53 protein-coding genes (2 of these 53 cut by a window edge) are annotated in these 56,369 nt (G+C 67.4%); 33 read left to right on the forward strand and 20 right to left on the reverse strand.

From position 1 onward, the window contains the following. Positions 1-572, forward strand: partial view of a hypothetical protein gene (locus IEY58_RS01925; RefSeq protein ID WP_189041864.1) — the 3' portion only. 46 nt of this gene lie to the left of the window's left edge; only the last 572 of its 618 coding nucleotides appear in the window; the start codon falls outside the window, past its left edge; its stop codon occupies positions 570-572. Between the two features lie 127 nt (positions 573-699). On the opposite strand, the gene gfa is transcribed toward IEY58_RS01925, so the two are convergent. Beyond that, positions 700-1,275, reverse strand: a complete 576-nt coding sequence (gene gfa, locus IEY58_RS01930) for an S-(hydroxymethyl)glutathione synthase (protein WP_189041866.1) — start codon at positions 1,273-1,275, stop codon at positions 700-702. A gap of 321 nt (positions 1,276-1,596) precedes the next feature. Between gfa and IEY58_RS01935 the strand changes: the two genes are divergently transcribed. Then, positions 1,597-2,262: a LuxR C-terminal-related transcriptional regulator gene (locus IEY58_RS01935; protein ID WP_189041868.1), complete on the forward strand. Its 666-nt coding sequence runs from the start codon at positions 1,597-1,599 to the stop codon at positions 2,260-2,262. A 177-nt stretch (positions 2,263-2,439) separates the two neighbouring features. Further along, positions 2,440-2,697: a hypothetical protein gene (locus IEY58_RS01940; protein ID WP_189041870.1), complete on the forward strand. Its 258-nt coding sequence runs from the start codon at positions 2,440-2,442 to the stop codon at positions 2,695-2,697. A gap of 18 nt (positions 2,698-2,715) precedes the next feature. Here the strand turns inward: IEY58_RS01940 and IEY58_RS01945 are convergent, their stop codons facing one another. Both IEY58_RS01945 and nosP read right to left on the reverse strand, forming a co-directional pair. Continuing rightward, entirely contained in the window at positions 2,716-5,361 is a 2,646-nt protein-coding gene (locus IEY58_RS01945) for a hybrid sensor histidine kinase/response regulator (RefSeq protein WP_189041878.1), read from the reverse strand. After that, positions 5,358-6,500, reverse strand: a complete 1,143-nt coding sequence (gene nosP / locus IEY58_RS01950; protein WP_189041880.1) for a nitric oxide-sensing protein NosP — start codon at positions 6,498-6,500, stop codon at positions 5,358-5,360. The genes IEY58_RS01945 and nosP overlap by 4 nt, the downstream gene beginning before the upstream one ends. Positions 6,501-6,848: 348 nt before the next feature. On the opposite strand from nosP, the gene pqqA reads away from it, so the two are divergent. The 7 genes from pqqA to IEY58_RS01985 are packed head-to-tail and all read left to right on the forward strand — an operon-like array spanning position 6,849 to position 11,808. After that, entirely contained in the window at positions 6,849-6,929 is an 81-nt protein-coding gene (gene pqqA / locus IEY58_RS34765) for a pyrroloquinoline quinone precursor peptide PqqA (RefSeq protein ID WP_189042485.1), read from the forward strand. Between the two features lie 55 nt (positions 6,930-6,984). Continuing rightward, positions 6,985-7,902: a pyrroloquinoline quinone biosynthesis protein PqqB gene (gene pqqB / locus IEY58_RS01960; protein ID WP_456057515.1), complete on the forward strand. Its 918-nt coding sequence runs from the start codon at positions 6,985-6,987 to the stop codon at positions 7,900-7,902. Then, positions 7,899-8,639, forward strand: coding sequence for a pyrroloquinoline-quinone synthase PqqC (pqqC, locus tag IEY58_RS01965; protein ID WP_189041884.1), 741 nt, complete (start codon positions 7,899-7,901; stop codon positions 8,637-8,639). Before pqqB ends, pqqC begins: the two co-directional genes overlap by 4 nt. Further along, the gene (pqqD, locus tag IEY58_RS01970; protein WP_189041885.1) at positions 8,636-8,929 is read left to right on the forward strand and encodes a pyrroloquinoline quinone biosynthesis peptide chaperone PqqD; all 294 of its coding nucleotides are present in this window, start codon (positions 8,636-8,638) and stop codon (positions 8,927-8,929) included. The genes pqqC and pqqD overlap by 4 nt, the downstream gene beginning before the upstream one ends. Next, positions 8,926-10,047: a pyrroloquinoline quinone biosynthesis protein PqqE gene (gene pqqE / locus IEY58_RS01975; protein WP_407648372.1), complete on the forward strand. Its 1,122-nt coding sequence runs from the start codon at positions 8,926-8,928 to the stop codon at positions 10,045-10,047. Before pqqD ends, pqqE begins: the two co-directional genes overlap by 4 nt. Then, complete coding sequence (locus IEY58_RS01980) at positions 10,044-10,961, forward strand: quinoprotein relay system zinc metallohydrolase 2 (RefSeq protein WP_189041887.1); 918 nt, start codon at positions 10,044-10,046, stop codon at positions 10,959-10,961. Before pqqE ends, IEY58_RS01980 begins: the two co-directional genes overlap by 4 nt. A gap of 16 nt (positions 10,962-10,977) precedes the next feature. Beyond that, positions 10,978-11,808: a quinoprotein dehydrogenase-associated SoxYZ-like carrier gene (locus tag IEY58_RS01985; RefSeq protein ID WP_189041889.1), complete on the forward strand. Its 831-nt coding sequence runs from the start codon at positions 10,978-10,980 to the stop codon at positions 11,806-11,808. Here IEY58_RS01985 and IEY58_RS01990 read toward each other — a convergent pair whose 3' ends face one another. Both IEY58_RS01990 and IEY58_RS01995 read right to left on the reverse strand, forming a co-directional pair. After that, positions 11,809-12,201: a hypothetical protein gene (locus tag IEY58_RS01990; RefSeq protein WP_229743425.1), complete on the reverse strand. Its 393-nt coding sequence runs from the start codon at positions 12,199-12,201 to the stop codon at positions 11,809-11,811. Then, positions 12,198-12,827: a hypothetical protein gene (locus IEY58_RS01995; protein WP_189041891.1), complete on the reverse strand. Its 630-nt coding sequence runs from the start codon at positions 12,825-12,827 to the stop codon at positions 12,198-12,200. Before IEY58_RS01995 ends, IEY58_RS01990 begins: the two co-directional genes overlap by 4 nt. Positions 12,828-12,893: 66 nt before the next feature. Here IEY58_RS01995 and IEY58_RS02000 point away from each other — a divergent pair, with 66 nt between their 5' ends. Continuing rightward, entirely contained in the window at positions 12,894-13,100 is a 207-nt protein-coding gene (locus IEY58_RS02000; protein ID WP_189041893.1) for a hypothetical protein, read from the forward strand. Between the two features lie 26 nt (positions 13,101-13,126). On the opposite strand, the gene IEY58_RS02005 is transcribed toward IEY58_RS02000, so the two are convergent. Next, positions 13,127-14,236: an S-(hydroxymethyl)glutathione dehydrogenase/class III alcohol dehydrogenase gene (locus IEY58_RS02005; protein ID WP_189041895.1), complete on the reverse strand. Its 1,110-nt coding sequence runs from the start codon at positions 14,234-14,236 to the stop codon at positions 13,127-13,129. A gap of 374 nt (positions 14,237-14,610) precedes the next feature. Here IEY58_RS02005 and IEY58_RS02010 point away from each other — a divergent pair, with 374 nt between their 5' ends. The 7 genes from IEY58_RS02010 (at position 14,611) to IEY58_RS02040 (ending at position 19,634) form a co-directional block, all read left to right on the forward strand. Then, on the forward strand, positions 14,611-16,395 hold the full coding sequence (locus tag IEY58_RS02010; RefSeq protein WP_308422378.1) for a methanol/ethanol family PQQ-dependent dehydrogenase: 1,785 nt from the start codon (positions 14,611-14,613) through the stop codon (positions 16,393-16,395). Between the two features lie 153 nt (positions 16,396-16,548). Next, positions 16,549-16,983, forward strand: coding sequence for a c-type cytochrome (locus IEY58_RS02015; RefSeq protein ID WP_189041897.1), 435 nt, complete (start codon positions 16,549-16,551; stop codon positions 16,981-16,983). Beyond that, positions 16,976-17,839: a substrate-binding domain-containing protein gene (locus IEY58_RS02020; RefSeq protein ID WP_189041899.1), complete on the forward strand. Its 864-nt coding sequence runs from the start codon at positions 16,976-16,978 to the stop codon at positions 17,837-17,839. Before IEY58_RS02015 ends, IEY58_RS02020 begins: the two co-directional genes overlap by 8 nt. After that, the gene (locus IEY58_RS02025; protein ID WP_229743426.1) at positions 17,836-18,399 is read left to right on the forward strand and encodes a PQQ-dependent catabolism-associated CXXCW motif protein; all 564 of its coding nucleotides are present in this window, start codon (positions 17,836-17,838) and stop codon (positions 18,397-18,399) included. The genes IEY58_RS02020 and IEY58_RS02025 overlap by 4 nt, the downstream gene beginning before the upstream one ends. 17 nt (positions 18,400-18,416) lie before the next feature. After that, the gene (locus IEY58_RS02030; protein WP_229743427.1) at positions 18,417-18,824 is read left to right on the forward strand and encodes a c-type cytochrome; all 408 of its coding nucleotides are present in this window, start codon (positions 18,417-18,419) and stop codon (positions 18,822-18,824) included. Positions 18,825-18,838: 14 nt separating this feature from the next. After that, positions 18,839-19,180 (forward strand): VOC family protein, encoded by a 342-nt coding sequence (locus IEY58_RS02035; RefSeq protein ID WP_189041901.1) that lies wholly within the window; start codon positions 18,839-18,841, stop codon positions 19,178-19,180. Between the two features lie 19 nt (positions 19,181-19,199). Continuing rightward, entirely contained in the window at positions 19,200-19,634 is a 435-nt protein-coding gene (locus IEY58_RS02040) for a TIGR01244 family sulfur transferase (RefSeq protein WP_189041903.1), read from the forward strand. 33 nt (positions 19,635-19,667) lie between these two features. On the opposite strand, the gene IEY58_RS02045 is transcribed toward IEY58_RS02040, so the two are convergent. Next, a complete protein-coding gene (locus IEY58_RS02045) occupies positions 19,668-20,936 on the reverse strand; it encodes an NADH:flavin oxidoreductase/NADH oxidase family protein (protein WP_189041905.1) in 1,269 nt (422 codons plus the stop codon). A gap of 83 nt (positions 20,937-21,019) precedes the next feature. On the opposite strand from IEY58_RS02045, the gene IEY58_RS02050 reads away from it, so the two are divergent. After that, the gene (locus IEY58_RS02050) at positions 21,020-21,445 is read left to right on the forward strand and encodes a MerR family transcriptional regulator (RefSeq protein ID WP_189041907.1); all 426 of its coding nucleotides are present in this window, start codon (positions 21,020-21,022) and stop codon (positions 21,443-21,445) included. A gap of 27 nt (positions 21,446-21,472) precedes the next feature. On the opposite strand, the gene IEY58_RS02055 is transcribed toward IEY58_RS02050, so the two are convergent. Next, positions 21,473-21,643, reverse strand: coding sequence for a hypothetical protein (locus IEY58_RS02055; protein ID WP_189041909.1), 171 nt, complete (start codon positions 21,641-21,643; stop codon positions 21,473-21,475). A gap of 265 nt (positions 21,644-21,908) precedes the next feature. Between IEY58_RS02055 and IEY58_RS02060 the strand changes: the two genes are divergently transcribed. From IEY58_RS02060 to IEY58_RS02075, 4 genes are all read left to right on the forward strand, one after another. Further along, positions 21,909-22,706, forward strand: coding sequence for a substrate-binding domain-containing protein (locus IEY58_RS02060; protein WP_189041911.1), 798 nt, complete (start codon positions 21,909-21,911; stop codon positions 22,704-22,706). A gap of 71 nt (positions 22,707-22,777) precedes the next feature. Next, positions 22,778-23,587: a GntR family transcriptional regulator gene (locus IEY58_RS02065; protein ID WP_189041913.1), complete on the forward strand. Its 810-nt coding sequence runs from the start codon at positions 22,778-22,780 to the stop codon at positions 23,585-23,587. Between the two features lie 158 nt (positions 23,588-23,745). Further along, complete coding sequence (locus tag IEY58_RS02070; RefSeq protein ID WP_229743428.1) at positions 23,746-25,611, forward strand: glycoside hydrolase family 28 protein; 1,866 nt, start codon at positions 23,746-23,748, stop codon at positions 25,609-25,611. A 149-nt stretch (positions 25,612-25,760) separates the two neighbouring features. Beyond that, on the forward strand, positions 25,761-26,549 hold the full coding sequence (locus tag IEY58_RS02075; protein WP_189041916.1) for a glucose 1-dehydrogenase: 789 nt from the start codon (positions 25,761-25,763) through the stop codon (positions 26,547-26,549). 7 nt (positions 26,550-26,556) lie between these two features. Here the strand turns inward: IEY58_RS02075 and IEY58_RS02080 are convergent, their stop codons facing one another. The 5 genes from IEY58_RS02080 to bglX form a co-directional block, all read right to left on the reverse strand. Then, entirely contained in the window at positions 26,557-28,524 is a 1,968-nt protein-coding gene (locus IEY58_RS02080) for a S9 family peptidase (protein ID WP_189041918.1), read from the reverse strand. 19 nt (positions 28,525-28,543) lie between these two features. Continuing rightward, entirely contained in the window at positions 28,544-29,425 is an 882-nt protein-coding gene (locus tag IEY58_RS02085) for an aldose 1-epimerase family protein (RefSeq protein WP_189041919.1), read from the reverse strand. Then, on the reverse strand, positions 29,422-29,826 hold the full coding sequence (locus IEY58_RS02090; RefSeq protein WP_189041921.1) for an aconitase X swivel domain-containing protein: 405 nt from the start codon (positions 29,824-29,826) through the stop codon (positions 29,422-29,424). Before IEY58_RS02090 ends, IEY58_RS02085 begins: the two co-directional genes overlap by 4 nt. Then, entirely contained in the window at positions 29,823-31,118 is a 1,296-nt protein-coding gene (locus IEY58_RS02095) for an aconitase X (protein WP_189041923.1), read from the reverse strand. Before IEY58_RS02095 ends, IEY58_RS02090 begins: the two co-directional genes overlap by 4 nt. 209 nt (positions 31,119-31,327) lie before the next feature. Further along, positions 31,328-33,652 carry a beta-glucosidase BglX gene (gene bglX, locus IEY58_RS02100; RefSeq protein ID WP_189041925.1) on the reverse strand — a complete coding sequence of 775 codons (2,325 nt, stop codon included), beginning with the start codon at positions 33,650-33,652 and terminating at the stop codon, positions 31,328-31,330. A gap of 314 nt (positions 33,653-33,966) precedes the next feature. Here bglX and IEY58_RS02105 point away from each other — a divergent pair, with 314 nt between their 5' ends. Both IEY58_RS02105 and IEY58_RS02110 read left to right on the forward strand, forming a co-directional pair. Next, positions 33,967-35,694 carry a glucan biosynthesis protein G gene (locus IEY58_RS02105; RefSeq protein WP_407648373.1) on the forward strand — a complete coding sequence of 576 codons (1,728 nt, stop codon included), beginning with the start codon at positions 33,967-33,969 and terminating at the stop codon, positions 35,692-35,694. Positions 35,695-35,831: 137 nt separating this feature from the next. Next, a complete protein-coding gene (locus IEY58_RS02110) occupies positions 35,832-36,824 on the forward strand; it encodes a lysylphosphatidylglycerol synthase domain-containing protein (RefSeq protein ID WP_189041933.1) in 993 nt (330 codons plus the stop codon). An 80-nt stretch (positions 36,825-36,904) separates the two neighbouring features. Here the strand turns inward: IEY58_RS02110 and IEY58_RS02115 are convergent, their stop codons facing one another. Both IEY58_RS02115 and IEY58_RS02120 read right to left on the reverse strand, forming a co-directional pair. Further along, the gene (locus IEY58_RS02115) at positions 36,905-40,039 is read right to left on the reverse strand and encodes a multidrug efflux RND transporter permease subunit (protein WP_189041934.1); all 3,135 of its coding nucleotides are present in this window, start codon (positions 40,037-40,039) and stop codon (positions 36,905-36,907) included. Beyond that, complete coding sequence (locus tag IEY58_RS02120; RefSeq protein WP_189041936.1) at positions 40,036-41,202, reverse strand: efflux RND transporter periplasmic adaptor subunit; 1,167 nt, start codon at positions 41,200-41,202, stop codon at positions 40,036-40,038. Before IEY58_RS02120 ends, IEY58_RS02115 begins: the two co-directional genes overlap by 4 nt. 220 nt (positions 41,203-41,422) lie before the next feature. Between IEY58_RS02120 and IEY58_RS02125 the strand changes: the two genes are divergently transcribed. The 3 genes from IEY58_RS02125 (at position 41,423) to IEY58_RS02135 (ending at position 46,084) form a co-directional block, all read left to right on the forward strand. Next, the gene (locus IEY58_RS02125) at positions 41,423-42,406 is read left to right on the forward strand and encodes a LysR family transcriptional regulator (RefSeq protein ID WP_189041938.1); all 984 of its coding nucleotides are present in this window, start codon (positions 41,423-41,425) and stop codon (positions 42,404-42,406) included. 251 nt (positions 42,407-42,657) lie between these two features. Beyond that, positions 42,658-45,504: a PAS domain S-box protein gene (locus tag IEY58_RS02130; RefSeq protein ID WP_189041940.1), complete on the forward strand. Its 2,847-nt coding sequence runs from the start codon at positions 42,658-42,660 to the stop codon at positions 45,502-45,504. 70 nt (positions 45,505-45,574) lie between these two features. After that, positions 45,575-46,084, forward strand: coding sequence for an RrF2 family transcriptional regulator (locus IEY58_RS02135; RefSeq protein WP_189041942.1), 510 nt, complete (start codon positions 45,575-45,577; stop codon positions 46,082-46,084). Between the two features lie 45 nt (positions 46,085-46,129). On the opposite strand, the gene IEY58_RS02140 is transcribed toward IEY58_RS02135, so the two are convergent. From IEY58_RS02140 to IEY58_RS02150, 3 genes are all read right to left on the reverse strand, one after another. After that, a complete protein-coding gene (locus tag IEY58_RS02140) occupies positions 46,130-46,714 on the reverse strand; it encodes a TetR family transcriptional regulator (protein WP_189041944.1) in 585 nt (194 codons plus the stop codon). A 64-nt stretch (positions 46,715-46,778) separates the two neighbouring features. Continuing rightward, positions 46,779-47,765, reverse strand: coding sequence for an aldo/keto reductase (locus IEY58_RS02145; protein WP_189041946.1), 987 nt, complete (start codon positions 47,763-47,765; stop codon positions 46,779-46,781). A gap of 90 nt (positions 47,766-47,855) precedes the next feature. Beyond that, positions 47,856-48,857: an ABC transporter substrate-binding protein gene (locus tag IEY58_RS02150; protein ID WP_189041948.1), complete on the reverse strand. Its 1,002-nt coding sequence runs from the start codon at positions 48,855-48,857 to the stop codon at positions 47,856-47,858. Between the two features lie 194 nt (positions 48,858-49,051). On the opposite strand from IEY58_RS02150, the gene IEY58_RS02155 reads away from it, so the two are divergent. Next, entirely contained in the window at positions 49,052-50,761 is a 1,710-nt protein-coding gene (locus IEY58_RS02155) for an NADPH-dependent assimilatory sulfite reductase hemoprotein subunit (RefSeq protein ID WP_229743429.1), read from the forward strand. A gap of 170 nt (positions 50,762-50,931) precedes the next feature. Here the strand turns inward: IEY58_RS02155 and IEY58_RS02160 are convergent, their stop codons facing one another. Then, entirely contained in the window at positions 50,932-51,129 is a 198-nt protein-coding gene (locus tag IEY58_RS02160; protein WP_189041951.1) for a hypothetical protein, read from the reverse strand. Positions 51,130-51,369: 240 nt separating this feature from the next. Here IEY58_RS02160 and IEY58_RS02165 point away from each other — a divergent pair, with 240 nt between their 5' ends. Together IEY58_RS02165 and IEY58_RS02170 are read left to right on the forward strand one after the other, a co-directional pair. After that, entirely contained in the window at positions 51,370-52,728 is a 1,359-nt protein-coding gene (locus IEY58_RS02165) for an amidase (RefSeq protein WP_189041953.1), read from the forward strand. Continuing rightward, entirely contained in the window at positions 52,725-53,666 is a 942-nt protein-coding gene (locus tag IEY58_RS02170) for an acetamidase/formamidase family protein (protein WP_189041955.1), read from the forward strand. The genes IEY58_RS02165 and IEY58_RS02170 overlap by 4 nt, the downstream gene beginning before the upstream one ends. A gap of 45 nt (positions 53,667-53,711) precedes the next feature. Here the strand turns inward: IEY58_RS02170 and IEY58_RS02175 are convergent, their stop codons facing one another. After that, entirely contained in the window at positions 53,712-54,200 is a 489-nt protein-coding gene (locus tag IEY58_RS02175) for a PAS domain-containing protein (protein ID WP_189041957.1), read from the reverse strand. 405 nt (positions 54,201-54,605) lie between these two features. Between IEY58_RS02175 and IEY58_RS02180 the strand changes: the two genes are divergently transcribed. Beyond that, positions 54,606-55,664 (forward strand): glycosyltransferase family 2 protein, encoded by a 1,059-nt coding sequence (locus tag IEY58_RS02180; protein ID WP_189041958.1) that lies wholly within the window; start codon positions 54,606-54,608, stop codon positions 55,662-55,664. Positions 55,665-55,691: 27 nt separating this feature from the next. Next, positions 55,692-56,369 carry the start of an ABC transporter ATP-binding protein gene (locus tag IEY58_RS02185; protein ID WP_189041960.1) on the forward strand. The gene runs 1,161 nt beyond the window's last position, so only the first 678 of its 1,839 coding nucleotides appear in the window; its start codon is at positions 55,692-55,694; its stop codon lies beyond the right edge, outside the window.

Genomic DNA, 56,369 nt, shown 5'->3' on the forward strand with positions numbered 1-56,369 from the left:
CAGGTCCGGCGCGGGCGGCGATTCCGGGACAGAACCCGGACTGGCCCTGCCAGCAGCGCTTCGTGCCGGCGCTCACGGCCGGGACGTTCTGGAACGGGCCGCTGCCGGATAAGGCGGACTGGCACGCCGACCCGCGAGTGGCGGCGCTCGTCGCCGATGCGGCGCCGCGCGAGGTGCCGCTCGACGAGAGCCACGCGAAGCTCGCGGCCTTCGCCAAGCGCTTGAAGCCGGCCGAGCGGCGGCGCGTGCTGCCGGTCCTGTTCCTGGGCCTCGTCGACGCGACGAACGACCAGCGGCACGAGGTCATGGGCCGGATCGAGGAGCTGACGCGGCGGCAGCGTGAGCTCGGCGACGTGATCGCCCATGTCACCGACGAACTGCAGGCGATTTCTCCGGACGCGACGGGCGATGCGGCCGCCCGCCGTGCCGAGATCGTGCAACGCCGCGACTTCGTCGTGCGCAGCTTCGAGGAGACGCAGCGCACCATGCGCTACGCCTGCGAGGTGCCGGTCGAACTCGAGGCGCGGCTCGGCGACTATGCGCGGCTCCTGCAGGCCGACACCGGACACTGAAAGAAAAAAGGCGCCTCCGGCCTTGTCGGCCGGAGGCGAAGAGGGGCTCGTACCGAGATCGGCTGCCCCCCGGGGAGCTGCCGGGCTCGGGGAGTGGGCCCGGCAGGGGAGAAGATTGCGGTGCCGTTCAGGCCCTGAGCACGCCCGAGGCCTTCGCGGCCTGGGTCGCAAGGAAGTCCATGAGGGGCGGCGACAGGCAGTCGTACGGCTCGAGGCCGAGTTCCTTCAGCCGCGAGCGCACGGCGCCCTGGTTCGCCGGATCGGCACCGGACTCGATGATGGAGGAGACGAATGCGGCGAATTCCGGCGGCGACCAGCCCGTCTCTTGCGAGAGCTCGGTATGGATGAAGTCCAAGCCGTAGAGCGGATGCTTGGCATTCTCGATGCGGCCGTACATGTGAACGCCGCAGCCCTTGCAGGCATGGCGCTGGATCGCGGCCGACGGGTCGACGACGGCAAGCTTGTCCGCGTTTTCGGTCACCTGCAGATTTTCGCGCGGCACGACCGCGATCATCGCGAACTGGGCGCCCTGGGGCTTCCAGCACTTGGTGCAGCCGCAGACGTGATTGTGCGCGCTCTGGCCCTTGATGGTCACCACGACCGGGTTCTGTGCGCACTTGCAGGTAAGGGTGCCCCCGCCAAAATTCGGTGCGGCCGGCTTCCAGCCGTGATCGACCGACGGATGGATCGAAATCGCGCTCATCAGAAGTTTCCTCCGCAATAGACGTTTTTCTCCGGTCGGCCCAGCCGGTCCCCGATCCCACGTCGACGACCGCCCGGAACCTGAAATCCCGTTGCGTTGCAAGGTAGTGGGCTGCCGCCTCACGTCCCGAGGACGAAGAAGTCCGGGACGAGCCGTGTCCGCCGCCGCTATCTTCGACGGCGTGGCGGGCCTCGCCAATAGTACTTAGGGACAAGACGGTTCTCTCTCTGATGGCAACGGCTCGAATCTGTTCCCGCTTGGTGATTCCCTGCAACCTCGGCTAGTATCGGCAGCAGGGAGTAAGGCCCAGAGAGGCCGGGTATGAAAAAGATCGTCATCGCGGATGATCACCCCATGATCCGGGGTGCTCTGGCACTTTCCTTGGCGGCGACCACAGCATTCGGCAAGATCGAGGTCATCGAGACCTCGACGCTTGGCGAGCTGTTCAATCGGCTGGCCGAAAGTGGCGAGGCCGATCTCGTCCTGCTGGATCTGCGCATGCCCGGCGTCAACGGGTTCGAGGGGCTCCTGACCCTGCGCAGCCGGTTCCCGACGACGCCGGTCGTGATCATCTCGGCGCTCGAGGATCCGCAGCTCGTTGCCGAGGCGCTGGCGCTCGGTGCCGCCGGCTTCATTCCGAAATCGACGCCGCGCCACGAGATCGTGCGCGCGCTCAATCTCGTTGCGGCTGGTGAGACCTACACGCCGCCGCATCTGCAGGAATGCGTGGCGTCGACCGATCGTGTCGACGCGGAGCTCGCCCAGCGCCTGAGCTCGCTGACGCCCCAGCAGCGCAAGGTGCTGCAGCTGCTCGGCACCGGCAAGCTCAACAAGGAAATCGCCTACGAGCTCGATATCGCCGAGACCACGGTCAAGGCCCATGTCTCGAGCATCCTGCACAAGCTCAACGTCTATAGCCGGACCCAGGCCGTAGTGATGGCCGGGCGGCTGCACCTGACGAGCTTCGGCGACATCGCCGAAGTTTAAGGGCTTCCAAGGTTAACGGGCTTTCGAGCTTGGGGGCGCTCCGAGAGTGAGATTGCCCGGGCCGAGCACGCGCCCGTCCCTCCGACAGGACTTCAATCCGCCTGGCTGGCAACCTACTTGCATCAGAAACTTGCCTGCCCATCTAGTTTAATTATTGAACTGGATTGGATGTCAGCGGTGATGTCGAGCACTCAGTCGAACGGAGCGTCGCTCCGAAGCGGCGCGGCACGGTTCGGCTTGCTGGCCGGATTGGTTCTCGCGCTCGCTTCCTGTGCGGCCCCCGATCGCGGCAATTGCCTGCAGAGCCGGACCGAGACCAGATACCATCCGGCCTCGGTCTTCCTCGGCGGGAATGGCTACTCCCACGAGTGGGAGCCCAGCGAGGAAAAGGTGTGCACGCTCTGGGAATATCCTGACGGCAAGCCGAAAGGCTGAGGCCGCGGTCGGGCCGTCCTAAGGCAGGAGCTGGCTCAGGAGCGCGCGGAGCTGCGCCGGTTTCAGCGGCTTGCGCAGCAGCCACAGGCCGTGCTGCTGCACCTGGTCCTGCACCGCCGCCGCGTGATTGGCCGTGATGATGATGCCCGGCACCGACCGGCCGAGCGCCTGCCGGATGCGGGCGATCTCGGTGATGCCGGTCTGGCCGGCATCCAGGTGATAGTCGGCAATCACCAGGTCCGGCGGCCGCGGCAGCCGTTCGAGCAGGCCCAGCGCCTCGTCGCCGGAAGCCGCGACCGCGGCGGTGCAGCCCCAGCCCTCGAGCATCGCCTGCATGCCGGCAAGGATGCTCTGCTGGTCGTCGACCACCAGCAGCATCGGGTCGGCGAAGGCACCGGGCGTCCGGCGGGCCGTCGGACGGCGTGCTGCCGCCGGCTGCTTGTGGCCGAGTGGTACCGTCACGGAAAAGACCGAGCCGCGGCCCAGGACCGAGCGGGTCTCGATCGGCAGGTCGAGCATCTTGGCCGCGCGCTTCACGATGGCGAGACCGAGCCCAATGCCCTGGTCGTGCTCGCGGCCGGTGTCGAGCCGGCGGAATTCCTCGAAGATCTCGTCCAATTTGTCCGCCGGGATGCCGGGGCCGGTGTCCCAGACCTCGATCTTGAGGCCGCCGCCGCGCCGACGGCAGCCGATGAGCACACGCCCCTCTCCGGTATAGCGGATGGCGTTCGACAGGAAGTTCTGCACGATGCTGCGCAACAGGCGGATATCGCTGCGCACGACGGCGCGGGACGGCACGTGCCGGAGCGCGAGGCCGCGGTCCTGGGCGAGCGCCTGGTGCTCGGTCACGAGCGGGCCCAGGAGGCTCGCGATCGGGAAATCGACGAGCTCGGGCAGGACTGCGCCCGCGTCGAGCTTCGAGATGTCGAGCAGTGCTGCCAGCAGCTCCTCGACTGCGCTGAGCGAAATCTCGATGTTGCTGATAAGCCCGCGATTGGGCTTCGGATGGTCGAGATCGGCGAGCGCCGACACGAACAGGCGCGCCGCGTTCAAGGGCTGCAGCAGATCGTGGCTCGCGGCGGCGAGGAACCGGGTTTTGCTGATGTTGGCCTGCTCCGCCTCGCTTTTGGCGATCTGCAGCGCCTTCTCGATCTCGCGCCGATCGGAAATCTCGCGATGCAGCTGGTCGTTGAGGCGGGTCAAGGCGGCAGTCCGCTCGGCGACGCGCCGCTCCAGGGTCTCGTTCGCCTCCTTGATCGCCGCATCGGCCTGGCGCCGCTCGGTAATGTCCTGCATCAACGTGAAGAAGCCGAGGCGCTGCCGCTCGTCGCCCAAGTGCGGCACGAAGCTGACATGGGCATAGCGCGGCTCGCGCGCGCCGGACGGCGTCAGCTCGATCTCGAAATCGGCCCGCTCGCCGGCGAGCGCCTGGTCGACGAAATCCTTGCGGCGGTCGTAGATCTCCGGCGTCAGCAGGTCGCCCATCTCGCGGCCCAGGATCTCCTCGACCGGCCGGTCGAGCCATTGCCGATAGGGCTCGTTGACGAACTGGTAGCGCTCTTCCGCATCGACATAGGCGATGAGTGCCGGCATGGCGTCGGTGACGAGGCGGATGCGGCGCTCGCCGTCGCGCAGCGCCTCCTCGGACCGCTTGCGCCGGGTGATGTCGGTGAAGGTCAGCACGAAGCCGCCGTCCGGCATGGGGTTGCGGTCGACGTGCAGGATACGCCCGCTGCGCCAGATCTGCTCGAAGCCGAGCGGCAGCGCACCCTCCTCGGGATTGAGGAAGCCCGGCTGGGCGATGCCGTGCTCGCCCAGCGTGCGGTTGAAGGCGCGCAGGTCGTCGAACCCGGCACCCGGCGCCACGCAGGCTGGCGGCAGGTCGAGCAGCCGCACGAATTCATTGTTCCAGGCGACGAGCGCCAGCTGGCGGTCGTAGACCGCAACGCCCTGGAAGATGTTGTCGAGCGTCGCCTGCAGCAGGACGGTCTTTTGGGCGAGCTCGGCCTCGCGCTGCTGCGTCTCGGCCCGCTTCAGGTTGGTGATGTCGGTATAGATGCCGACGATGCCGCCGTCGCGGGTCCGCTTCTCGTTGACCTGCATCCAGCGGCCGTCGCTCAAGGCATGGACCGAGGGGCCGTGGCTGTCGGCGTGCTGCTGCATCCGGCGCTCGATCCAGCCGTCCGGGTCGCGATAGGCGTCGAGCACGCATTTGTGGTGGATCGCCAGATGGACGATGTCGGCGAACAGCATGCCGGTGTGGATGCGGTCGGCCATGCCCGGCCAGAAGGTAAGGTAGCGCTGGTTGAACAGCACGAGCCGGTCCGCCGCGTCGAACAGCGCGAAGCCCTCGCTGATCGATTCGATGGCGGCGAGCAGGCGTAGGCGCGCGGTTTCCGCCTGCTCCTGGGCCTTGGCGGCTTGGTGGTAGGACTGCTCGAGATCGGCGAGCGTGCGCTCGAGGGCGAGCGTGCGGGCGCGGATCTGCGCCTCGAGCACGATTGCAGTCTGGAACAGCGAGAAGGCGGAGCCCTGGCCGTCCATGCTGCGCTCGACCCGGTTGATCAGCACGCGGTTGATCCGTTCGAGCTTCGCGACCTTGCGCTCGAGATCTGCGATCCGTACCGCCTGGTCCAACGCCTTGCTGTTTTCCGCGACCGTCATGGCGCACCGATGATGACGCCGGTGAAAGTTTGGTTCACGTGCATCGACATATACTGTTCGCCGTAGGTGCAGAAGCCCACGACATGCTGCTCGACGAACAGTTTCGAGATGGCGGCCTTCAGACGGCGCTGCTCGATCTCGAGGTTCCTCAGCACGCAGTCGCAGCCGATGATGAGGTCGGGCGGGCCGACGTCCCGGCGCAGCCGGCGGAACAGTTCCTTCAAATCCTCCAGGATGTCGACGCCTTTGGCGACGGTCAGCACGATGCCTTCGTCGATCGCGCAGAAGAAGGTCAGGCTGTGGTCCGGGTTGACCTTCTGGATTGCCCGGACGTGGTATTGCCCGCCGACGCGCACCATGACCGGATGGGCGGCGAAGATCTTGGGCGAGAGCGGCTGGCCGTCGAGACCGACGAGCCGGGCATATTCGGAGGCGGCCGGCTCGGCATTGATCTCGTGGACGCGGCGCCGGTCGAGATCGGCGCCGGTCACGACCATCTTGCAGTCGGTCGGCACGAAATGCTCGGTCTTGAACACGGCGAAGCGCCGTCGGGTCGTGATCAACAGCAGCACGGCGGCGTCGCTGACGAAACGCCCGTCGTAGAAAACATAGCAGCGATTGAAGTCCAGACCGTCGCCCGCCGACCCGCCGACGAGCGGCATGCCGTTCAGCGTATTGCCGATGGCGCTCACCAACTGCTCCTCCCGCACCGACATGCCGTCGACCAGGAGCAGGGCGAAGCTGCCGGCGTCGGCGAGCGGTCCGCGGCTCGTCTGTTCCGCCTGCTGGGCCATGGCGGCCTGGGTCAGGTCGGCCGCCACCGCGATCGTGAAGTCCTGCAAATTCTCGAACAGCGCGGCGGCGACCGCGAAATCGCCCGCCGGGAAGCCGATGCCGCTCAAGCCCCCGCTGATATAGCCGAACGGCGTGATCTCGCCGGCCGTGGTGCAGCCGAACACGGGCGTGTCACCGAAATAGTGGCGGATCGCGGCTGCAACCTGCGACGGATCGTAGCGCGGCGAGCAGAAGATCAGAGCGAAGCCGAGGTCGGGACCGCCGATCTGCTGATGCAGCGCGCCGACCGCCGACCAGGGATCGGCGGCATCGGAACCGCCTCTTCGCAACAGCGTAGTCGGCATCGGTCGTTCTACCTCCGCGGACCGATCAGACGCGCTCGCCACAGGGATGGCAAGCGCCACTGGGATGGCGGCTGGTCGGGACGGATCGAATGCCGGATCGCGCGCCGGCCGCTCGGGACACATCGGCCCGTACGAGTTGCAGCATTCAAAGCTGGCTCGCCGACGACAATGCTTCTTTAGTCGTATTGCACGCCTGGCGGAACGGCGTGCTGAATAGCGCGTTCGGAAGAGTATGTTCTCCGCGGAAACGGAGGCCACCGGATCGCGCGCCGTGCGAGAGCGGTTGCCGGTCCGTCGAGATCGTCCAGCCTAGTCCCAAATGCCAAATCACGGATGGAGGAAAGCGCGATGACCTGGAAGACCCCGACAATCGTCGAAATCGCCCTCGGCGCCGAAATCAACTGCTACGCCTGCGCCGAACTCAAATAACGTACGAAAGCCGGGGTTCGGCGGTCATCGCGCCGCCGGCCGTCGGATAAACGTGATGCGCGTTGTCGTCCTCGGTGCGGCGGCCGGTGGGGGCTTTCCGCAATGGAACTCGCACGCCCCCGCGTGCCGGCGGGCGCGACGCGGCGACCGGGCGGCGCGGCCGGCGACGCAGGCCTCGCTCGCCGTCAGCCTTGACGGCGAGGCGTGGGTGCTCCTCAACGCCTCGCCCGATTTGCGGCAGCAGATCGAGGCGACACCGCAGCTCCAGCCGCGCGAGGGCCTGCGCTCCTCGCCGATCGCGGCCGTGGCGTTGACGGGCGGCGACGTCGACGCCATCGCCGGCCTGCTCACGCTGCGCGAACGCCATCCCTTCACCATCTATGCGACGCGCCGCATCCATGCGGTGCTCGACGTCAATCCGATTTTCGAGGTGCTGGCGCGCGATCTGGTCGTCCGCCGGCCGATCGCGCTCGGAGAGGCCGTGACCGTAGCCGAGGCGGCGGACGGACGGCGCCTTGCCATCGAGTTTTTCGCCGTGCCGGGCAAGGTGCCGCTCTATCTCGAGCGGCCGGGAGAACCGCCGCCCATCATCGAGGGTGAGGAGACGATCGGCATCGCGGTCGGGGACGGGCAGCGGCGCCTGTGCTTCGTACCCGGCTGCGCCGCCATGACCGAGGCGCTCGCCCGCCGGCTCACCGGCGCCGACGCCGTGTTCTTCGACGGTACGCTCTGGACCGACGACGAGATGATCCGCGCCGGGCTCGGCACCAAGACCGGTGGCCGCATGGGGCACATGAGCGTCGACGGCCCGGCCGGCACGCTTGCTGCGTTCAGCGCACTCGACATCGGGCGCAAAATCCTCATCCATATCAATAATTCCAATCCGGTGCTGCTCAGCGACTCGCCCGAGCGGGCGATCGTCGAGGCCGCGGGATGGGATGTCGCCCACGACGGGATGGAAGTGACGCTATGACCGCTGGTCCGATGTCGCCCGACGCGCTCGAAGCCGCCTTGAGGGCGATCGGGGCAGAGCGCTACCACAACCTGCACCCGTTCCACCGGCGCCTGCATGGCGGCGATTTGAACCGCGGCCAGGTTCAGGCCTGGGCACTCAACCGCTACTATTACCAGAGCCGCATCCCCGCCAAGGACGCGAGCCTGCTCGCGCGCTTGCCGACCGCCGATCTGCGCCGGGCCTGGCGCAGCCGGCTCGAGGATCACGACGGTACGGCGCCCGGCACCGGCGGCGTCGCGCGCTGGCTCAAGCTGGCCGAGGGTGTCGGGCTCGAGCGCGCCTATGTCGAATCGACGGCGGGCATCCTTGCCGGCACGCGCTTCGCAGTCGACGCTTATGTCGCCCTCGTCCGCGAGCGCAGCATCCTCGAGGCGATCGCCTCGTCGCTGACCGAGCTGTTCTCGCCGACCATCATCGCGGAGCGCGTCTCGGGCATGCTCGCGCATTACTCGTTCGTGACGCCGGAGACGCTCGCCTATTTCACGCCGCGCCTGACGCAGGCGCCGCGCGACGCCGATTTCGCGCTGGGATATGTGCGCGAGCACGCGGTGACGGTCGAGCAGCAGGAGGCCGTGCTGGCGGCACTGCGCTTCAAGTGCGACGTGCTCTGGTCGCAGCTCGACGCGCTCCATTTCGCCTATGTCGAGCCCGGTTTCATCCCGCCGGGCGCCTTCGTGCCGGACGATCGGCGATGAGCGTCCCCCCCGACAAAATGGCGGCCGAAGAGCGCGTGCCGGCGTTCGGCCGCGGCGTGAAGTTCCGCTTCGACGAGGTGCGGCAGGCCTGGGTCCTGCTGGCGCCGGAACGGCTGTTCGTGCCGGACGAGCAAGCGGTCGAGATCCTGAAGCTGGTCGACGGCGTGCGCAGCCTCGGCGCCATCGTCGACGACCTGGTCGCCCGCTACGACGCGCCGCGCCCGCTCATCGCCGGCGACGTCGCGCGGCTCTTGGGCGATCTCGCCGACAAGGGAGCGATCAGTCTATGAGCGGCCAGCCTATAAGCGGATTGGCGCCGCCGATGGGCCTGCTGGTCGAGCTGACGCACCGCTGCCCGCTGCAATGCCCCTATTGCTCCAACCCGCTCGAGCTCCTGCGCGCCCACGAGGAACTCGACACCGAGACCTGGCTTCGCGTGCTCGATGAGGCGGCGGCGCTCGGCGTCCTGCAGGTGCATTTCTCCGGCGGCGAGCCCACGGTCCGCCATGACCTTGCCGCCCTGGTGCGGCGCTCGGCCGAGCGCGGGCTTTATACGAACCTCATCACCTCGGGCGTGCTGCTCGACGAGGATCGGCTGGCCGAGCTTGTGGCGGCCGGGCTCGATCACGTCCAGCTGAGCTTCCAGGACGTCGAGGAAGCGAATGCGGAGCGGATCGGCGGCATGCCGGGTGCCCAGGCGAAGAAGCTCGCGGCGGCGGCGCTGGTCCGGCGTGCCGGCCTGGCGCTCACGCTCAATTTCGTGATCCATCGGCAGAACATGGAGCATCTGCCGGCGATGATCGCGCTTGGGCTTGAGCTCGGCGCCGAGCGGATCGAGGTCGCCCACGTGCAATATTACGGCTGGGGCCTCGTCAACCGTGACCGGCTGCTGCCGAGCCGCGACCAGCTCGAGGCGGCGACGGCCGAGGTCGAGGCGGCGCGCCGGCGCCTCAAGGGCCGCATGGTCATCGACTACGTGCCACCCGATTACTATGCCGAGCGCCCCAAGGCCTGCATGGGCGGCTGGGGCCGGCGCTTCATCAACATCACGCCGGCCGGCAAGGCGCTGCCGTGCCACGCGGCCGAGACGCTGCCGGGTGTCGCCTTCCCGTCCGTGCGCGACGAGCCGCTGGCGGAGATCTGGCGCTCGGCGCCGGCCTTCGAGCTCTATCGCGGCACCCAATGGATGGCCGAGCCGTGCCGCAGCTGCGACCGGCGCGAGATCGACTGGGGCGGTTGCCGCTGCCAGGCGCTGGCGCTGACCGGCGACGCCGGCAACACCGACCCGGCCTGCGCGCTCTCGCCCCATCACCAGGTCCTGCTGGCGGCAATCGGCGACGCCGACCGGGCGACCCGGTCCGACTTCGTCTATCGCCGGATAGGGGCGAGGCCGACGGTCGAGGCATGAGCCCCGGGCGTCTGGCCGCGCTCTTTGCGGCGGCTTGGTTCGTGACGGGTGCCGCCGAGCCGCAACCCTTCACCATGACGGAGGTGGCGCCGGGCATCTTCGTGCGCCCGGGCGTGCAGGAGGACGCGACCGCCGAGAACGACGACGCCATCGCCAATATCGGCTTCATCGTTGGACCGGCGGCGGTCGCGGTCATCGATCCGGGCGGCAGCCTCGGCGACGGCGAGCGGCTGCGCGCCGCCGTGCGCGCCAAGACGGACCTGCCGATCCGCTATGTGGTCATGAGCCACGGCCATCCAGACCATGTGTTCGGGTGCGTCGCGTTCGTGCCCGATCACCCGGTGTTCGTCGGCCATCAGCGCCTGGCGGGCGAGCTTGCCGAGCGCGGCGAATATTATCGCAAGCAGCTGGCGGCGATCCTGGGCCGCGACCGGGTCGGCGACTATGCGATGCCGACTCTGCTGGTCGCGGACAAGGCCGAGCTCGACCTGGGCGGCCGCGTGCTCGAGCTCCAGGCCTACGACACGGCCCATACCGACAATGACCTGACGGTGTTCGACCGCGAGACCAAGACGCTGTGGGCGGCCGACCTGCTGTTCGTCAACCGTATCCCGTCGATCGACGGCAGCCTCCTGGGCTGGCTCAAGGTGCTGGACGAACTCAAGACGCTGCCCGCGACGCGTGCGGTGCCGGGCCACGGACCACCTGTCGTGCCCTGGCCGGCGGCCGCGGCCGATGAGGAACGCTATTTCAACGTGCTCGCGACGGAGATCCGGACGCTCCTTGCCAAGGGCGGCGACATCGAGACCGCGGTCGCTCGCGTCGGCCAAAGCGAACGGGGCAAATGGCTGTTGTTCGACGACTATAACGGGCGGAACGTTACAGCGGCGTTCAAAGAACTCGAATGGGAGTAGATCCCGGGAGGATCGGATGATGCGACGGATCGTCTTGTTCGCAGTCCTGGCGATGCTCGGCGCAACCGGCGCGCGGGCGGAGGAGGACGACGTGGCCCGTCAGGCGCGCTGGCAGGACCTGCGTCACGCCGTGTTCGGTGATCGCCGGGTCGAGGATGGCGCGGGCGTCATCACCCTGGAGGCGCCGCCCCGGGCGCTCGATGCCGCCCTGGTGCCGATTACGATCGATCTTGCCGAGCCGGCCAAGGTCAAGGCGGTCTACCTCATGATCGACGCCAATCCGTCGCCGCTCGCCGGCACGTTCCATTTCGGTCCGGCCGCCGACGCGCGGGAACTGCGCACGCGGGTGCGGGTCGACGCCTATACGCTGATGCATGCGGTGGCGGAGACCGAGGACGGCCGCCTGTTCGTGGCGGAGCGCTTCGTCAAGGCGGCCGGCGGCTGCTCGGCGCCGTCGACCAAGGACCAGAAGCTCGCGATCGCGCGGCTCGGCCAGATGAAGCTGAAGCCGGTCGGCATGGAAACGGAGGGTGAGGCGGCAGCAAACACGGGCCATGACATGGTCCAGCTGCTGATCAGCCATCCGAACTACAACGGCATGCAGATGGATCAGCTGACGCGCAACTACACGCCGGCCCGCTTCATCCAGGACGTCAAGGTGACGCGCGGCGACGCACTCGTGTTCGATCTGGCGGCCGACATTTCCTTGAGCGAGGACCCGGCGATCACGTTCGGCCTTGCCAATGGCGCGCCGGGCGATTCGGCGGCGCCGGTCACGGTCGAGGTGCACGACAGTGCCGACGCCACCTTCAAGCAGAGCTTCGACCTGCCGCGGAAGGGCACGTGATCACTTGCAGCGCAGGTTGACCTCGGCCTGGGCGCGCCGCAGCTTTTCGGTTTCGTCCTTGGCGATGGGCGTATCGCGGAACAGGGCGCCGCGCTCGCCCAACCCGCCCTGCTGCATGCGCAGGATCGTGTCGGCCTTCTCGTAGTCGTCGTAGGACATGAGGTCCGCGATCGTGTCGATGCCGCAGGCGCATTTGTCGAGCAGCTCGCGCTTGAAGCCGTTGGCGGCGAGGCAGCCAATGACATAGTCGGCGCGGGCGGCGGTCGGATAGTCGTGCTTCGGATGATGGGGTGCTTCGGCCCGCGCGGGCAGCGGCCGAGCGGGGAGGGCCAATGCCAGCATGGCGGTCAGCGCAATCCGCAGGGCGGGACGGGTCATGGCTTCTCTGGTCATGGCTTCTCCCCGGCGAAGGTCACCCGCTCGGCCCAGGCCGGGGCGCCGGTCGCCGGATCGGCCGGCATCTCGGCGCCGAGTTCGGCCAGCTGGCCCGGGACCGGGTCGGCCAGGACGAAATCGTAGGTCTTGCCTTGCACGCTCGGCAAGTGCTCGAACCGAGGGTCGTCGGCGAAGGGGCGCAGCGTGATGCGCCGGGCCGGCACGGTCTTGCCCTGGAACTCGATCGTCGTATCGGCGATTTGGGCGTGATCGACGAACGCCTGGCGGATGCGGTTGCGGAAATAGGCGGCGGCGACGCCGATCTGGTTTTTCATCTCCTGGACATCGTGCTCCAGGAAGATCATGAGCAGCGGATTGCCGGAGAATTGATCGACTGCCGGATAGAAGGCGTGGTGCGGACCGGTCAGGAAGTTGAAGCTGACGTATTTCGTCCCGTCTGGATGAATCTGTTCGATGGTGACCGCGACCTGGTCGGTAAAGCCGGCCGGCCCCGTCTCCTCGAACCGGTAGTCGAGCGTTTCCGGGTGCAGGATGTTCTTGAGATGCGGCGTCTCGAACAGCGCCGTCTGTGCCGGGCTCAACGGCGGCGGGTCCGCCGCCCAGCCCGGTGCGGCGAACAACAACAGGCAGGCAGCGCCGAGCGTGGCCCGAAGGTGCCATCGGCGTTCGGCGCGGCGAGGGAGACTGGAATGATCGAACTGGTGCTGGTCTATTGCCTGGTCGCCGACCCCAAGAACTGCCAGGAGCAGCGGCCGGTGTTCGAGGAGCCGCTGACCGCGGCCACCTGCCTCATGAACGCCCAGAAGATGGCGATCGAATATGTGCGCGAGCACCCGGCCTGGCAGCTTGCGGGCTGGCGCTGCGAGAAGGACAAGCCGGCCGAACGGCCGGCTTGAGCGACGGGCTCCCATCCCGGAACCCGTCAATAGATCACGACCGACCGGATCGATTCGCCGCGGGCCATGAGCTCGAAGCCGTCGTTGATGCGCTCCAAGGGCATGGTGTGGGTGATGAGGTCGTCGATGTTGATCTTCTTTTCCATGTACCAGTCGACGATCCTGGGCACGTCGGTGCGGCCTCTGGCGCCGCCGAAGGCCGAGCCCATCCAGACGCGGCCGGTCACCAGCTGGAACGGCCGGGTCGAGATCTCCTGGCCGGCGCCGGCGACACCGATGATCACCGACACGCCCCAGCCCTTGTGGCAGCACTCGAGCGCCTGGCGCATGAGCTGGGTGTTGCCGACGCACTCGAAGCTGTAGTCGGCGCCGCCCTTGGTCAGTTCGACCAGATGGCCGACGAGGTCGCCTTGAACCTCCTTCGGATTGACGAAATGGGTCATGCCGAACTTGCGGGCCAAGGCCTCGCGGCCGGGGTTGAGGTCGACGCCAACGATCATGTCGGCGCCGGCGAGCTTCGCCCCCTGGATGACGTTAAGGCCGATACCGCCCAGGCCGAACACGACCACATTGGCGCCGGGCTCGACCTTGGCGGTGAAGATCACGGCGCCGATGCCGGTCGTAACACCGCAGCCGATGTAGCAGACCTTGTCGAACGGCGCGTCCGGCCGGATCTTGGCGAGCGAGATCTCCGGCAGCACCGTGTAGTTCGCGAAGGTCGAGCAGCCCATGTAGTGTAGGACCGGCTTGCCGCCGATCGAGAAGCGGCTGGTGCCGTCGGGCATCAGGCCTTTCCCCTGGGTCGCGCGCACCTTCTGGCAGAGGTTGGTCTTGCGGCTCAAGCAGTAGTCGCACTCGCGACACTCGGCCGTATAAAGCGGGATGACGTGATCGCCCGGCCTCAAGGAGGTGACGCCCGGGCCGACCTCGACCACGACGCCGGCGCCCTCATGCCCGAGAATCGCCGGGAACAGGCCCTCGGGATCGGCGCCCGACAGCGTGAACTTGTCGGTATGGCAGAGCCCGGTCGCCTTGACCTCGATCAGCACCTCGCCCGCCTTGGGGCCCTCCAGCTGCACCGTCTCGATCGACAAGGGTTTTCCGGCCTCGAAGGCCACTGCCGCACGCACGTCCATCGTCACTCATCCTTGAAATTGCCGTCGTTGCGCCATTTGGCCGTCGATCGCACCGGCCGCGCAAGAGAGGTCGACCGTCGGCAGTGCTGCATTTTGCTGCGGTGCAAAAGATTTGCTGCCGCGCGGTAACATGCTGGTGAACAGCAGAAATATCAACCTCGGTGGGCGGGCCTACTGTCTCCGTCGAGGCACTGCACGGGATGTACAGGACTAAAGTCGTAGGGCTGGGAACGGGCCGCGGCATTGACCCCCGCACCCCTCCGCGCAATCGTCACAAGCGGCTAGAGAGCAAAATGCGCCGGCAGAAAATGCCGTGCACTTCAGGGGCTTCCCCGAAGAAGTCGACCTGGCGATGACAAGATTGGGAGGATACCGTGAAACTGAGAGATTTTTCGGTGCTGGCCTGCTCCGCGCTTGCCTTCGCGGGGCCGGCGCTTGCGAATGAGGAATTGCAGAAGCTGGAGCAGGACCCGAATCAATGGGTCATGCCGACCGGCGATTACGCGAACCATCGCTACAGTTCGCTGAAGCAGATCACCACGGCGAACGCCAAACAGCTGCACCCGGTCTGGAGCTTCTCGACCGGTGTGCTGCGCGGTCACGAGGGCGGCCCGCTCATCATCGGCGACACGATGTATGTCCACACGCCCTTCCCGAACAAGGTCTTCGCGCTCGACCTCAACGACAACGGCAAGATCCTCTGGCAGTACGAGCCGAAGCAGGATCCGAACGTCATTCCGGTCATGTGCTGCGACACGGTGAACCGCGGTGTCGCTTACGGTGACGGCAAGATCATCCTTAATCAGGCCGACGCGACCGTCGTGGCGCTCGACGCCAAGACCGGCAAGGAAGTCTGGAAGGTCGCGAACGGCGACCCGAAGAAGGGCGAGACCATGACGGCGGCGCCGATGGTCGTGAAGGATAAGGTCCTGGTCGGCATCAGCGGCGGCGAATTCGGCGTCCAGGGCCGCCTGACCGCCTACAATCTCAAGGACGGCTCGGTTGCCTGGAAGGCCTATTCGGTCGGGCCGGACGACCAGATCCTGTTCGACCCGCAGAAGACCACGGACATGGGCAAGCCGGTCGGCAAGGACTCCTCGCTCAGCACCTGGCAGGGCGACCAATGGAAGACCGGCGGCGGCGCCACCTGGGGCTGGTATTCCTATGACCCGAAGCTGAACCTCGTCTATTACGGCTCGGGCAACCCCAGCACCTGGAACCCGGCGCAGCGGCCCGGCGACAACAAATGGTCGATGACCATCTTCGCGCGCAACCCGGACACCGGCGTCGCGAAATGGGTCTACCAGATGACGCCGCACGACGAGTGGGACTACGACGGCATCAACGAGATGATCCTGGCCGACATCCCGGTGAAGGGGAAGCCGACCAAGGCGCTCGTGCACTTCGACCGTAACGGCTTCGAATATACCTTGAACCGCGAGACCGGCGAGCTGCTGCTGGCCGAGAAATATGATCCGGCGGTCAACTGGGCGACCCATGTCGACATGAAGACCGGCCGGCCCGAGGTCGTGAAGCAGTACAGCACGAACGCGAACGGCGAGGACCACAACACCAAGGGCATCTGCCCGGCGGCGCTCGGGTCCAAGGACCAGCAGCCGGCGTCGTTCGACCCGCAGACCGGCCTGTTCTACGTGCCGACCAACCACGTCTGCATGGACTACGAGCCGTTCAAGGTGTCCTACACCGCGGGCCAGCCCTTCGTCGGCGCGACCCTGTCGATGTTCCCGCCCAAGGGCGAGACCAACCTCGGCAACTTCATCGCCTTCGACGCGGGCCAGGGCAAGGTCGTCTGGACCGACAAGGAGCCGTTCTCGGTCTGGTCGGGCGCGCTCACCACGGCCGGCGGCGTCGCGTTCTACGGGACGCTCGAGGGCTACCTCAAGGTCGTCGACCTCAAGACCGGCAAGGAGCTGTATAAATACAAGACGCCGTCCGGCATCATCGGCAACGTCACGACCTACACCCATAAGGGCAAGCAATATATTGCCGTGCTCTCGGGCGTGGGCGGCTGGGCCGGCATCGGCATGGCGGCCGGGCTCGCGAACGATACCGATGGCCTGGGTGCCGTCGGCGCTTACAAGAGCCTTGCGAACTACACCCAGCTCGGCGGCGTCCTGACCGTGTTCGCGGTCGACTGACGCCATCGAAAGGCCTCGGAGCGGCCGTTTCGCCCCACGGGTTGGGGGGTCGGAACGGCCGTTTCTGCCGGTACGCTCCACTCTGTAATATCTGTCTGGTGCCGCCTGCCGACCGCCGTTTCAGACGGTGCGGCCGGCGAAGGGAGTCGATTAATGGGAAAAGCTCTGTCGCTTGCTGCCGTGTCGCTGCTGGGTATCGTTACGACGTCAATCGCATTCTCCGGGGCGGCAAGGGCCGCCGACGAGCCGAAGCCTTACAAGATCGAGAACGGCAAGGTCGACCAGGGCACTTACAATGGGTATCGCCGCTACGGCGAGTCGTGCTTGCGCTGCCACGGGCCCGACGGCGCCGGCAGCTCCTACGCGCCCGACCTCACCGACTCCCTGAAACATCTCGACCACGACGCCTTCGCACAGACCGTGATCAACGGCCGGCAGAACGTGAACACGGCCAACACCAATGTCATGCCGGCGTTCGGCACGACGGAGGATGTGGTCAATTACCTGGACGACATCTATGCCTATCTCAAGGCCCGGTCAGACGGCGCGCTCGGTCGCGGACGGCCGAAACGGGCGAGCGATGACTAGGGCGGTCCTGCGCCCGGCGTTCCTGCTTGCGGGGCTCGTGGCCCCCCTCCTCGTGACGCTCTTGGGCGCGGCCACCGTGGCGCGGGCGCAGGCCGTGACCGAACTGGTGTCGCGGACCGAGCTCAAGGTCTGCGCCGATCCGAACGACCTGCCGTTCTCCAACGACAAGCACGAAGGCTTCGAGAACAAGATCGCCGAGATCATCGGCCAGGAGCTGAAGCTGCCGGTCAGCTACGTCTGGTTCCCACAGGTCGTTGGTTTCGTGCGCAATACGCTCCGGGCCCGGCAATGCGACCTCGTCATGGGGACCGTCAGCGGCGACGGCCTCATGGACAACACCAACGCCTATTATCACTCCGGCTACATGATCGTGAGCCGCACCGACGAGAATCTGTCGGCGACTTCGCTCGGCGATCCGGCGCTCGCCGACAAGCGGATCGGCCTTGTCGCGGCAACGCCGCCGACCGATCTGCTGCTGCGCCATGATCTCATGCCGCATGTCACCTCTTACGCGCTCGCGGTCGACACCCGGTACGAATCGCCGGCGCGGGCGATGATCCAGGACATTCTCGACCGCAAGCTCGATGTCGGCCTCCTGTGGGGGCCGATCGCCGGCTACTACATCAAGCACGAGAACCTGCCCTTGAAGGCGGCGTTCATCGAGAGCGAGCCGGGGGCGACCCGCCTCGATTTCCGCATCGCCATGGGCATGCGGCCGGGCGAGCCGGAATGGCGCCACCGCGTCAATGGCGCGCTCGAGAAGCATCGGGCCGAGATCACACAGCTGCTCGTAACCTACGGCGTGCCGATGCTCGACGAGCAGGGACGGCCCATCCCGCCCGCGCCCGGAAAATGATGGCCGCTCCTCGCCGTCTGCCGGCGGCCGCTGCGGCGCTGCTGCTCGCGATCGGTTCTGCCGCGGCTGCGGTGCCTGAGCCCGAGGGCTATCGGCAGGACGATTATCGGGCCGACGTGCCCAACACGGTCGCGGGCGGCCTGACGATCCATACCAAGGCGCTGGAGGCGCTGCTGCGCCACGGCCGCGCCGTGCCGATCGACGTGCTGCCGGCGCCGCGCCGGCCGGCCGGCATGCGGCCGGGCCAGCCTTGGATGCCCGAGCCGCACCGGAGCATCTCCGGCAGCCTGTGGCTGCCGGACGTCGGGCGCGGCGCGCTTTCGCCGGACCTGGAACAATGGTTCCGCGACAGGCTGTCCCTTATCGCCGCCGGCGACCGGAACCGTCCCTTCGTGTTTTATTGCCTGAGCCGATGCTGGATGAGTTGGAATGCGGCGAAACGCGCGGCAAGCTACGGTTATCACCGGGTCTATTGGTATCCGGACGGCGCCGACGGCTGGGAGAAGGCAGGTTTGCCGACCGCTGAAGCCACACCCGAAGGACCGGCGGCAACGAATTGAACGGGGGGAGATCGACCATGACGGCAAAAGGAGCGGCAATGCGCTGGATGGGTTTCACGGCCGCAGCGGCGGCGTTTTTCGTGCTGGGGGCCGTTGCCACGAGCGGCACGGCGCGGGCCGACGGCGACGCCACAGCCGGTCAGGTAATCTTCAAGAAATGCGCGCTCTGTCACTCACCGGACACCGGCGTGAACAAGATCGGGCCGAGCCTGCACGGCATCGTCGGGCGCCATTCGGCCAGTATCGCGAATTTCAACTATTCACCGGCAATGAAGGCGTTCGACAAGACCTGGGACGCGGCCCAGCTCGACACCTATCTGACCGATCCGAAATCGGTCGTGCCTGGCACCAAGATGATCTTCCCGGGCCTCAAGGAAGAGAAGGATCGGCAGGACGTGATTGCCTATCTGTCGACGCTGAAGTAACGGGAGCGCACGCGATGGCCACGCATTATTTCATGGTGCTGACCGACCCGGTGGCGGGGCAGGAGGCGGAATACAACAGCTGGTACGACGATCGCCACCTGGACGACGTGCTCGCGGTCGACGGCTTCGTTTCGGCGCAGCGCTTCCGCCTCAGCCGCCAGGCCATGCCGTCGGGCGTGCCCGCGTCGCAGTATCTTGCGATCTACGAGATCGAGACCGACGACGTGGACGCGACGCTGGCCACTCTCATGGCCCGACTGGGCACGCCGGTGATGCCGGTCACCCCGGCCCTCGACATGGGGCGCATCGGCATGTTCGTGGCGACGGCGCTCAACCCGCCGAAGCGACGCGAGTAGCAAGCAGGGAGAGAAGCCGATGCAGCCCGTCAGGATCACCGGCAAGCTTTCGGTCATGGGGCAGCCGGCGCTGGGCGATTTCCCGGCGTTGGCCGCGGCCGGCTTCGCGGCGGTCGTGAATAATCGCCCGGACAATGAGGCCGCGGGCCAGCCGGGCTCCGCGGCGGAGGAGCAGGCGGCTGAGGCAGCCGGCCTTGCCTATGCGCATATTCCGGTCATCTGGCCGACTCTCACGGCGGAGGTGGTGCGGCGCTTTCAGGCGGCCGTGACCGCGGCGGACGGTCCTGTGCTCGCCCACTGCGCGAGCGGCACGCGCTCGATCACGCTCCATGTCATCGGCGAGGTGCTGGACGGCCGCATGGCGGTCGGCGACGTGCGCAGCTTCGGTGCCCGACATGGCTTCGATCTGTCGGGCGCCGCCGCATGGCTCGCCGCCCACGGCGCCGGCGCCTGACCTCGATGTCCTTGAGTCAGGCAGCGTGACGAGTCAGGCAGCGCGACGGGCGATCCAGGCCTTGTAGCGTTTGGTCCGGCGCGCGGCGCCGACCTGACTGCCGATGAGCGCGAGGAGCGGCGAGACGTTGCGCTTCGGCTCGCGGCCTGCGCCGATCCGGTGCAGCTGGGCCTTGACCACCGCCATGGCGGCCAAGCGGGCGAAGACTTTCTTTTTCCAGCGAATTTCCGGAATGACGACCTCCGGCATGACGTTCGCGCGCCATTTCGCCGGCAGCGCCGGCTCGAAGGCAAGCGCGCTGGCGATGCCGATCACGGCGACGCCCGGCCGTCCGTCCTTGGGCTTGAGCGCCTCTTCGGCCACGGCGCGGCGGCGGATGCCGCCGGTCACCATGATCGGCATGCGCGCGACCGCGCCGATTTCTCGGGCGAAATCGACGAAATAGGCTTCGCGCGGGCTGATCGCGCCGTCCTGGGGCGCGCCCGCCATGGCCGGGCTTTCGTAGCTGCCGCCGGACAGTTCGATCAGATCGACCGGCAGCTCATTGAGCCAGCGCACGACCTCGACCGCATCCTCCAGCGCGAAGCCGCCCTTCTGGAAATCGGCCGAGTTGAGCTTCACCCCGACGCAGAAGCCGGGCGAGACGCGCGCCCGCACCGCCTTGACCACGTCCAAGAGCAGTCGCGCCCGGTTGGCGAGCGGCCCGCCCCAGGCGTCGGCCCGCCGGTTGCTGAGCGGCGAGAGGAACTGGCTGATCAGATAGCCATGGGCGGCATGGATCTCGACCCCTGTGAAGCCGGATGCTTCGGCCATCGCGGCGGCGGCGGCGAAGCGCTCGACGATGGTCGCGATATCTTCCGGTTCCAAGGCCCGCGGCGACGGGAAGAGATGCGAGGCCCCCTCGATCTGAACGCCGATCGCCGAGGGTGCGACTGCGCCCTGGCCCATCGCCTTCATGACCTGGCGGCCAGGATGGCTCAACTGCAGCCAGGCATGGTTGCCGCTGCTCCGCGCCGCCTGGGCCCATGCCTTGAAGGGCGCCAAGGGCTGCGAAGCGTCGAGCACGACCCCGCCCGGACCGGTCAGTGCGGTCGGGTCGATCATGACATTGCCGGAGAGGATCAGCCCGACCCCGCCTTTCGACCAGGCGGCATAGAGCCGGCGCAGCGCTTCGCCCGGCAAATGCTCGCCGTCGGCCATGTTCTCCTCCATGGCGGCCTTGGCCAGGCGATTGGACAGCACGGCACCATTGGGCAGGGTCAGGGGCGCGAAGAGCGGCGAGGCAGGCACGGCATCGGACATGGGCGGTCGAACTCCGGAAGGCGGATGGACAAGCCCTACACCTTCAACTTAGATTTAAGGTCAAGCCCAAACGGAGGTCGCGCATGAAGATCGGCGAGCTGGCTCGGCGCGCGGGGGTCGCTCCCTCGAAGATCCGCTTCCTGGAGGCGCGCGGCCTGCTGCGCGCCGACCGGCTGGCGAATGGCTATCGCGACTATGGCGAGGATGCGGTGTCTTCGCTGCAGATCATCCTACTGGCTCAGTCCGTCGGCTTCACGCTGGAGGAGATCGAGCGCGCGCTGGGCGAGCACCGCTCGCAGCCGCTGAACTGCGCCGACATGGTCGAACGGCTTAAGGCGAAGCTGATCGAGCTGGATCAGCACATCGCGCAATCGACCGCCGTACGCGATCGTCTCGCCCAGATGATCGTGGCGCTGACTGAGCGTGACGCCGAGAATCGGCATGTGCCGGAGGATCTGCCGATCCGCGGCCCGAAATTGGATGCGAGATTGGGAATCAGAGGAATTTGAGCAACGGCAGGCGAGCCGCAACCCGGTTCAAGGCACGTTCGAGGGCAACGGCTGCTTGAAATGGAAGCGGTGCAAGCGTGCCCGCGCCTCAATCGCCTTCTCCCGATAGGACTGCACGACGGTGCATCGCCAGGCGTACAGCATCGGAAGCACGATCGATCCGACGATCCACGTAATGGTGATGCCGAGCCAGGACATGTTTTTCGCCCTTTTTTGCAACCAGTCCTAGCACATTAACCATTATGGCGAAATTTTGATCCACAGCCGAATTGAGTTCGACGGCGGTGCCATTTTTTTGACACAGATTCTATTGCAGTCTCTGGTTGGCCCGACCCTATCGGTGCAATTGTCGGCCACTCGGTCGCCGTTCGATGGTGACGGCTCTTGCGCTTCCCCATTCCGGTCGCGTTAATCTCGCCGATCTGAGGGCCGGGCCTGCCGGCCGAAAAGGGGGAGAGACGTCATGCGGCTCATCGGCGTACGCGCATTGGGGCTCGTTCTGGCCGGGAACCTGTTGGCTGGCGGCCTGCTGTTTGGCGCGGCTGAGGCGGCCGAGATCAAGGTCATGAATTCGGGCGGTTTTGCGGCCCCTTACAAGGCTTTGGTGCCGGAGTTCGAGCAGGCGACGCACAACCATCTGGATGTTGCCTGGGGCCCGTCGATGGGCACGACGCACGATGCGATCCCGGTCCGGCTCGCCCGCGGCGAGCAGGCCGACGTGCTGATCATGGTTGCCGCCGCGCTCGATGACCTGGTGAAACAGGGCAAGGTCGTGCCGGCGAGCCGGGTCGAGATTGCGCGCTCCTATATCGGCATGGCGGTCAAGGCGGGGGCCCCCAAGCCGGATATTTCGACCGTCGACGGGCTGAAGCGTGCGTTGCTCGCGGCGAAATCGATCGCCTATTCCGATAGTGCGAGTGGCGTCTATCTTTCGACCGAAGGTTTTAAACGACTGGGCATCGCCGACGAGATCGCCGGCAAGAGCCGGATGATCCCGGCGACGCCGGTCGGCGAGATCGTGGCGCGCGGCGAGGCGGAGCTGGGCTTCCAGCAGATCAGCGAGCTCATGCCGGTCGCGGGCATCGAGCTCGTCGGTCCCCTGCCGCCCGAGGTCCAGAAGGTGACGCTCTATGCTGCCGGCATTTCAGTGAACGCCAAGGAGCCGGCGGCGGCCAAGGCCTTCATTGCCTACCTGACGTCGCCGGGCGTAGCGCCGACAGTCAAGCGCTTCGGGCTCGATCCAATTACGGCAAAGCCCTGATTCCGTGCTTATATCCATAAGAGGTACTAGGGGAGGGGCGGCGTCGCCCTCGAAGGTGTTAAGGCTGGGACGTGGAGCCTAGGACGAACGAGAACTGGCACGACGGCTGGACGATCGACCGGCACCGGTCGATCAAGCTGCAGGTCTACGGCGTGCTGCGGCAGGCGATCGTCGGCGCGCGCCTGCCGCCCGGACGCGGCCTGTCGGAAAAGGATCTGGCCGAGCTGCTGGGCGTCAGCCGTACGCCGGTGCGCGAGGCGCTGAGCAAGCTCGCCGATGAGGGGCTGGTCGTGATCTTGCCCCAGTCGGGTTCGTTCGTGGCGCCCCTGTCCTATACCGGCGTGATCGATGCGCAATATATCCGCGAGCTGCTCGAATGCGGCGTCGTGGCCGATCTCGCGCGCCGCATCACCGCCGAGGATCTGGCCCATCTGTCCGATCTGGTGCTGGCGCAGAAGCGCGCGGTCGAGGCCGGCGACCTCGCTGGCTTCCACGGGCTCGACGAGGCGTTCCACCGCACGCTCGCGCACCAGTCCGGCCACCCGAGCGTCTGGACCGCGATCGATCAGGCCAAGGTCCAGATCGATCGCGTCCGCCGTCTGTCGCTGCCGGACCCCGGCCGGCCGGCCGTGGCGATCGCCCAGCACGAGGCGATCCTGGCGGCGCTCACCGCCCGCGACGTGCGCGCGGCCGGTGCCGCCATGCGCCGCCATCTGCGCGAAGTCTTGAAGATCCTCGACGAGCTGCGCGGCCGGGCGCCGGGCTTTTTCCTACCGGGCGGCGAGGACGATCCGCCGCCGGCGCCGAGGCCGCCGCGCCGCACGGCCGGCCGCCGCCGCGCCCCCGTCCGCAACGGCTATCGCTTCGGCGCGCTCTCCTAAGCGCGCGCTCTTCCGAGCCCTTCCTGTCCCGAGCGCGCCGGTCATCCGGCGCGTCGTCGTTTCTCGTGCTGCGCAAAACTGATATGGTAGTATCGCAATGAAGCGGCAAGCATGCACGCTCGCGACAATCAAGAATGCGATCGAGGGAGAGCCTGAAAATGACGGACGATCAATTGATCCTATCCCGCCGCGCCCTGCTGGCCGGCACCGCTGCCGGGGCGGCAGCATTGGGGCTGAAGGCGCCGGCCTGGGCAGGCGCGCTGGCGTCCGCCGACGATCCCTGGCAACAGGCGCGCGCCATCGCGGACCGGCTTGAAGACTTGCGCGACCGGCCCGGATTCTGGGCGCACAACGGGCGCAAATTCTATGTGACCGCCTTCGGCGCGCAGCCGTGCCAGATCGTGGCGATCCCGTTCCTCTATCAGTCGGCGACCGTGTCCGGTCCCGGCTCCGCCCCGGCCACAGGCTCGTTCGACAATTACGCGGCCTTCGCGGCGGCGATCCAGGCCTGCCACCACGCCGGCGGCGGCCGCGTCGTCGTGCCGGCCGGCAACTGGTACTGCGCCGGGCCGATCACGCTCTTGAGCAACGTCAATTTCCATCTGGCGAGCGGCGCTCAGATCTGGTTCAGCCCGAATCCGGCCGACTACGCCAAGTACGGCCCCTATGACTTCGGCGCGAACGGCAAGCTCGTCCGGTCCCGCTGGCAGGCGAACGACTGCTATAATTTCTCGTCCATGGTCTATGCCTATGGGCAGGAGAACATCGCGCTTACCGGCGCGGATTGGACGAGCATCCTCAACGGCCAGGCCGGCACGCTCTACAATGCAACCAACTGCTGGTGGACCTGGAAGGGCAGTGTGGGGACGGCCGGCTTCGTCGGGGGCCAGCCGTCGGAGGGCACGCCCAATGCGCTCAACAAGCCGATCGGCACGCTGAACCCCGCACTCTCGACCGCCCAGGTCAACCTGATCGAATTCGGCTCGGCCGCCGGCGGCACCAGCAACGCCTATACCAAGGACAGCTCGTACCTGCCGGCGCTGTCGGAGGCGAATGTGCCGGTGGGCGCCCGCGTCTTCGGCGTCGGCCACCAGCTGCCGCCGTGCATGGTCGAGTTCTTCAACTGCCGCAACGTGTGGCTCGAAGGCTACCAGGTGACCAACACGCCGTTCTGGCAGCATCACCCGATCGCCTGCACGAACGTGGTCATCCGCAAGGTCTATGCAAACAGCACCGGCCCCAACAACGACGGGTTCGACCCGGAGGCGTGCGACCATGTGCTGGTCGACCGGGTGACCTTCAACACTGGTGACGACTGCATCGCCATCAAGTCGGGCAAGGACAACGACATCGAGTACGGACCGGCGCAGAACCACCTCATCCGCAAGTGCACCATGAACAGCGGCCATGGCGGCATCACGCTCGGCAGCGAGATGTCGGCGGGGGTGAAGAACATCTTCGCCGAGGATCTCGCCATGGAAAACCAGAACTTCGCGACCAATCCGCTCAACATCGCGATCCGCATCAAGACCAACCTCAACCGCGGCGGCACGGTCGAGAATTTCCACGTCCGCAACGTGACCCTGCCGAACGGCATCAACCTGGTGCCGAGCTTCTACAAGCCGCTCTCCGGCAGCCCGATCCCGGCCAACACGGTCTCGACCAACCAGGGCGGCGTCGTTACGTTCGACTGCGACTATTCGCCGGGCTCCGACAATGTCCGCACCCGGCCGCCGACAGTGAAGAACGTGACGATCTCCAACGTGACGGTGACGGCGCCGCCGGGGGCCTCGGCCAGCTGCTACCAGGCGATCATCGTGCAGGGGCCGGTCGCAAGCGACTACAACGGCCTCACCACCCCGGCGCCGGCCGTGGTGCCGGTCGAGAACGTGACCATCACCGACTGCAACTTCGGCACGCCGGTGAACACGGGCGAGCCCATCTATCTCTACAATATCCAGGGGCTGACGCTGACCAACGTCACGATCGCCGGCACGGTCTACAACACGGTGCTGTCGGCCTGACGGCGCTGACCTGACGGGAGGGGCGCGGCGAAGCTCTCGCCGCGCCTGTTTCGTTTCCATTCAGAAACAATCCCATTGACCGGTTGACGGAACCGGCCGTACCGACTGCTGTTCTCCCGAGAGAGAGCGTTTTGCAGTAGGAGCGGCCGATGACCGGGTTACGAGGCAAGCGGATACTGGTCACCGGCGGCGCGCAAGGCATCGGCCGGGCGATCGCCCAGCGCTTCGCGCGCGAAGGGGCCCGGGTCGCCGTTAACGATGTGAAGGAAGGGCCGGTGCTGGCCGAGACGCTCGATCTCTTGGCGCCGGTCGACGCCGGGCCTCATGCCGGCGTCGCGGCCGACGTATCCGACGAGGCGGCGGTCGATCGGATGATGGCCCATGTGCTCGCCCGGTTCGGCGGCCTCGACGTGCTCGTCAACAATGCCGGCATCCAGATCCAGGCCGCGTCCGACGCCATGACGCTCGAGCAGTTCGAGCGGGTGCTGGCCGTCAACCTGCGCGGCACGTTTCTCTGTTCGCGAGCCGCGCTGCGGCATTTCGTCGAGAAGGGCACCAAGGGCTCGATCATCAACACCTCATCGGTGCACGAGATCATCCCGAAGCCCGATTTCATCAGCTATTCGGCGAGCAAGGGCGCCATCGGCAACATGACCCGCACGCTGGCGCTCGAATATGCTGCGCGCGGCATCCGCGTGAATGCGGTCGGGCCGGGCGCCATCGTGACGCCGATCAACGCTGCCTGGACCGACGACCCGGTGAAGCGCCGCGACGTCGAGCGGCACATCCCGATGGGCCGCGCCGGTACGCCGGAGGAGGTGGCGGCCCTCTTCGCCTTCCTCGCCTCCGACGAGGCTGCCTACGTCACCGGCCAGACCTTCTACGTCGACGGCGGCCTCACGCTCTACGGCGACTTCGCGCACAATTGGTCGTCGTAGAGACGCCTCAGCCCAGGTTCCGGATCTCGACCTTTTCGCTCAAGCCCGGCGGATCGAAGCCGAAGATGCGGCCGTAGAAGCCGAGCTCGAGTTCCAGCACCCGGCGGATGGTCGAGCCCTGGCGAAAGCCGTGGCCCTCGCCCTCGAACGTGTAATGGGCGACGGCCAGGCCCTTCGCCGCCATGGCGAGCGCCATGGTCTCGGCCTGGTTCGGCGGCACCACCTTGTCGTCCAGGCCCTGGAAGAAGATCACCGGGCAGGCGAGGCGGTCCAGGTGATGGATCGGCGAGCGCTCGCGATAGACCGCCGCCGCCTGCGGCAAGGGGCCGACCAGCCGGTCGAGGTAGCGCGATTCGAACTTGTGGGTGTCGGAGGCGAGCAGCATCAGGTCGGCCACGCCATAGTGGCTGGCCCCGGCTTTGAAGAGGCGCGTCGTCGTGAGCGCCGCGAGCGTGGTGAACCCGCCGGCGCTGCCGCCGCGGATCGCGATCCGCGCCTCGTCGACCAGCCCTTCCTTCGCGAGATATTCGGCCGCGTTGGCGCAGTCCTCGACATCGACGATGCCCCAGCGGCCGATCAGCCGCTGGCGATAGTCGCGGCCGAAGCCGGTCGAGCCGCCGTAATTGACGTCGACGACGGCGATGCCGCGGCTTGTCCACCACTGGATCATCGGCGAGAAGCCGTTCGTGCTCATGGCGGTCGGACCGCCGTGGCTGATGACGATCAGCGGCGGCTTCTCGCCGGTGGGTGCCTCGAAGCTGCTGTTGGTCGGCGGATACCAGAAGGCATGGCCCTTGCCGCCGTCGCGCGCCGGAAAGGTGAAGGGCTCGCCGATCGAGACGTCGGCGGCGGCGAGGATCGCGGGGGCCGAGGCCTTGATCGGCTCCGGCGTGCCGTCGAGTGCCGCGAGGCGGACGATGGCGGGCGGTGCCGTGGTCGGCGTTGCGACATAGGCGAGCCCGTCGCCCGACGGCCCGTTGCTCAACGGTACGGGGCATTCCAGCACCGGGCCGATGTCGAGCGGGCGGATCCGGCCGGCCTCGATCAGCACGGCGCGCCGGATGCCGCGGTCGACGAGGGCCGCGACGATGCCGCCGTCGCGCAGGAAGGCGAAATGGCGCTGGCCGAACACCCAGTGCGGCCCGCCGATGTCATTCTCGACCCGGGCGATCGGCCGGATGCCGCCGTCGCGCACGGCATAGAGGTTCCACCAGCCGTTCCGGTCGGACGAGAAATGCAGCACGCCCTCCGGCGACCAGATCGGCTGCACGATCGCCTCCGGAATGGCGCCGGCGACGAGCCGGGCGGTCTCGGCCTTGGCGGTCCGGTCGATCGGTGCCAGCCAGAGCCGCGTGCCGTCCCATGGCATGTCCGGATGATCCCAGGAGAGCCAGACCAGCGTCTTGCCGTCGGGCGAGAGCCGGGGTGCGGCGAGGAAATCGTGGCCGTCGACCAGCACCTGGCCCGCGTTCTCGGCCGGTGGCATCCGCCCGGTGATGTCGAGCGCCACGATCGCGGCCTTAGGTTCCTTCTGGGTGACGCCGGGCTTGACACGATGGTCCTCGCGCACGGCGAGCACCCGCCCGCGGATCGGGTCGAACGCGAAATCGGCGTAGCGGCAGCCGTCGACGGCGGTGATCTGCCGGGCCGGCGCGTCGCCGTCGATCAGCCAGACCGCCCCGGTCAGCTTGTCGCTGAACACGATCCGCCCGTCGCTCACCTCGTAAGCGCCCCCGCCATATTCGTGTACGCGGCTCGCGATATTGAGCGGCGGTGGCGTCAGGTCGCGGATCTTGCCGTCGGTGCCGCGCCGGACCAGCACCGACCGGCCGCTCTCGCTCGGCCGGGCCTCGAGCCAGTAGAGCGCGCCCTGGTCGGCCTTCAAGGAACTGAGACCGATCGTCTGGCCTGCGACGAGATCGGTGGTGACGGTCGACTCCCAGGCGCCATAGGGGGCGGTGCGTTTCTTGTTCATTCTCACCTCTTGGGGGCTCTTAGTCCTCCGGAAACCGCGCGAGCGGGCGGATGCGGTACTGCCACTGCCGGCATTCGCCGGGTGCCAAGGTCACCGTGCCGGGCTTGTCCGAAAATTCGCCGTCGAAGCCCGCGGGGCTGGCATGCCCCTGCCACGGCTCGATGCAGAGATAGGGGGCGCCGGGCTTGGTCCAGATGCCGAGATGCGGGAAGTCCCAGTCCATCGCGATCGCCGGGCCGCCGGGCGCCCCGAACACGACCGCCCGCGACGCCGGCTGGTCCATGATCACCGCATCGGCGTCGAACAGCCCGTCGTGCAGCATCAGGGTGCGTCCCTGGACCGGCGTCGGCTCCACCTCGGGTGCGATCAGCTTGCCCGCGATCCGGCGGATCGGCCGCGGCTCGTCACTCTCGAATACCAGGCGATGGGCCTCGCGGGCGACGCCGGCATCGAGCGGCCAGCGGAACGCCGGATGGATGCCGAGGCTCGCGACCAGCGGCTCGTCGCCGGGATTGGCGAGCGTCCAGCGGCCGACGAGTGCCTCATCCTCGAGCGCGTAGGCGATCTCGAGCGTGAAGCGGAACGGGTAGACCGCGCGCGTCGCCGCAGTGTCGTCGAGGCGCCAGGTGCAGCGGTCGGCCTCGTGCGCCACGAGCGCGCACGGCGTATGGCGCAGGAAGCCATGCGACGGCAGGCTGTAGCTCTCTCCCTTGTGATGCAGCTTGTCGCCGGCGAGTGCCCCCACGATCGGGAACAGGTTGGGCGCGTGCCAGCCCCAGACCGCCGGATCGGCCTGCCAGATCCGCTCGGCACCGTCATGGGTGAGCGAGATGAGCTCCGCGCCCTGCGCCCGGAAGCGCGCTTTGATCCCACCGCTTTCGATCGTGACCGTATCGCTCATTGCCGTTCGATGATCCCGTCCGTGGTGATGGTGACCCGCTCGCCGTCCGCAAAGCCCGCCTGGTCGGCGGCCGGCAGGACCAGCAGCGGAATGGTGGGCCAGCCCATCTCGCGCGCGACCAGGATGCCCAGGCCGACGATCGCGTCGCCCCGGCCGAGGACCAGCGCCGCCGGCGCCCGGCCCGCTGCGAGCAGCTCCAGCATGACGGCGCTCGACGAGCTCGATCCGCGCGTCTCCGGCACCATGAGCACGGCGCCGCCGATCGGCACGCCGTGGTGCGGCGAGCGCGGGTCGGTGAGCGTGCCGGTCGCAGGATCGACGCCGCCCCAGAAGCTCAAGGGCCCGTCGAGCCTGAGGACCGGCCCCGCGGCCGTGCCGGGCAGGATCGCTTCGGCCTTCATCGCCAGATCGCCTCGTCACGGACCAGCCGGCCGGCGACGGCGCTCTCGATACAGTCCGTGAGGCTGCCGTAGAGCACGTTCCAGCCGGTATTGGCCGGCGTGTAATGGGCGAACTTGCCGGAGTTGGTGACGAGCAGCCCGGATCGGGCGGCGAGGATCGGCGTCACGACGATGCAGGTATCGGCGATCACGGTGATGCCGGCCGCATCAAGTGCCGCCTGCCGGCCGTCGCCCGCGATGCGCTCCAGCACGTGTCGGCCCGTGCAAGCATAGAACGGGATCGTCGTACGGCGGCCGGCGAAGCCGCGGATCACCGCATCGATCTCGGCCTCCGACAGGTGCGGGCTGCCGATCGCGACCGCATCAACGCGGCCGTCGGGTGGCACCAGCCCGGTCGAGAGCCGCCGCCGCGCCGCCTCCAGCATGGCGGCATCAAGCCGGATCGTCTCGCGCGGTGCCAGGCCGCCGAACGCGGCCGCTTGGGTAGGCGCCTCGGGCGTCACGCCCACGACATGGAACAGGCCGACCGAGCCGGTCGACGCCGCGGCGGCGCCCAGAGCCTTCAAGCGATCCTCGGCGAGCGGGCCCTTGACGAGCGGGCCCTCGGCGAGCGGTCCGGGCAGACCATCGATCGCGGCAATCGCGTCGCCCACGGCCTGGCCGAGCCAAGAGCCCAGCACCGGGTAGAACGCATCCTCGGCGACAAGCGCCGGATTGAGGCCGGAAGCGTCGATCAGCAGCGTCGCCCGCCGGTTCTCCGGCAGGTGCAGGCCGGCGCGCGGCGCGCGGCCGGTCAAGGCCGCGCAGATGTCGAGAAAGTCGCCATAGCGGTTGGTGCGGGCACCCAGCACCGAATTGCAGAACACGACCGCGTTCGACTCGCCCCAGGCGACGTCCTGGCCGAGTTGAGGGCGGTGGCCGGCCTGATAGGGCGCGCAGGTCCAGCTCTCGCGGCAGCCGAGCCCGGCATAGGCCGCCATCAGCCGCCGCGCCATGGCGGCCTGGGCCGCATCAAGCCGCTCCCGCCCGGGGTGGACGAGGTCGAGCGCACCCACGTTGAGCGTGGTCGGCACGCGCACGCGGCCGCCGTCGGTGAGCAGGCGCTCGGCGAACAGCGTGCCGCTGTCGCCGTGATAGAGGCAGCCGTCGATATGGGCCGACGCGATGTCGATCAACCGTCGGGCACCCAGCATCCGGGCGGTATCCGCGACGATCCGGAGCGCCATGGCGGCAGCCGGCCCATCCCGCCCGGCCAGCATCGCCTCGTCGTCGCGGCTCAGTTCAAGGCTCATGAGACGGTTTCATCGGCGGCGGACGATCTCGGCGGCTTTCCCGTCCTCGAACGATGACCGTCGCTGCACTGCGGCGTCAAGCCGGGCAAGTGAGCGACGACAAGGCGCGAGCCTCATGGTCGACGTGTCGTTCGCCAGGGCGCTGATCGCAGCTACGATAGCGTCCCGTTCCGTCGGGCTCTCGAAGTCAGAGTTCTATCCCGAAGCCCTTATCCCGGCGACTTCTGGTTTTGATCGGCGTGTTCCAAAGCCTCGGCAAGCTCGAAGCTCTGCTCCAAAACTTCGTGGGAATCGAGGCCGAGCTGCACGCTGAACTGCCCGCTCTCGACCACTTCGCGCAGTTCGGCATTGACGAACTTCAGCTGTTCCTCGCCGATCTCGAAGCGCACGACCCGGCTTTCGCCGGGCTTGAGGGTCACTTTCTGAAAGCCTTTCAGCTCCTTCACCGGCCGTGCCACGGAGGCATAGCTTTCGGAGATGTAGAGCTGCACCACGTTGGCACCCTCATAGGGGCCCTCGTTGGTCAACGTAGCCTCGGCAGTCAGGCTCTGGCCATAGGAGATCCGGGAGGCCGAGAGCTTCAGGCTCGACAGGGAAAAGCGGCTGTAGCTCAGCCCGAAGCCGAAGGGATAGAGCGGCCCGTTCTGCTCCTCGAAATATTGCGAGGTGTAGTTTCCGGGCTTGCCCTCCGTCAGCGGGCGCCCGATGCGCAGATGGTTGTAATAGATCGGGATCTGGCCGACCGAGCGCGGGAAGCTGATCGGGAGCTTGGCTGAAGGATTATGGTCGCCGAACAGCACGTCGGCGATGGCGTTGCCGCCCTCCGTGCCGGTATACCAGGTCTCCAGCAGCGCGTCGGCGTTGTCTTTCTCCCAGTCGATGGCCAGCGGCCTGCCGTTCATCAGCACGACGACCAGCGGCTTGCCGGTCGCCTTGAGCGCCTTCAGCAGCGCGCGCTGCGAGCCGGGCAGGTCGATGTCGACGCGGCTCGAGGACTCGTGCGACATGCCGCGCGTTTCGCCGACGGCCGCGATCACGACGTCGGCCTGTGCCGCCAGCTCCACGGCCTCGGCGATCATCACCTCAGGCGCGCGCGGATCCTGCACGACCTCGGGCGTGTCCCAGTTCAGATAGTTGAGATAGTCGACGACCTTGGGATTGTCGGTGATGTTGCAGCCGCGCGCGGTCAAGACGCGCGCCTTGCCCTCGACCGCGGTCTCGATGCCTGCGCGCAGCGTGACGGCGAGCTTGGCAACGGCCTGGGCCGACCAGCTGCCTAGGATGTCGAGCCCGGACTCGGCGAGCGGCCCGGTGAGCAGGATGGTTCCGGCCTTCTTCAGCGGCAGGGTCCGGTTGCGGTTCCCCAACAGCACGATGGTCTCGCGGGCGACTTCGCGTGCCGGCCGGCGATGCAGGCGGTTGTCGGCCTTGTCGTCCACCGGATCGTCGGCGGGCGAGCCCATGCGCAGGAAGGGATCGGCGAACAGGCCGAGATCGTACTTGACGCCCAGCACCTCGCGCACCCGCGCATCGAGCTCGGCCATCGTGATCTCGCCCGAGGCGACGAGGCCCGGCAGCTCGGCCAGATAGACCTTGTCGGCCATGCTCAAGTCGATGCCGGCCTTGATGGCGAGCTTGGCCGCCTCGCGCGCATCGCGCGCCACGCCGTGCTTCATGAGCTCGGTGATGGCGCCATGGTCGCTGATCGTGATGCCGCGGAAGCCCCATTGCTTGCGCAGCAGGTCCTGCAGCAGCCAGGTGTTGGCGGTCGCCGGCACGCCGTTGATGGAATTGAGCGCCACCATGACGCCGCCCGCGCCGGCGTCGATCGCGGCGCGATAGGGCGGCAGATAGACCTGGTGCATGCGCAGCGGGCTCATGTCGACCGTGTTGTAGTCGCGCCCGCCCTCGACCGCGCCGTAGAGCGCGAAATGCTTGACGGCGGCCATGATCGTGTCTGGCCGGTTGACGCCGGAGCCCTGGAAGCCGTGCACGCTGGCACGCGCGCATTCGGATGCGAGATAGGGGTCTTCCCCGAAGCCTTCCGAGACGCGGCCCCAGCGCGGGTCGTGGCCGATGTCGACCATGGGCGCGAAGGTCATGTCCACGCCGTCGGCACAGGCCTCGAGCGCCGAGACGCGGGCCATGCGCTCGATCGCCGCCATGTCGAAGCTCGATGCGAGGCCGAGCGGGATCGGGAAGGCCGTGCGATGGCCGTGCACGATGTCGTAGGCGAAGAACAGCGGGATCTTGAGCCGGCTGCGCTTGACGGCGGCCTCCTGCAGCGGCCGGTTGTCGCGCCGGACGACGGTGTTGAAGGATGCGCCGATGCGGCCGGCCGCGATCTCGTCCTCCAGCTGGGCGATCGGCATCTCCGGGCCGATGCTGATCAGGCGCAGCTGGCCGACCTTCTCGTCGACGGTCATGCGCGAGATCAGGTCGTCGATGAAGGCCTTCTTGGCGCCCGGATCGGCTGATGGATCGGCTGGCGGTTGGGCCTGTCCCGGCACCGTTATTGCCAGCTGCGCAGCCATTCCCGTCACCCAGGCGGCGGCCGACGCCATGACGCCGAGAGCCTGTCGTCGGGACAGACCGCCCCCCGTCGCATCCGGGTGGGAGTTCACTTCCAGTTTATCCGCAACCGGCACACTGTTTGCAGAGCCCATAATTATTATGTTCGTTCACTTCGATTGTGGTGGCCGGAAACGGCGCGGGCGCGGGTCAAGGTGTTTGGCGCTCGTTCCTTGACCCTTGTCCCAATGATAGGCATTTGTGCTCACGCGCGTCACGGCTGACCGAGGCGGGGGCACCATCCTGGGCCTGAACCTTTAAAGGAACTACTGTGAACTTGTCGACCCATCCTGTGGCCGGGTTGCGTAATCCGGCTCGACGCTTCCTGACCTGGCGGGGATTGGCTTTGATTTTGTACGGATCGGCTCAGTCGAGGCCGGGGTTTGCGCGCTTGGGCAAAGCTCTGGGCTGGTTGGCCGCTGCCATCCTCGCCCTGGGCACGCCTGCGTTCGCGCAGGACCCGCCGGCCGGCTTCGGGCTGGAACAGGTGACGGTCAGGGCGAAGGCGCTGGCGGACGCGCCGTATGTCGCTCCAGCCAGTAACCTGCCCGACGCCTTCAGCAGGATGCAGTTCTCCGACTATCAGAAGATACAGCCCCGGCGCGACCGGTTCACGTGGGCGGGGCTCGACACGCCCTTCAAACTGGCCTTCTACCATCAGGGGATGCAGTTCAATACGCCGGTGAAGATCAGCGAGATCGTCGACGGCGCCGCGCAGGAGATCCGCTACGCCCCGGACCGCTTCGATTTCGGCGACCTGCATTTCGACCGCGACCAGACCAGCAAGCTCGGCTGGGCCGGGTTCCGGGTGTTGTACCCGATCAACCAGCCCGGCAAAGAAGACGAGATCATGAGCCTGCTGGGTGCCAGCTATTTCCGCGTCATCGGCAAGGGCCAGATCTACGGCCTGTCGGGGCGCGGGCTGGCCATCGACACCGGCCTTTCGGCCCCTGAAGAGTTTCCCGTCTTCCGCGAGTACTGGATTCGTCGCCCCGCGCCACAGGACCGGTACCTGACCTTTTACGCCCTGCTCGATGCCCCGCACGCGACGGGCGCTTATGAGTTCACCCTGACGCCCGGCGCCGACACAATGCTCGGTGTCAAGGCCCGCGTTTTCCTGCGTTCGGGCGGGGCGCCGGCGGTGCTTGGCGTGGCACCCTTGACCAGCATGTTTCTCTACGGCCCTACCCAGCCCCTGCCGGTTCATAATTTCCGCCCCGGGATCCATGACTCCAACGGGCTGGCACTTCACACGGGCACCGGCGAATGGATCTGGCGCCCTCTCAACAACCCATCCATGGTGGCCCTCAGCAGCTTCGCGATGGAGAATCCGAAGGGCTTCGGCCTTCTCCAGCGCGGCCGGGAATTTTCGCGGTACGAGGATCTGAAGGACCGCTACGATCTGCGCCCCAGCGCCTGGATCGAGCCAACCAACGACTGGGGTAAGGGCCATGTGCGCCTCGTAGAGATTCCCACGCTCGACGAGACCAACGACAACATCGTCGCTTTCTGGGCGCCCGACACGCTTCCGGCGCCCGGCCAACCCCTGCAGTTCGACTACCGCATCCGCTTTACGAGGGACGAGCCCGCCATTCTGGAGGGCGGCCTGTCGTACGTTTGGCAGACCATGCACGCCACAGGCGAGGTCTATCAGTCCAACCTTGTCCGCGCCTACGATGGCACGCTTGCCTTCCTGGTCGATTTCACCGGCCCCTCGCTCGGCGATCTCGCACCCGAGGCTCCGGTCGTCGCGCGCGTCAGCGCCAACGACAATGTGGAAATCGTCGGATCGGAGCTTCAGCCTAACCCCGCAATCAAAGGCCGGCGCCTCACCTTTCGGATCAAGGTCAAGGATGCGACCAAGGCGTCTGAATTGCGTGCAGCGCTCGAACTGGCCGGGCGCACGCTCACCGAAACCTGGAGCCTTCAGATCCCGCCCTCGCCGGCCGCCAGGCCTGCTAGGGAAGGACAGGCCTCGCTCAATCTTTTCAAGGCCAGCGAGTAGCCTACCACCTCCGCCGTCACGCGCCTCCGGAAGCCTTTCGGCCCGGAGAGGATTTTCATGTCGCGGGCTGCATATCATTCCAAGAAGCGTTTGCACTGCGGCATAATAGATCTGGCGTGTTTCGAACGAGGTAAGGCGTGATCCGTTCGACCGTGTTGTTGGCCCTCCTGATCGGCATCATCGCCTTCGTGGCGGTGCTGGTCTCGAACGGATTCGCCGACATCCTGCGGGGCGTTGCCGCGATCGGCTGGGGGCTGGTCGTCGTCGTGCTGATCCGCCTCCTGGCGCTCACCTGCGCCGGCGTCGCCTGGGGTCTGACGCTCGGGCATAAGGCGAGCCGCCCGTTTGCCCTCTACGTCGGCCTGCGCCTCATTCGTGAGGCGATCAATTCCCTTCTGCCCGCGGTCCAGGTCGGCGGCGATATCATTGGCGGCCGGCTGCTGGCGCAATTCGGCGTGCCGGCGGGGCTCGCCGGCGCCTCGATCCTGGTCGACCTCCTGCTGCAGACCGCGACGCAGGGCCTGTTCGCGGTGACCGGCCTCATGGCGCTGTGGCTGGCGTTCGGCGACACGCCCGTGGTGCGCGAGATCGGCGGCGGCCTGATCCTGGCGGTGCCGGCGGTCGGCGGCTTCTTTCTGACCCAGCGCCTGGGGCTGTTCGCCCTCGTCGACCGGGGCATGGGCATGATCCAGCGCTTCCTGCCCGGGCTGGTGCCGGAACGGCCGCTCGACCTGCAGGCGGGCTTGCGCGCGATCTATGCCGCCCACGGGCGGATCGCCGGGGCGTGCATCGTCCATTCCATCGGCTGGAGCTGCGGGATCCTCGAGATCTGGCTGGCGCTCGACCGCATGGGCCAGCCGGTCAGCTTCGCCGAGGCGCTGGTGCTGGAAAGCCTGGGGCAGGCCGTGCGCTCCGCCGCTTTCGCCGTGCCGGGCGCGCTTGGCATCCAGGAGGGCGGCTTCATCCTGCTGGGCGGCTTGTTCGGCCTCACGCCCACAACCGCCCTGTCGCTCTCGCTGGTGAAGCGGCTGCCCGATCTCGCGATCGGCCTGCCCGGGCTTGCCGCCTGGCAGATGATCGAGTTCCGGCGCATCAAGCTGCCGCCACTGCTGCGCCGCGGCGGCGCCTGACGAGCGACCGCCCGGTCGATTGTGTGTAGGGTCCGCGCCTCGGGGGCGGGCGTCCGGGCCCGGGCCTTATTCGCCGGGTCTTATTCCCCGGGCGTGCCGGCGAGGGCCCGCTGGATGCGGGACGGCCGCTTCTCGCGCGCCGAGCGGCCCAGCCAGTTGTTGAGCCGGTCCATGTAGAGATAGACGACCGGCGTCGTATAGAGCGTCAGCATCTGCGACAGGATGAGGCCGCCAACGATCGAGAAGCCCAGGGGCTGGCGGATCTCGGCGCCGGTCCCCTGGCCGAACATCAGCGGCACGCCGCCCAGCATGGCCGCCATGGTCGTCATCATGATCGGCCGGAAGCGCATGAGGCAGGCTTCGTAGATCGATTCCTCGGGCTTCAAGCCGCGGTTGCGCTCCGCCTCGAGCGCGAAGTCGATCATCATGATCGCGTTCTTCTTGACGATGCCGATCAAGAGGATGATGCCGATGAGCGCGATCACGCTCAGGTCGAAGTGGAACACCATCAGGATCAGGATCGCGCCGACGCCGGCCGACGGCAGGGTGGAGAGGATCGTGATCGGGTGGATGTAGCTTTCGTAGAGCACGCCCAGGATGATGTAGACGACGACGAGGGCGGCTGCGATCAGATAGGGCGTGGTCGACAGCGACGACTGGAACGCCTGGGCGTTGCCCTGGAACGTGCCGATGATCGTCGCCGGCAGCTTCATCTGCGCCTCGGCCTCCTGGATGGCGCTCACCGCCTCGCCGAGGGAGGCGCCCTGCGCCAGGTTGAAGCTCAGGGTCACCGCGGGGAACTGGCCCTGGTGCGCGATCGACAGATAGTTGGTCTTGGTCGTGTCGAGCTTGACGAAGGTCGACAGCGGCACCATGCCGTTCGTTACCGGCGACTTCACATAGATCTTGTCGAGCGCCGCCGGGTCGCCCTGCAGTGCCGGTGGCACTTCCAGGATGACGTGGTACTGACTGAGTTGCGTGAAATATTGCGCGACCTGGCGCTGGCCGAAGGCGTCGTAGAGCGTGTCGTCGATGACCTGCGGCTGGATGCCGAAGCGCGCCGCCGTCGTGCGGTCGATCGTCATGGTGACGGTCGGCGCATTCGTCTGCTGGTCGGTCGCGACGTCACGGACCATCGGTAGCTTGCCGAGCTTCTCCTGCAGCAGCGGCGCCCAGTGATTGAGCTCGTCCAGGTTCGAATCCTGCAGCGTGTACTGATACTGGGTCTTGGACGAGCGGCCGCCGACATTGATGTCCTGGGACGCCTGGAGGAACAGCGCGATGCCTTGGACCTGCGCCAGCTTCGGCCGGAGCCGCGTGATGATCTCACCGGCCGACGCCTTGCGTTCCGGCTTCTGCTTCAGCGTGATGTAGAAATTGCCGTTGTTGCCGGTGCGCGAGCCGCCGGTCGAGCCGACCGACGAATTGAAGCTGTAGACGTCCGGATCGGCGGCGATGATCTTCATCAGTTCCTGCTGCTTCTCCATCATCGCCTGGAACGAGATGTCCTGCGATGCCTCCGAGACGCCCTGGATGAAGCCGGTGTCCTGCTGCGGGAAGAAGCCCTTCGGGATGGTGATGAACAGGAACACGGTCAAGCCGATGGTCGCGAGCAGGCTCAAGAGCGTCAGGAACTGGTGGCGCAGCACCCAGCGCAGGCCATAGGCGTAGCCGTCGCGCATGCCGTCGAAGAATCGCTCCATGATGTTGTAGAGCCGGCCGTGCTGGACATGCGCCTCGTCCTTGAGGAAGCGCGAGCACATCATCGGCGTCAGCGTCAGCGAGACCACGGCCGAAACCATGATGGTCACGGTCACCGTGACCGCGAACTCGTGGAACAGGCGGCCGATGATGCCGCCCATGAGCAGGAGCGGGATGAAGACCGCGATGAGCGACAGGCTGATCGAGACGATGGTGAAGCCGATTTCGCCGGCACCCTTGAGTGCCGCGTCGAGCGGCTTCATGCCCTCTTCCAGGTGACGCACGATGTTCTCGATCATCACGATCGCGTCGTCGACGACGAATCCCACCGAGATGGTGAGTGCCATCAGCGACAGATTGTCGAGGCTGTAGCCGACGACATACATGACGGCGCACGTGCCGACGAGCGAGACCGGCACCGTGATGCTCGGGATGACCGTCGCCCAGAAATTCCGCAGGAACACGAAGATGACCATGACGACGAGCCCCACGGTCAGCATGAGCGTGAACTGCACGTCGGAGACCGAGGCGCGGATCGTCTGGGTGCGATCCGAGATGATGTTGACATCGATCTGAGGCGGCATCGCCGCGCGCAGGCGCGGCAGGGCGGCCATCACGGAATTGACCACGTCGATGACGTTGGCGCCCGGTTGGCGGAACACGCCCAGCGTGATGCCGCGCTTGCCGCTTTGCCAGGAGGCGAGGCGAGTGTTTTCCGGGCCGTCGACCGCCTGGCCCACGTCGCGGATGCGGACGGGCGCGCCGTTGCGATATGCCAGGATGACGTCCTGGTAGTCCTTGGCGATGGTCAGCTGGTCGTTGTTGTAGATCGTGAAGCTCTGGTTGTCGCCGTCGAAGCTGCCCTTGGGCTGGTCGACCGTGACGGTGCCGAGTGTCGTGCGGATGTCCTCGAGGCTCAGGCCCATGCTGGCGAGCTTCGCCGGGTCGATCTGCACGCGCACCGACGGCTTCTGCTGGCCGAACACGCTGACCTGGGAGACGCCGGAGATCTGCGACATCTGCTGGGCAAGCAACGTCTCGGCGGCGTCGTCGACCTCGGTCAGCGGCAGGCTCGGGCTATAGACGGCGAGCAGCAGCACCGGCGCGTCCGCCGGGTTGACCTTGCGATAGGTCGGCGCGTTCGGCAGGTTCTTCGGCAGCTGGCCGGAGGCGGCGTTGATGGCACCCAGCACGTCCGTCGCCGCCGCGTCGATATTGCGGGTGAGATCGAACTGCACCACGACGCTGGTCGAGCCCAAGACGCTCGTCGAGGTGAGCTGCGCCACGCCCGCGATCTGGGCCAGCTGGGTCTCGAGCGGGGTTGCGACCGAGGACGCCATCGTGTCGGGGCTGGCGCCCGGCAGCGAGGCACTGACCTGGATCGTCGGGAAGTCGACCTGCGGCAGCGGGGCGACCGGCAGCAGCGGATATGCCACGGCACCGACGAGGAACAGCCCCGCCATCAGGAGCGAGGTGGCGATCGGGCGCTTGATGAACGGGGTCGAGATGCTCACTTGGCGGCGTCCCCCGGCGCCACGACGTCGGCGGTCTGGGATCCCTGCGGTGTGGCGATGACCTTGCCGCCGACCTTGACCTTGTACTGACCGTCGACCACCACGGTCTCACCGGCGGTGAGACCCTTGTCGACGAGCGCGGTGCCGCCCTGGATCTGGCCGACCGTGACCGTCCGCATCTCGACGGAGTTGTCCGGCCTGATCACCCAGACGAACGTGCCGATCGGCCCGCGCTGGATCGTCTGCGCCGGCACGGTGAGGCCGCCCTTGCGTGTGGCGGTGAGCAGGCGCGCCGACACGAACTCGCCGGGCCAGAGCCGGTTGTCCGGGTTCGGGAAGGTCGCCTTCAGCTTGAGCGTGCCGGTCGTCTGGTCGATCTGATTGTCGATGAGCGCCAAGGTCCCTTCGCCGAGCTTCGTCGAGTCGTCGGCCGAATAGGCGATGACCTTGAGCGGCGTGCCGCCGGCGCGCGCCTCGTTGATCTGGTCCAGCAGGTTTTCCGGCAGCGTGAAGATGACCGAGATCGGATGGGTCTGGGTGATGACCACGAGGCCGCTCGTATCGGTCGCATGCACGATGTTGCCCTGGTCGACCAGCCGGATGCCGGTCAGGCCGTCGAGCGGCGAGGTGATGGTGGTATAGGCGAGATTGACCTTGGCGGCGTCGATCGCCGCCTGATCGGCCGCGACCTGCGCGGTTTGCTGGTCGACGAGTGCCCGCTGGGTGTCGAGCACCTGCTGGCTCACGAACTGCTTGCTGATGAGGCCTTCGTCGCGCGTGAGATCGCGCTTCGCGTTGGCGAGCAGCGCCTCGTCCTTCGCCTTGGCCGCGGTCGCCTGGTCGAGCACTGCGCGATAGGGCCGCGGGTCGATCTGGGCCAGGAGATCGCCGGCCTTGACCTCCTGCCCTTCGGTGAAGGCGACCTTCTCGAGCTGGCCGTCGACGCGCACTTTCACGGTCACGGTATTGAATGCCGAGACGGTGCCGATGCCGGTCTTGAGGATCGGTACGTCCTCGGTCTTGACCTTGCCCGAGACGACCGGGACCGGCGGCGGGCCTTCGGCCGGTCCCTCCGCCGAGGCAGGTGCGCGGCCGGCAAACCAGGCGCCACCCGCCGCGACCAAAGCCACCGCGACTACACCGGGGACCAAAGCCTTACGCATCTCGTTACTCCTGCCGGCCGGCCAGCTGCCCGGCTCGCGAATATTCTGTTGCGGTCACGTATTCTGTCGCGGTCACGACTGGCTGCCGCCCATTCGCCCCCGGCGGTCGCGCGTGGAACAAAATAGCATCTCTCATGCGGTTTCGAGCGGGGAACCTTTGCTGCACTGCAAGCTATGAACGGAGCTGGCATAGACCAAATCGATTAATTATATTGCATGCATGAATGCGACGAATATCGCGGCCGTCGATCTCAACCTATTGAAAGCGTTCGAGGCATTGCTGCGCGAACGGTCGGTGACGCGCGCCGCCGTCTCGATCGGTGTCTCCCAGCCGGCGCTCAGCCATTCCCTCACGCGATTACGCCATCTGTTCGGGGACGAGCTGTTCGTCCGCCTGCCGCACGGCATGGAGCCGACGCCCAAGGCGCATGAGATTGGAATTCTCGTTGAGGTGGCACTCGACCGCATTCGCCGGGCGCTCGATCTGCAACACGGCTTCGACCCCGCGACCACCCGCCGCAGCTTTTCCGCGACCATCAGCGAATATGCCGAGGTGGCGCTCATCGAGCGGCTGATCCGAACGATGGTCGAGCGGGCGCCCAATGCCGACTTGCGCCTGATGCCGCTCGACGTCGCGGCGGCGCCGGAGCAGCTCGACGGCGGCGGCGTCACGCTCGCCATCGGGCATTTCCGCGACCAGGCGCCGCGCTTCGGCCGCCGCCTGATCTATCGCGACCGGCTGAGCGGCCTCGTCCATTGCCGCCATCCGGTACTGGCGGAGCCGCTGACGGCCGAGCGCTATGTCGCCTGGCCGCACATCGTCATGTCGCCGTCGGGCAAGGCGATCCGGGCGATTGACCCGCATCTGGCAGCGCGCGGCCTGAAGCGCCGCGTGGCGGCGACGGTCGGGACCTACCTGGCGCTGCCGCCGGTGCTGCGCACGACGACGATGATCGCGACCCTGCCGCGCATCACTGCCGAGGCCCTGCTGCGTCATGCTGACGACCTGGTCCTGATCGACCTGCCGTTCGTCCAGCTGATCGACGTCTCCATGGTCTGGCACGTCAAGACCGAGGTGGATCCGGCCGAACGCTGGTTTCGCGACCTCGTCGCCGAGGCGGCGCGCCCCCTGGACAGCGAGATCGAGGCCGAAGGGCACGGTGCGGCAGCGGCCGATGGCAGTCCGGGCGACGATCGCGGCTGAAGAGTTTCGACGTGCGGCAGGCCAAGCGGGCGCTCTGCACCATGTGCATCGGCGTGGGCCAGCGCATCGCGATGGTTATTGAGCGTGTGTAATTAATCATCGATCAAGTTAAGGTGGTGCCGGGGTGCGTTCGGCCGCCGGTCAACCGCCGGAAGGGTCAACCGCCGGAAGAACGGTGGTGCACCACCCTCGTGCGCGGACCCGGCCGCAAGGGTTCTCCGCCAGACAGGTCGGGCAGGGAGGTCGGGTCGTTGCTCCTGGGGATCATTCGCACACAAGAACGCGCGGCCATCGGTCTGGCAGGCCTCGCGCTGGTCGTGATCATGAGCGGCAGCCTGGCGCTGGCGCTCCGTGCCCAGAACGCTGTTGCAGAGCGCGAGGCCTGGGTCCGGCACACCTACGAGGTGATCGACAAGCTGGCTGCGCTGCGCATCGCCATCACCGATGCCGAAACGAGCGTGCGCGGCTACGACCTCACCGGCGACGACCGGTTCCTGTCGGCGCTGGCCAAGGCCAATGCCGAGCTCGATCGCCTGCCGGCCGAGCTCGACGCCGAGGTGGCCGACAATCCGGTGCAGCATGAAAGGGTGCATCGCCTGGTCGAGCTGATCGCCGAGCGCCGCGACGGGTTCACGCAGGGCATTGCGCGCTTTCAGGCGAATGGCGCCAAACCGATCACGACTCCTTCGCCGTCGGGCAAGGGGGTCACCGTGATGGCGGAGATCCGGGGGCTCATCGACACGATGCGCCGGACTGAACTGGATCTGCTGGCCGAACGCTCCGCGGCTACCGATAGCGCCAGACGGCAGGGCCTCTGGATCTTCCTCGGTGCCGGCCTGGTCATGCTGCTGGTGATCGCGGCCGCCCTGCTGCTGGTGCGGCGCGAAACGATCCGCCGGGCCGCGGCCGAGGAGGAGGGCCACGCCCGCGAACGGTTGCTCCAGATGATCTTCGACACGGTGCGGGTCGGCATCGGGCTCGTCGGGCCGGACGGCAATCTGCGCCGGATGAACGCGGCCTTCATGACCCTGATGGGCGAGAGCGAGGCCGAGCTCGTCGGCCGGCGACCCGCTTTGTTCGACGAATTCGCCGCCCCCGGCGTCGCGAAGCGTCTGATCGTGCAGCGTCCCGACGGCACCACCCGGACCGTGCTCGCGGTCGCGAGCGGCGTCGTCGACGAGACGAACGGGGTCCGGCTCAAATCGATCACCGACATCACCGCCCTCGAGCAGGCCCAGCAGGAGCTGGCGGCAAGCCATCAGCGGCTCGCGGCCGTCAACGACAGCGTGCTCGACGCCATCGTCACGGTCAATCCGTCGGGCTCGATCGAGAGCTTCAACCGCGCGGCAGAGACGATCTTCGGCTACCCGGCCGACGAGGTCCTCAGGCGCAACGTGCGCATGCTCATGCCCGAGCCCTTTGCCTCCGCGCACGACGGCTATATCGAGCGCTATCTCGAGACCGGCTTCTCGTCGATCATGGGCGTGGTGCGCGAGGTCGAGGGGTTGCGCTCCGACGGCACGATCTTCCCGATGGAGATCGCGCTGACCGAGACCGTGCTGCGCGGCCAGCGCCTGTTCGTGGCCGCAATCCGCGACATCACCGAAAAGCGTGCGCTCGAGCGGGTGAAGAACGAGTTCGTGTCGACCGTGAGCCACGAGCTCCGGACTCCGCTCACCTCGATCTCGGGCGCGCTCGCCCTCATGGCCAAAGGCACGGCGGGTGCGCTGCCCGACAAGGCGCAAAGCCTGGTCGCGATCGCGCGCTCGAACTGCGACCGGCTGGTCCGCCTCATCAACGACATCCTCGACCTGGAACGCATCGAGGCCGGCAAGCTCGTGTTCGAGTTCGCGGGCGTGTCGGTCCCGCGGCTCATCGAGCGGGCGGTCGCCGAGAACCTGGACTATGCCGCGAAATTCCAGGTCACGCTGCAGGTGGTCGGCGACCTGTTCGAGGCCGAGGTCTGGGGCGATGAACATCGCCTCTTGCAGGTGCTGACCAATTTGATCTCGAACGCCGTCAAGTTCTCGCCGGCCGGCAGCACGGTCGAGATCGTGCCGCAACGCTCGTCCGGCATGGTCCATCTGGCGGTCGTCGACCATGGCCGCGGTATTCCGGACGCGTTCAAGCCGCGCATCTTCCAGAAATTTGCCCAGGCCGACGCATCGGACAGCCGCCAGAAGGGCGGCACGGGACTGGGCCTGTCGATCGTCAAGTCGATCATCGAACGCCACGGCGGGCGTATCGGCTTCGAGTCCGAATGGGGTGCTGGTTCGACCTTCTTCGTCGACCTGCCCGAAAAGCGCGGGCGCCTGACCGACCTGGCGCTGCCGGAAGGCGGCGACAAGCGGGTGCTGATCTGCGAGGACGACGACGGCGTGGCGCAGATCCTGAGGGTGCAGCTGGCCGAGGCGGGCTATGCGCCGATCCGCGCCGCCACGGCCGACGAAACCATGCGCCTGCTCGATGCCGGCCGTTTTGATGCCATGACGCTCGACCTGCGCCTGCCCGACGGCGACGGCATCGCCATGCTGCGCCGGATCCGCGCCGACGAGCGCCACGCCAACATGCCGGTCATCGTGATCTCGGCCTGTCTCGACGAACGGGCCGCGGACCACGCGCTTGTCGGCAATGTGCTGGGCGTCGTCGACTGGATCGGCAAGCCGGTCGAAAGCGACCGTCTGCGCCACGCGCTCGACCTGGCGCGCCGCCGCGCGGGCAAGCCGCGCGTGCTCCATGTCGAGGACGATCCGGACATCGTGAAGCTGGTCGAATATGCGCTGCGCGACCAGGCCGACGTGGTTGCGGCCCCCTCGCTGTTCGAGGCACGCCGGCGGCTCGAGGGCGGCGACATCGATCTCGTGATCCTCGACGTGGGCCTGGTCGACGGTTCGGGCCTGGCGCTGCTCGACGACGTCAAGGCCATCAACGGCGACCGGTCGCCACCAACCGTGCTGTTCTCGGCGCAGGAGGTCGATCCCGCCCGGCACGACGAGCTCGTCGCCGTGCTGGTCAAGTCGCAGAGCACGATCGACCAGTTGGCAAGCGTGATCCGCGAGCAGCTCGAGATGCGAGCGAACGGTGCGGCCGAGAGCTGATTTCCACGTGCCGATCATGTAAGATGACGGCAATCGCGCAAACAGGATGGTGGGGAGACGCGTTTTGACGATGCCGGCGAGTAACGGGGCAGAAACCGAGCAGGACGCGGAAGCCTTGCTGCGGGGATTGGCCGCCTGGCTGCCCCGGCGCTTCCTGCTCGCGATCGACATCATGCTCGACGTGGCGTTCAACGGCGCCAGCGGCCCGCTGCCGGCCGCTGAGCTCGGCCAGCGCCAGGGGCTCGAGACGCGCAAGCTCGAGGCGATCCTGCAGCGCCTGTCGCGGGCCGGCCTCTTGAAGAGCGTGCGCGGCCCGAACGGCGGCTATCTCCTGGGCAGCGAGCGCGGCAGCATCACGGTCGGTGCCATCGCGCGCGCCATGATGGGCCAGGACAAGCCGACGCCGTTCACGGAATCGCCGTCGCCGACCATGCGCAAAGTCGTGCTGCCGATGGTCGAGCGGGTGCATGAACTGGTGCTGGCCGAATTCGACCGGGTGAGCCTGACCGAGCTCTGTCGCCTGAGCCGGCTCGCGGGCCTTGCCAGCAAGTGCGACGGCATCGTCGATTTCGTGATCTGAAGCACGGATTGCGGCCGGCTCGCTGCGAGCGGAAGCCCGCGGCGGCTAAACCACGCCGCCGGCCAATGCGCCCAGGATCGCGCGGATCACCACCTCGGCGCGCGGCGTCAGGTCCGCGCCTCCGGTCTCGGCCACGAGGTGCGGATGGTGGAAGCGGATGGTAGCGTCGAGCACGAGGCGGGTCGCGGCCTCGAGGTCGGCGACGCGGAACTCGCCGGTGGCGATGCCGTCGGAAATCAACTTGCGAACCATCTGGATCAGATGGTCCAAGTGGTGGGTCGCCACGTCCCGCGCATCCCCGATCAGGCCTTGGTAGGCTCGGAACATCTCCGGGTCGTCCAGCACCTTGCGGCGCTTCGTCTCCATGAGCGTCATGCACCATTGGTGGAGCCGCTCACCCGCCGGGCCTTCGGCCGCCACGATCGCGTCGAGCGGTGCCGTGACGCGCGCGAGCCAGCGCTCGACGATGGCGTTCCGGAGCGCGCCCTTGCTGTCGAAGAAGCGATAGACGTTGGCGTGGCTCATGCCGAGGCTGCGCGCCACGTCGACTACGGCGACCTTGTCCGGCCCATGGCGGCGCAGCAGGGCCTCGGTCGCTTCCAGAATGCGCTCGCGCGTCGCCTCGCTCACGATGGGCCGATCTTTCTCCTGCCGTGCGGCTGATCTTCCGCACGACAGGAGAGTAGGCCGTCCGCTAGCCGTTGAGGAGCGCCATATGCGCGGCGGCGTAGCGCGTGCCGGCCACTTGATCCGGCCGGACGATGCTCTCGAGTTCGGCGAGGTCGGCCGCGGTGAGCGTGAGGTCGGTCGCGGCGATCGCCTCGGCGAGGCGCGACCGCCGCTTGGTGCCGACGAGCGGGACGACGTCCGGCCCGCGCGAGAGCGCCCAGGCGATCGCCACCTGGGCCGGCGTCGTGCCGCGTGCCGCGGCGAAGGCGGCGAGCGCCTCGACGATGGCGTGGTTCTTCGCCAGATTCTCGCCGGCGAAGCGGGGCGCATGGCCGCGGAAGTCGCCGGCCTCGAACGTCTGGCCCGGCTTGACGTCGCCGCCCAGGAGGCCGCGCGACAGCACGCCATAGGCGACGAGCGAGACGCCGAGTTCGCGCAGCGTCGGCAGTACCTCCGCCTCGATCTCCCGATCGATGAGCGAATATTCGATCTCGAGGGCGGCGATCGGATGGATCTTGTGCGCCCGGCGGATCGTCGCGGCCGACGCCTCCGACAGGCCGATGTGCCGGACGTAGCCAGCCTTCACCATGTCGGCGATGGCGCCGACGGTCTCCTCGACCGGCACGGCCGGGTCGATGCGCGCCGGCTGGTAGAGGTCGACATGATCGGTGCCGAGCCGTTGCAGCGTATAGGTCAGGAACGTCTTGAGCGCCGCCGGCCGGGCGTCGAAGCCGACGAAGCTGCCGTCAGGCCCCCGGAGTGCTCCGAACTTGACCGCGACGAAGGCCTGGTCGCGCCGGCCGCGAATGGCTTCGCGCACCAGGCTCTCGTTATGGCCCATGCCGTAGAAGTCGCCCGTATTGAGCAGATTGATGCCGGCGTCGAGCGCCGCCCGGATGGTCGCCACGCTCTCCTGGTCGTCGGCCGCGCCGTAGACGCCCGACATGCCCATGCAGCCGAGGCCGATGGCCGAAACGCGGGGACCGTTGGTCCCGAGAAACCGCTGTTGCATTTGGGTGCTCCCATGATTGCCCGACCCGGCAAATGGGACCGAACTGACAAATTACAAGATTTGTAATTCATAAAATTCGAATGCCGTGCCTCAACTCCCGGAACGGCTTGCGACCTCGTTGAAGAACAGGTCGGTCCAGAATTTCGGCGGTGCCTTGATCTGGCCGGTGCGATAGAGGAAGTCGGCGAAGCGCTGCACGTTCTGCGGCACGATCGTGAAGACGTGGTCCGGGTCGCGCACGATGTGCTCGACGAAATCGGTCGAGAGCGGCGACTGCTCGGTTTCGACATAGGCCTCGGCCGCAGCCTTCGGATCGCTGCGGATGAAGCGCATGGTCTGGTCAAGCGCTTCGAAGATCGCGGCCATCGTCTCGGGATTGTCGTCGTGGAACCGGGCACTGGTATAAAGCGCGGCCTGGGTATGCGGTCCGCCCATGACATCGTAGCTGCTCAACACACGATGAATGTGTGGATCTTCGAGCTGCTGTTCCTGGAACGGCGAGACTGAGAAGGCGGCCGTCACGGTGCCCGAGCGGGTCATGAGCGCCACCGCGGCATCGGCATAGCTCATGCCCACGGTCTGGTCGTTGAGGGCGGACCATTTGCCGCCGAACGCCCGCTCGGCCGCCATCTCCAGCACGATCGCGTGGATGCTGACGCCGACCGCGGGCACGGCGATGCGGTCGTTGGCGGCGAAATCGCGGATCGACTGGATGCGCGGATCGGCCGTCAGCAGGAACATCGGCATCGAGCCCAGCGCCGCGATGCCGCGCACGCCCAGCGAGGCACGGCTGCGCGACCAGAGCTGGATCATCGGCGTGATGCCGGCGGCGACCAGGTCGGCGCGCCCGGCGATAAGCGCCTCGTTAAGGGCGGCACCGCCGACGAGCTCGGTCCATTCGATCCTGGGCCGGGGCAGGCCGCGCTGCTCGACCGCGGCTTCGATCAGGCCCCGGCCGCGCAGCACGCTCATCGGCAGCTGCCCGACGCCGGGCTGCATCGCGATCCGGATCTCGTTCGTCTCGGCGCGTGCCGCGGCACCACCGCAGAGCAGCATTGCAAAGAGGCCAACCGCCGCCGGCAGCAAGCGCATGGAATCCCTCGCCGGTAACCCTGTCCCGACTGTCGCACGGGATGGGGCTTTCCGGCCACAGTCTTATAAACACGATCCGAGAGTGAAATTATCTATTTCACATTTTTCAAAACAGACTATGTATCGTATCCCAAATTCGTTATGTGGTCGGTCGGCGGAGCTACGCTATGGTCGCGGAAAACGCAGGGGAATCCTTGGCTTCAAAGGTGTCCAAGGTCGAGGGGTTCAAGGCGGCGAGCCGGCACCTGCGCGGCACGATCGCCGAGGAGCTCGCGGCACCGACGGCGGCTTTCCCCGAATCTGATCATCAGCTGCTGAAGTTCCACGGAATCTATCAGGGGTATGATCGCGACAGTGCGACCGAGCTGAAGCAGGCGGGTGCGGACAAGCGCACGGAGTTCATGGCGCGCATCAAGGCGCCCGGCGGCCTCATGAGCGCCGAGCAATATCTCGCCGTCGACGCGCTCGCCCAGAAGTACAGCCAGGGCCGGCTCAGGATCACGACGCGTCAGGGACTGCAGTTCCATGGGCTTGCCAAGCAGGACCTCTGGGCGACCATCCACGGCGTGAACCGGGCGTTGCTCACGACGTTCGGCGCCTGCGGCGACATCGCGCGCAACGTGACGGCGACCGCGGCGCCGATCGAGGACGCGGTGCACCGGCGCATCCGGGCCGACGCGGTCATGATCACGAACGCACTCTTCGCGAAGACCAAGTCCTACCACGAGATCTGGATCGGCGACGAGCAGATCAAGCCGGCGCCGGCGGACGAGCCCGAGGTCGATCCGCTCTATGGCACGACCTACCTGCCGCGCAAGTTCAAGATCGGCATCACGGCGCCCGAGGACAATTCGATCGAGGTGCTGACCAACGACCTCGGCATCATCGCGCTGTTCGACGGCGATGAACTGCAGGGCTACGTCTTCGCGGTCGGCGGCGGCCTCGGCATGACCCACAACAAGGCGCACACCTATCCGCGCCTCGGCAGCTACGTCGCCTTCATCGAGCCGGACGACCTGCTCGACGCGGTCAAGGCGGTGGTCAAGATCCATCGCGACTGGGGCGACCGCGTCGACCGCAAGCATGCGCGGCTCAAGTATGTCGTCGACGCGCTGGGCGTACCGCGCATCAAGGCCGAGATGGAGCGGCACCTGGGCAAGCCGCTCGAGGACCCGCGGCCGTTCCCGGCGCTCAAGATCAAGGATCATTCCGGCTGGCACCCGCAGGGCGACGGCCAGTGGTACTACGGCCTGCCGATCCTGAGCGGCCGGATCGAGGACAAGGGCAAGGTCCACGTAGCGACGGCGCTCCGGCGCGTGCTGAGCGAGGTCAAGAGCCGGCCGGTGTTCACACCGGCGCAGGATGTGATCTTCGCCGACGTCGCGGAGACGGACAAAGCGCGGCTCGAGGCGATCCTGGTCGAGGAGGGCGTCACCCTGCCGGGCTTCGAGACGCTGCTCCGCCGCTTCGCGCTCGCCTGCCCGGCGCTGCCGAGCTGCGGTCTGGCGCTGACGGAGGCCGAGCGCGTGCTGGACGACATCCTGGTCGATATCGAGGGTGTGCTGAAGCGCCACGGCCTTGGCGACGAGCGCATCGCGCTGCGCGTCACCGGCTGCCCCAACGGCTGCGCGCGGCCGTCGGTCGGCGACATCGGCCTCGTCGGCCGCATTCCCGGCCATTACGCGATCTATCTGGGCGGCGACTTCGACACGACGCGGCTCAATGCCCGGGTGTTCGAGCGCGTGCCGATGGCGGAGATCGGCCGCACGCTCGAGCCGATTTTCGCGCTCTTCGCCGCCGAGCGCACGGCGGGCGAAGGCTTCGGCGACTTCTGCCAGCGCTGGGGTCTCGACCGGCTGGCCGAGACCGTCGAGGGCGCCCAGACCGCCGACGCGGCGGAATAGGCGGTTTCAAACCCTCGCCCACTTGTGGGAGAGGGCGGCGAGCGGAAGCGAGCCAGGTGAGGGTGATGCTGCAGGCAGGACTGGTCGCCCGATAGACCCTCACCCTCCCAGCCATGCGGCTGGGCCCCTCCCTCTCCCGCAAGCGGGCGAGGGAAGTTTAGGGTCCGGTTTTAGCGCACTCGGTCGGGGAAAAGCTGGAAGGCGATATAGTCCATGTCGCCCTTGACGACGATCGTGTCGCCCTGGCCGAACGCGATCTCGGTGAACGCGTCCGATGCCAGCAGGGCGGCCTTGCTCAAGCGATTGACCCGGTCCGGGTTGACATAGACGGGCTCGCCGCTGGCCAGGGTCAATCCGACGACGCTCATGGGCGATCCCCTTCAAACTACGGCCGGTGCCGGCGCTTCGGGCCGGGAAACGGCGGGAAAAATACAAGGCTCGGGCGGCGTCTCGCCAATCCCTGCCACGCGGGCCAAGCGTCGCAGAGACCTCTTAAAGGACAGATAACGCGAGGCCCGAAATACCCCCCGCGGCGATCCGACGATTGCGTCGGCGCCGTTTCCTGGCAACATCGGGGGCCTCGCTTTCCTGTCGGGAACCATCCGCCCATGTCCGCCCTGTCTCCGAATCGCCTGCCGACCTTGGCCGGCCTTGCCGCCGACCTCGCCGCCGGCCGGACCACCAGCGTCGAGCTCGTCGAGGCGGCGCTCGCCCGCATCGAGGATCCGGCGGGCGAGGGCGCCCGGACCTATACCAAGACCTATGCGGCGGCGGCCCGGGCGGCGGCGGCGGCATCGGATCGCCTGCGCGCGCTGGGTCAGGTCCCGTCGCCGCTCGCGGGATTGCCGATCTCGATCAAGGACCTGTTCGACGTGGCCGGCGAGGTGACGCTCGCCGGTTCGGTGGCACTCGACGACCGGCCGCCGGCGGCCGCGGACGCGCCGATCGTCCGGCGGCTGCGCGCGGCCGGCGCCGTCATTATTGGCAAGACCAACATGGTCGAATTCGCCTATTCCGGCCTCGGCCTCAACCCGCACTACGGCACGCCCGGCAATCCGTTCGACCGGGCGCGCGTGCCGGGCGGCTCCTCGTCGGGCGCCGGCGTCTCGGTTGCCGACGGCATGGCGGCGGCGGCAATCGGCACCGACACCGGCGGCTCGGTGCGCATCCCGGCGGCGTTCTGCGGCCTCGCCGGCTTCAAGCCGACCCAGCGCCGCGTCACCCGCGAAGGGGCCATCCCGCTGTCGACCTCGCTCGATTCGATCGGGCCGCTCGCCGCGTCCGTCGCGTGCTGCGCACTGGTCGACGCGATCTTGGCCGGTGAGGCGCCGACATCGCTTGCCCAACTACCGCTCGCCGGCCTGCGCCTGGCGGTGCCGCAGCATGTCGTGCTGGACGGGCTGGCGCCGGTCGTGGCGACCGCCTTCGGCCGGGCGGTCCGGCGCCTCGCCGACGCCGGCGCCCGCATCGTCGAGGCGCCGATGGCGGTGCTGGGGCGCGTGCTCGATATCTACCAGCTGGGTGGCGTCGCGGCCCCCGAGGCCTATGCCTGGCATCGGGCACTCATCGCCCGCGCCGGCCATCGCTACGATCCGCGCGTCCGGTCGCGGCTCGAGGCGGCGAGCGGCACTTCGGCGGCCGACTATATTGCGGCGCGCGAGTTCCGCGCCGCGCGCATCGCCGAGTTCGACGCCGAGACCCGGCCGTTCGACGCGGTGCTGGCGCCGACCATCGCCGTGCCCCCGCCGCGCCAGGACGAGGTGGCCGCGGACGCGGACTATATGCGGCTCAACGGCGTCGTGCTGCGCAACACGACGATCTTCAACCTGCTCGACCGCTGCGCGCTCAGCCTGCCGATCCAGGCGCCGGGCGAGCTGCCGGTCGGCCTGATGCTGGTCGGCGAGACCGGCCAGGACCGGCGGCTGCTTGCGGTCGGCCAGGCGGTCGAGGGGGCGCTCGCGGCATGACCGACCATCGCCTGGGCTCGACCCCCGAGACCTGCCATTGGGGCTTCTTCGATGCGGCCCTGCCGCCGGTCCTCTCCATCCGCTCGGGCGACCGGGTGACGATCGAGGCGATCTCCGGCGGGCGCGACGTCTTGCCGCCTGAAGGGTTCACGCGTCTGCCGGACCATCTGGCAGTGATCGAGGCGCTGACGCCGCGCATGCGCGGCCATCTCTTGACCGGCCCGATCGCGGTCGAAGGCGCCGAGCCCGGCCATGTGCTGGAAATCCATATCGAGACCGTCGAGTGCCGGCAGGACTGGGCCTGGACTGCGATCCATCCAACCTTGGGCACGCTGCCCGAGGACTTCCCGATGCGGAAACTCTGGCATACGCGGCTGGATCGGGCGCGCGGCGTCGCGATCTTGCCTTGGGGTACGGAACTGCCGCTCGCCCCCTTCTTCGGCGTCATGGGCGTGGCGCCGCCGTCCGTGTTCGGCGCGGTCAGCACGATCGAGCCGCGCGCCTATGGCGGTAACATCGACCTGAAGGAACTGGTGCCCGGCACCGTGCTCTATCTGCCGGTGTTCGCGCAGGGCGCGCTGTTTTCGGTCGGCGACGGCCATGCCGCGCAGGGCGACGGCGAGGTCTGCCTGACCGCGCTCGAGACGGCGCTCGAAGGCCGCTTCCGCATCGTGCTGCGCAAGGACCTGACGCTCGCCCTGCCGCGCGCCGAGACGCCGACGCATTGGATCACCATGGGCTTCGATCCCGACCTGGACGACGCCGCCAAGGCGGCACTCCGCGACATGATCGACCTGATCGCGGCGACGACGGGCCTGCCGCGCGAGGACGCCTATATGTTGACCAGCGTCGCCTGCGACCTGCGCGTGACGCAGCTGGTCGACGGCAACAAGGGCGTCCACGCCATGCTGGCGAAGAGCCTGCTCGCGCGGCGCTAGAGCGCGGTCGCATTGGCTGGAACCAGCCAATGCGTGAATCCGGCTCTAGAATAGCCGCGTCAGCCCCAGGATCATGTTGACCGAGATGCCGTCGTCCGACAGCGGCAGGAGTACGCTTTCGAAGCGGTAGTACGGCTTTTCCGGCAGCCAGTAGAGCGCGCCGGTCGAGATCCATGGCTCACGGCTCGCGACGATGAAATCGCCAACGGCGCAGAACCGGTCGGCGGATTCCTGGTCGATCATCTGGTGGATATAGGAACCGGTCCAGTCGGCGCCGTAGTAGTCGGCCTGTGCGGTCCCCTGCAGGCGGACGCGGTAGCGCCGTTCGGGCGGGTTGCCGGCCAGCACGTCGACCAGGAACATGTCCGGCAGCAGTTTCGGCACCTGGATGGGATCGAAATCGCGCCGCGCCGGCATACGCCGATTGCCGCGCAGCCTTTGCCAGAGCGCGTGGAGTTCCTGCAGCTCCGGCCGGCACTCACCGATCGAGAGCCGCTTCGTGCTGCCGGGAACAATGGCGTGGTCGACGATCATCGCTGCTCCGCGCCCAACACATGTCCGGCGACACATGCCCGGCGTCGCGCGTCCGGTATCACGTGTTGGGCATCGGGCATCATGTGTCGGGCAACACGTGTGGCGCGCAACTCTAGCATCGGTTTCGCGCGGTTTCGACGGGAAAGGGCAAAGTCTCGCCGCTGGCCGGCGCGTGCCGCGCCTTCGCCGCCGCCTGGCAGGAAAGCTCCAGAAAAGAACCGGCACATCCTGGAATTGTGACGATCTGTATTTCTTTGTCTTAAGTGAACGGAAATCTCCACTCCCGCGGGCATCGCCGCTGCAGGAATAAAAATGACACGCCGACTGCTGGAACCCGCGAAACAAAATTAACGTTGCTGCAGCGCACTATTCTGGTGCCGTGCTTTGTCGGGAATCCGGAAAAACATGACGACGGTCATCGGAAGTACGCCATCGAAGACCGGCCGCGCGCGCGACGCGGCGGGTGCTCCTTCCGAGCCAGACAGTACGCTCGTCTCGGTCATCATCCCGACCTACAACGCGGCGCGCTTCGTTGAACGGACGCTCGCATCGGTCCTGGCGCAGACCCATGCCCGGCTCGAAGTCCTGGTCGTCGACGACGGCTCGACCGACCAGACGACGGCGATCGTCGAGGCGGCGGCGCTGCGCGACCCGCGGATCAAGCTGTTCCGGCGCGATCATGGGGGCGTCGCGGCGGCGCGCAACTTCGCGCTGACGCAGGCTGAAGGCACGCTGATCGCCCCGGTCGACGCGGACGATCTCTGGCATCCGGCGAAGCTCGCCCAGCAGCTGGCGGCGCTTGCCCGGTCCGGGCCCGAGACCGGTGTCGTCTATTGCTGGAGCGTCGGCATCGACGAGGACGATGTCGTGACCGTGCCCAACCTATGCGAGAGCCGGGCAGCCGGCAGCGTGCTGGCGGACATGATCGAATGCAACCTGCCGGGCAATGCCAGTACGCCGCTCATCCGCCGATCCTGCCTTGAGGCGGTCGGCGGCTACGACCCCGGCCTGATGGCCGCGGGGGCGCAGGGCACCGAGGATTGGAAACTCTATCTGGCGCTCGCCGAGATCTGCGAATTCGCGGTGGTGCGCCGGCATCTGGTGGGATACCGCCGCACCCGCGAAAACATGTCCTCGAACGTCGCCGTCATGGAACGATCGATCGGTCTCCTGCGATCGTGGTTCATGGGAAAATGGCCGGAACTTCCCCGGCGCCACTTGAGGCGCCACTGCTACTTCGCCGACCATTACCTGGCGAGCCTGGCGCTCGGCCGCGACGACCTGCCGCAGGCGCTGCGCTACCAGATGCGCGCTTGGCGCGTGCGGCCCCTGGGGCTGCTGCATGCGTCGAGCCTGCGGTTTGCGGCCACGGTCCTGGCGCGCTTCCTCGGTCGGACGCGGGTGCTGGGCTCGGTCGACCCGGTGGCGTTCTGCGATTTTGTCGAGCCGGAGGCGGCCCTTTGATCAGCTCCTGGGCCCTGGCCGGATGCCATGACGGCCGATAACCCGACCGCGCCGAGTCCGTTTTCGGGCGCCGACGCCGCGGTCGGCAAGTCGCTGCGCCTGCTGGTCAGGCTCTATCCGCGCTGGGCGCTGCCGGCGGTCCTCTTGCTCGGCGTGTTGTCCTACTGCATCGAGGGCCTGGGCATCAGCCTGTTCGTGCCGCTGATCCAGGCGCTGCAGCAGGCCCCGGCCGATGGGCTCCAGGGTGGAATCCTGGGGCGGATCCTGGCGCCGCTCGCGCACATGGACGCGGACGCGCGGCTCATGGCCATCGGCGGCTTCATCTTCGGCACCACGATCGTCAAGAACCTGATCACCTACGGCAATGCACTCCTGCACGCCTTCCTGAATTCGCGCATCACGCACAAGCTGCGCACCTCGATCGTCCGGCAGCTGCTGTCGCTGAGCCATGCCTATATCGACGGCAAGCAGTCCGGGCAGCTGATGAACACGCTCGCGACCGAGACGTGGCGCACGGCCGACGCGCTCAGCGCCTTCATGTCGCTGTTGATCAGCATCTCGGCGGTCGGGGTCTTCTCCGTGCTGCTCCTCGTGATCTCCTGGCGCCTGACGCTCATCGTTGCGGTCTCGACCGCCGTCATCTCGCTCGTCACCCGCTTTGCCACGGCCGGCGTCAAGCGCCTGGGGCAAGAGGCGGTCGAGGCG

It is taken from the genome of Aliidongia dinghuensis, assembly GCF_014643535.1.
Taxonomy (GTDB): Bacteria; Pseudomonadota; Alphaproteobacteria; order ATCC43930; family CGMCC-115725; genus Aliidongia; species Aliidongia dinghuensis.

What these genes read in the sequence shown, in the direction of transcription:
- gfa (WP_189041866.1), bottom strand. Translation starts at nt 1,275, where the DNA reads ATGAGCGCGATTTCGATCCATCCGTCGGTCGATCACGGCTGGAAGCCG.
- IEY58_RS01935 (WP_189041868.1), top strand. Translation starts at nt 1,597, where the DNA reads ATGAAAAAGATCGTCATCGCGGATGATCACCCCATGATCCGGGGTGCT.
- IEY58_RS01945 (WP_189041878.1), bottom strand. Translation starts at nt 5,361, where the DNA reads ATGACGGTCGCGGAAAACAGCAAGGCGTTGGACCAGGCGGTACGGATC.
- nosP (WP_189041880.1), bottom strand. Translation starts at nt 6,500, where the DNA reads ATGCCGACTACGCTGTTGCGAAGAGGCGGTTCCGATGCCGCCGATCCC.
- pqqA (WP_189042485.1), top strand. Translation starts at nt 6,849, where the DNA reads ATGACCTGGAAGACCCCGACAATCGTCGAAATCGCCCTCGGCGCCGAA.
- pqqB (WP_456057515.1), top strand. Translation starts at nt 6,985, where the DNA reads ATGCGCGTTGTCGTCCTCGGTGCGGCGGCCGGTGGGGGCTTTCCGCAA.
- pqqC (WP_189041884.1), top strand. Translation starts at nt 7,899, where the DNA reads ATGACCGCTGGTCCGATGTCGCCCGACGCGCTCGAAGCCGCCTTGAGG.
- pqqD (WP_189041885.1), top strand. Translation starts at nt 8,636, where the DNA reads ATGAGCGTCCCCCCCGACAAAATGGCGGCCGAAGAGCGCGTGCCGGCG.
- pqqE (WP_407648372.1), top strand. Translation starts at nt 8,926, where the DNA reads ATGAGCGGCCAGCCTATAAGCGGATTGGCGCCGCCGATGGGCCTGCTG.
- IEY58_RS01980 (WP_189041887.1), top strand. Translation starts at nt 10,044, where the DNA reads ATGAGCCCCGGGCGTCTGGCCGCGCTCTTTGCGGCGGCTTGGTTCGTG.
- IEY58_RS01985 (WP_189041889.1), top strand. Translation starts at nt 10,978, where the DNA reads ATGATGCGACGGATCGTCTTGTTCGCAGTCCTGGCGATGCTCGGCGCA.
- IEY58_RS01990 (WP_229743425.1), bottom strand. Translation starts at nt 12,201, where the DNA reads ATGACCAGAGAAGCCATGACCCGTCCCGCCCTGCGGATTGCGCTGACC.
- IEY58_RS02000 (WP_189041893.1), top strand. Translation starts at nt 12,894, where the DNA reads ATGATCGAACTGGTGCTGGTCTATTGCCTGGTCGCCGACCCCAAGAAC.
- IEY58_RS02005 (WP_189041895.1), bottom strand. Translation starts at nt 14,236, where the DNA reads ATGGACGTGCGTGCGGCAGTGGCCTTCGAGGCCGGAAAACCCTTGTCG.
- IEY58_RS02015 (WP_189041897.1), top strand. Translation starts at nt 16,549, where the DNA reads ATGGGAAAAGCTCTGTCGCTTGCTGCCGTGTCGCTGCTGGGTATCGTT.
- IEY58_RS02020 (WP_189041899.1), top strand. Translation starts at nt 16,976, where the DNA reads ATGACTAGGGCGGTCCTGCGCCCGGCGTTCCTGCTTGCGGGGCTCGTG.
- IEY58_RS02025 (WP_229743426.1), top strand. Translation starts at nt 17,836, where the DNA reads ATGATGGCCGCTCCTCGCCGTCTGCCGGCGGCCGCTGCGGCGCTGCTG.
- IEY58_RS02030 (WP_229743427.1), top strand. Translation starts at nt 18,417, where the DNA reads ATGACGGCAAAAGGAGCGGCAATGCGCTGGATGGGTTTCACGGCCGCA.
- IEY58_RS02035 (WP_189041901.1), top strand. Translation starts at nt 18,839, where the DNA reads ATGGCCACGCATTATTTCATGGTGCTGACCGACCCGGTGGCGGGGCAG.
- IEY58_RS02040 (WP_189041903.1), top strand. Translation starts at nt 19,200, where the DNA reads ATGCAGCCCGTCAGGATCACCGGCAAGCTTTCGGTCATGGGGCAGCCG.
- IEY58_RS02045 (WP_189041905.1), bottom strand. Translation starts at nt 20,936, where the DNA reads ATGTCCGATGCCGTGCCTGCCTCGCCGCTCTTCGCGCCCCTGACCCTG.
- IEY58_RS02050 (WP_189041907.1), top strand. Translation starts at nt 21,020, where the DNA reads ATGAAGATCGGCGAGCTGGCTCGGCGCGCGGGGGTCGCTCCCTCGAAG.
- IEY58_RS02055 (WP_189041909.1), bottom strand. Translation starts at nt 21,643, where the DNA reads ATGTCCTGGCTCGGCATCACCATTACGTGGATCGTCGGATCGATCGTG.
- IEY58_RS02060 (WP_189041911.1), top strand. Translation starts at nt 21,909, where the DNA reads ATGCGGCTCATCGGCGTACGCGCATTGGGGCTCGTTCTGGCCGGGAAC.
- IEY58_RS02070 (WP_229743428.1), top strand. Translation starts at nt 23,746, where the DNA reads ATGACGGACGATCAATTGATCCTATCCCGCCGCGCCCTGCTGGCCGGC.
- IEY58_RS02075 (WP_189041916.1), top strand. Translation starts at nt 25,761, where the DNA reads ATGACCGGGTTACGAGGCAAGCGGATACTGGTCACCGGCGGCGCGCAA.
- IEY58_RS02080 (WP_189041918.1), bottom strand. Translation starts at nt 28,524, where the DNA reads ATGAACAAGAAACGCACCGCCCCCTATGGCGCCTGGGAGTCGACCGTC.
- IEY58_RS02085 (WP_189041919.1), bottom strand. Translation starts at nt 29,425, where the DNA reads ATGAGCGATACGGTCACGATCGAAAGCGGTGGGATCAAAGCGCGCTTC.
- IEY58_RS02090 (WP_189041921.1), bottom strand. Translation starts at nt 29,826, where the DNA reads ATGAAGGCCGAAGCGATCCTGCCCGGCACGGCCGCGGGGCCGGTCCTC.
- IEY58_RS02095 (WP_189041923.1), bottom strand. Translation starts at nt 31,118, where the DNA reads ATGAGCCTTGAACTGAGCCGCGACGACGAGGCGATGCTGGCCGGGCGG.
- bglX (WP_189041925.1), bottom strand. Translation starts at nt 33,652, where the DNA reads ATGGCTGCGCAGCTGGCAATAACGGTGCCGGGACAGGCCCAACCGCCA.
- IEY58_RS02120 (WP_189041936.1), bottom strand. Translation starts at nt 41,202, where the DNA reads ATGCGTAAGGCTTTGGTCCCCGGTGTAGTCGCGGTGGCTTTGGTCGCG.
- IEY58_RS02125 (WP_189041938.1), top strand. Translation starts at nt 41,423, where the DNA reads ATGAATGCGACGAATATCGCGGCCGTCGATCTCAACCTATTGAAAGCG.
- IEY58_RS02135 (WP_189041942.1), top strand. Translation starts at nt 45,575, where the DNA reads ATGCCGGCGAGTAACGGGGCAGAAACCGAGCAGGACGCGGAAGCCTTG.
- IEY58_RS02145 (WP_189041946.1), bottom strand. Translation starts at nt 47,765, where the DNA reads ATGCAACAGCGGTTTCTCGGGACCAACGGTCCCCGCGTTTCGGCCATC.
- IEY58_RS02150 (WP_189041948.1), bottom strand. Translation starts at nt 48,857, where the DNA reads ATGCGCTTGCTGCCGGCGGCGGTTGGCCTCTTTGCAATGCTGCTCTGC.
- IEY58_RS02160 (WP_189041951.1), bottom strand. Translation starts at nt 51,129, where the DNA reads ATGAGCGTCGTCGGATTGACCCTGGCCAGCGGCGAGCCCGTCTATGTC.
- IEY58_RS02165 (WP_189041953.1), top strand. Translation starts at nt 51,370, where the DNA reads ATGTCCGCCCTGTCTCCGAATCGCCTGCCGACCTTGGCCGGCCTTGCC.
- IEY58_RS02170 (WP_189041955.1), top strand. Translation starts at nt 52,725, where the DNA reads ATGACCGACCATCGCCTGGGCTCGACCCCCGAGACCTGCCATTGGGGC.
- IEY58_RS02175 (WP_189041957.1), bottom strand. Translation starts at nt 54,200, where the DNA reads ATGATCGTCGACCACGCCATTGTTCCCGGCAGCACGAAGCGGCTCTCG.
- IEY58_RS02180 (WP_189041958.1), top strand. Translation starts at nt 54,606, where the DNA reads ATGACGACGGTCATCGGAAGTACGCCATCGAAGACCGGCCGCGCGCGC.